Origin of the sequence: Ruminococcus sp. AM43-6 (genome assembly GCF_003461785.1) — a bacterium.
GTDB lineage: Bacteria > Bacillota > Clostridia > Oscillospirales > Ruminococcaceae > Hominimerdicola > Hominimerdicola aceti.
On record NZ_QTXU01000018.1, the window covers coordinates 1 to 55998 of the forward strand.

Genomic DNA, 55998 nt, shown 5'->3' on the forward strand with positions numbered 1-55998 from the left:
GTCTTGCTTTTTGGCAAGATCGCAGCCTTTTTTCTTGGGAACTTTTTTTACAGCCCCTTCCCATATCAATTATCATCAACTGAAATATCATCAACTATCTCAGGAGTATCCTGGATTTCTGGTGTTTTATCAGCTTCGCCCATAAACTCGCTCTCTGTAAGCTCGCCATTCATAAGCTTCTCAAATGTTGCACCGTCAACCTTTTCATACTTCATAAGATACTTAGCCACAACATGAAGCTTATCCATATGCTCGTTGAGTATCTTTTCAGCGTCAGTAAATGCACTTTCAATAAGAGTTCTTATCTCATTATCGATCTCAGCCGCAACGTTATCGGAATAGCTTGGCGTATTAGTGTAATCCCTGCCAAGAAATACTTCATGATCGCCCTGACCGTATACAACAGGACCAAGATTGTCACTGAAGCCGTAGCGTGTTACCATGTTTCTAGCTGTGGAAGTAGCTCTCTCAAGGTCATTTGAAGCGCCCGTTGAGATATCGTCAAGGATCAGCTTTTCAGCAACACGTCCGCCAAGAAGAACCACGATATTTTCGTACATCTCGTTCTTGCTGACATAAGATTTATCCTTGACAGGCAGGCTCATTGTGAAACCGCCAGCCTGACCTCTCGGTATGATAGATACCTGATGAACTTTATCCTGTGATTTGCTGTAGTATGTGCAGAGTGCATGACCGCCCTCATGATAAGCGGTAAGCTTCTTTTCGTCCTCTGTGATGACCTTAGACTTTTTCTCAGGACCTGCCACAACCTTTATAGAAGCTTCCTCAAGCTCATCTTTGGTGATAGCCTTTTTATTCTTTCTTGCCGCAAGGAGCGAAGCCTCGTTCACAAGGTTTTCAAGGTCTGCACCTGTAAAGCCTACAGTTGATTTTGCAATAGTTTCAAGGTCAACGTCAGGAGCGAGGGGCTTGTTTCTTGTGTGAACTTTCAGTATAGCTTCTCTGCCCTTAACGTCAGGATAGCCCACAAGTATCTGTCGGTCAAATCTGCCCGGACGAAGAAGTGCAGGGTCAAGTATATCACGTCTGTTTGTTGCAGCCATAACAATAACAGAATCGTTATCCTCAAAGCCGTCCATTTCAACAAGAAGCTGGTTAAGGGTCTGCTCACGCTCGTCATGACCGCCGCCAAGGCCTGCGCCTCTCTGTCTGCCCACTGCGTCGATCTCGTCTATAAAGATGATAGCAGGAGCGTTTTTCTTAGCCTGCTCAAATAGATCTCTTACTCTTGAAGCACCGACGCCCACAAACATCTCAACGAAGTCAGAACCTGAGATGGAGAAGAATGGAACTTTTGCTTCGCCTGCAACCGCTCTTGCGAGAAGCGTTTTACCTGTACCCGGAGGGCCGAGGAGCAGAACGCCCTTAGGTATTCTCGCACCGATCTCGGTATACTTCTTATTATCACGGAGAAAATCAACGATCTCCTTAAGTTCTTCCTTTTCCTCGTCTGCACCCGCAACGTCATCAAAGGTAGCTTTCTTGCTGCTTGGCGCCATTTTGGCATTTGTTTTTCCGAAAGATGACATCTTTCCGCCGCCTGCATTCTTCATCATGAAAACAAAGAAGAATATCATAACGCCCAGCATAAGCAGCGTCGGTATCAGATTAAGCCAGAAGCTGTTATCCGATATCGGTATAAGATTATACTGCAAAGGATCGTCTGGATTTTCAGTATTATATTTCTTACGATAGTTCTCAGCGTCCTCACCGCCAAGGACTTCATTTGCAAACAGTGAAACATTTGGAACTGTATAACTATATACCTTATCTTCGCCCTTGAGCTTATACTTAAGCTGTCCGGAGCCAAGATCAAGCTCAAACTGTGACACGTTCAGGCTGTCAAACTGTTCCATTATCTCCGAATATTTTTTGTCGGAAGATTTTGTGCTCATGCTTGTTAGCATATAGACCAATCCGCAGATTATGGCAACCGATACCAGCAGATAGATCAACAGGGTCTTTCCATTATTATTGTTTTTCAATCGATCACAACCTTTTGTTCTGTATTATATTTGGCTCCTTATTCGGAAACTATACCGATAAAAGGAAGATTTCTATATCTCTCATCATAATCAAGACCACAGCCAACAACGAATCTGTCCTCGATCTCATAGCATTTGAAATCAGGTGTTATGTCTGCAACACGTCTTGACGGCTTATCAAGCATAACAGCTATCTTAACACTTGGCGCACCCATTGACGCAAACTTCTTTTTTAACTCGCAAAGTGTTCTTCCTGTGTCGAGAATATCCTCAACCAATAAAACGTCCCACTCTCTCAGGTCAAGACCCATAAAATCATGGTCTCCTGAAATTGAAACATTTCCTGTTGAGCTTGTGCCAGCATAACTCTTTGCAGTAATAAAAGCGATCTGCATATCGTTGTCGATACTTCTTACAAGATCAGCAGTAAACACGAACGCTCCCTTAAGAACGCACACAACAAGAAGCTTTTTTCCTTTATACTCTTCAGTTATCTCTGCTCCAAGCTTTTTCACAGACAATGCAAGCTCTTCCTCAGAATAAAGAACCGATATATTGTTCATTAACTAACAACCTCTCTGATTATATATTATCAATGTGACAGAAAAGTGAAAAAATACAAATTCACACAAAAAACTTTTCAGCTTAGGGTGATATTCATCTCACTTTATGGTAAAAGCCAATATTTTAACGGTTTCAGAGTCTATCTTCACCCTTTCAGCCGCACCGCTTCCTTCAACGAAAACAACGCCCTGACTATCTTTTAGGATAACGGCACTGCTCCTGTCCTCAAGTCTGAAGGACTTGTTCACCAGCTTTCGCACATCGCTGTCAAAATCTCTGTTCACAAGGCGTATCTTCTCGCCCTCTCTGCGATTTTCGACAACAATCTCACCCTTTATTTTATCATAATCCAGACAGCAATTTGCAAACTTTTTATGAACATTTGCGATTTTTCCGTCAAAAGGATAGATTTTGAACTCTATCTCCTTATTGCCGAACTGATAAACGCCCTCGTCGCTTACCTTAACGCTCCTGAGAGTGCTGTTTTCAAGCATCTCGCCCTTTGCAAAGCTGAGCACACCTTTTGAGCAGACCGCAAAGACTCCGCCCTTGATGTTTGCCTTACCCACGTCAAGTATCAGCCTGTCGATATCCTCGATACTGTCATGGCTCACAGTAAGCCCCTCTTTCTCAAGAATGTGCATTATTGCACGACGGCGTACACTTTCGTGGAGCTGTCTTAGACACAATGCGTCATAACCCTTTGGCAAGACCGCTTTCTCAAAGGCTTCAAGCCCCTGACTTTCAAGATAGTCGCAGTCTGTTCTAAGCCTGTCAGCTGTCATGGAATATGAGCCAAAAAGCGAACTGTTAAGCTCCGCAAGCCTTGGCACAACAAGGTGGCGAATCTTATTTCTGGTATAATCGTCAGTAAGATTTGTGGAGTCAGTAACAAAGTCCTGTCCTCTCTCTTTTAGAAAGCACTCTATTTCCTGACGAGTACAATTTATAAGCGGTCTTATGATATTTCCCCTCACAGGCGGTATTCCGCAAATACCTTTCAGACCTGTACCCCTTGCGAGGTTGAATATGGCAGTTTCAAGGCAATCCGAAAGGCTGTGTGCTGTGCATATCTTGTCTGCACCTATACTGTCGAAAAAGTCGTATCTGAGCTTTCTTGCCCCCTCCTCAGTGGATACAGAATGTTCCTTGCAATAGCCCACGACGTCAGCATGAAACACCTTCAGCTCGACCCCAAGCTTCTCGCAAAGCTTTTCACAAAAATGCTGATCTCTGTCGCTTTCCTCCCCACGGAGGTGGTGATTGACATGACAAGCGCATACATCATAGCCCAGCTCATATAAACACAAAAGGAGCGTAACGCTGTCGGCACCTCCCGAGAGGCACACAAGCAAGCGTTCGCTCTTATTTGCCATATTAAATTTCTCTATGGTAGAAGCTACCTTTACAAGAAAATTATTCATCATCTCTCCTGAAATCAAGACCTCTGAACAGGGTATATTCGCCTATCCAGCCAAGCTGCACCTTATCTGTCTGTCCGTGACGGTTTTTCGCAACTATACACTCAGCCACCGACTTGTCGCCCTCGTCACTGTAATAAGCGTCACGATAGAGGAACATGATGATATCAGCGTCCTGCTCGATAGAACCTGATTCTCGCAGGTCTGAGAGGATAGGTCTTTTATCGTCACGCTTCTCTGAGCTACGGGAAAGCTGTGAAAGTGCGATAACAGGCACATTAAGCTCCTTAGCCATAAGCTTCAAGGAACGTGTTATCTCAGACACCGCCTCAACACGGCTGGCGTTTTTATTAGCTGATTGCATAAGCTGTATGTAGTCGATGACCACAAGTCCAAGATTTCTCATTCTTCTTAGCTTTGCTTTCATCTGCGGCACTGTACAGCCTGCACCGTCATCAAAATATATAGGAAGCTGTGACAGCGTATCTGCCGCACCTGCTATCTTCTCCCAATCGGAAGGCTCAAGATTGCCCGACCTCAGCAGGGTGTTATTAACAAGTGCCTCTGAAGCGAGCATACGGGACACGAGCTGTTCCTTACCCATTTCGAGAGAGAATATAACAACGTCACGCTTTGTCGCCTTGCAGGTATTCACCGCAATATTAAGTGCAAATGCAGATTTTCCCATTGCAGGACGTGCAGCGATAATGATAAGGTCAGTTCTGTTAAGACCTGTTGTGATTGCGTCAAGCTGGCCAAAGCCTGTCTTTGCGCCAAGATGTTCGCCTGCGTCAGGACCTGATATCTCCTGCAAATGCTCGAATGTATCAACGATAACGTCGCTTATTCGTGTAAGGCCCTGAACATCTCTGCCCTGTCTTATCTCAAATATAGACTGCTCGGCAGCGTCAAGCTGCGTCTGAGAATCCTCACCGCCGTCATATGCCTTTTCAAGAATCTGATTAGCGGCATTTATAAGCGACCTTACCCTTGCTTTTTCCTCGATTATCTTGCAATAGCTCTCGATATTATCCGTTGACGGCACCATTTCCATAATACCAAGAAGATAATTCTTAGCCATTGCAGACGTTTCAAAAACACCCATGGTGACGGCTTCATTAATTACCGTGATAAGGTCCTCTTTGCTGCCTGTGGTGAACATTCTCATTATTATAGAGAAAAGCTGCTGGTGCTGTGGACGATAAAAGCTTTCAGGCTTTAGTATCTCAATGACCTTCGGAAGCACCGAAGGATCACGAAGAACTCCTCCCAGAACGGCTTCCTCAGCCTCCTGAGAAAAGGGCAGCTCCCTGCCAAGGGTCGCTCCTGTGGTAAGCCCACGGAAATTATCAGCCATGATTACTCCTCAACGACCTTTACTTTAATGCTGCATGATACGCCATGAGTAAGCTTTATCTGTGCAGTATAGTCACCGAAAGCCTTTATCTCGGCTGTAAGATTTATCTTCTTCTTCTCGATAACAACGCCATACTGAGCCTTGAGGCAATCTGAAATAACGTTTGCTGTAACTGCGCCAAAGAGCTTTCCGCCCTGACCTGCCTTAGCCTTTACCAGAACTTCCTTATCCTTTATTTTCTCTGCGATAGCTTTATTGTCGGCTGTTTCAACATCTATCTTGTGCTGAGCGGAAGCCTTTTTGCCTGCAAGGTCATTAAGGTTTTTAGCTGTAGCTTCAAGTGCAAGACCCTTTCCGATAAGAAAATTTCTTGCATATCCGTCTGCAACGTTGATGATATCTCCCTGCTTGCCTGAACCCTTTACATCTTTTAACAAAATAACTTTCATATTATTCACTCTGCCTTTCTTTTTTTATTCCTGCGAATTATTTTCCCAGTATTCGTCAATGGCGTCTGCAAGACGTTTTCTCGCCTCATTCATTGAACAGTTGAGCTGAGTTGCCGCCATTGTAAGATGACCGCCGCCACCCAAAGACTCCATGACGATCTGCACATTACAAGCACCCATGCTTCGTGCAGAGATATTTATCACACCGTTCGTTTCATAGATAACGAACGAAGCTTTTACACCTGTTATACCAAGCAGCTCGTCTGCCGCCTGTGAAGCCGCTATCCTTATTTCAGAGAAGCTTTCCTCTGTATAAGCCACTGCGCACTCCTTATAAAGGTGTGCACTGTTTATAAGCGACGATTTTTGATGATAAGTCTCAATAGAGTTTGCAAAAAGCTTTTTGACAGCTATGGTATCAGCGCCCTTTTTCTTCAAAAACGCTGCCGCTTCAAAAGTGCTTACGCCTGTTTTCATAATGAAATTCTTTGTATCCAGCATTATTCCCGCAAGCAGAGCTTCCGCCGCATGGACTGTGATATTGGAATCCTCGCCGAAATACTCGATAAGAGCCGTCACAAGCTCGCAGGCCGATGACGCATTCGGCTCTAAGAACGACATTATAGTCGGCTCGATACCGTTCACCATTCTTCTGTGGTGGTCGATAACTACCACATTTTTCGCCCTTGCAAGTATCTCCTTTGACTCCACCAGTGCAGGGTTATGGGTATCAGTTACCACAAGAAGCGTGTTATCGTCAAGTCTTTCAAGACCCTCCTGAGGAGTTATGTAATAATGCTCCGACTCGTTTTCGTTTATATAATTTATAAGCGTTTTCGACAAATTCTGCTCAGGGTCTACCACAACGTAAGCTTCTTTTACCATGTTTCTGATAGCACAGCAGAAGCCTGTTGCAGAGCCTACGCTGTCAAGGTCGCCAAATCGATGACCCATTATAAGCACCTTATCGTGGTTGCAGATAAGCTCCAGCATAGCCTTTGCCACCATACGGATACGGGTCTTATTGTTCTTGTCAGGTGCAGAAGAAATGCCGCCGAAGAACTTGAACTCACCGTCCTCCTTGACAGCCGCCTGATCTCCGCCACGTCCAAGACACATTTCGAGAGCCTGCTTTGCAAACTTCTCGCTCTCTGCAAGGTTTGCACCATCTCTGCCCACACCTATGGACAATGTAAGGTTAGAACGCTCGCCAACGGCTATTTTTCTTGCCTGCTCGAGTATCTTAAATCTCTGCTCGATTATAGGTGCAAGGTGGCGTTCCTCCATATAAACATAGAACTTATCGCTTGCTACTTTCTTCGACACCCCAGTAGTATTCTCCAAAAATTCCTCTATGAGCTTTTCTATCTCAACAACAACGTGAGCTTTTTCGCTCTCTCTGATATTTGACATAAGCTCGTCAAAGTTGTCGATAGTTATGATTATTACCGCTTTATGAGACATTCTGAACTCATATTCAAGCTCCACATAATCGGTAACGTCATTGAAATAGACCATTGAAAGCTCACCGTTTGTATCGGTATGTATAGCCTTTGCCTTATAGAAATGAGAATTTGTGCAAACAAGGTCACCGTCAGAGGTGTATATCTTATCCATATCGATATTCATAAGCTCTGTGAGGTCGATTCCGTAGGCTTCCTCCTCAGAGTAGACCTGTCTGCCAAAAAGTCTGTTGTACCACACGATGACGTTTTCGCTGTCGATTATTATAGCAGGAGCAGGAAAATTCAGGAGAGAATCTCTCTCCGTCTTTGAGATCATCGTGGAAAGCTTTGCCACATACTTGCGAGTGTGATTGTGGAAAACCACTTCTTCAAGCACCCACAATACAGCCGCCGCCACAGACACTAGAATAAGCACACTGCCCGACTCTCTGTGAGACGGGGTAGAATGCAGCATAAAAGCGCCTATAAGTGACGAAAGCATGGTAACGCACACTGTTATTCTTATTATGATCTGTAATCCGTTGTTACTTTTCATTTTAAAGCTCCTGCATTTCTATAAACAGCCGCACTGTTGTCAGGCGGTCATAATTCCATTATTATCGGCAAAATCATAGGACTTCTCTTTGTCTTTGTGAAGATAAAGTCCGAAAGATTATCCTTCATTCTGCCCTTTATGGTATTCCAATCCTTCATATTTCTGTCAAGACAATCCTGAAGTGTTTCAGTAAGTAGCTTCTGAGCTTCGGTCATAAGCTCCTCGCTCTCTCTTACATATACAAAGCCTCTTGAAACCACATCAGGCCCTGCAAGGATATCTCCCGAAGCCCTGTCGATAGTCGCCACGGCAATGATAAGACCATCCTGAGCAAGATGTTTTCTGTCACGGAGAACTATTGCGCCAACGTCGCCAACGCCAAGACCGTCCACAAGTACCTTTCCAGCAGGCACTTGTCCTGTTATCTTCATGTCAACGCCGTCTGTTTCGATAACGTTGCCTATATCAGCAATGATTATATTGCTCTCAGGGATTCCCACAGAAAGCGCCGTATCTCTGTGCTTCATAAGATGTTTATACTCGCCGTGTACAGGGATAAAGAATTTTGGCTTTGTGATAGAAAGCAACAATTTCTGCTCTTCCTGACAAGCGTGTCCTGAAACGTGCACCTCGTACATTGACTCATATATTACCTCTGCACCCAATCTCATAAGGTCGTTTACTACCTTTGTGACATACTTTTCATTGCCAGGGATAGGATTAGCCGAGATTATGATAAAGTCCATAGGAGTGATAGTAACGTTCCTATGCTCGTTTGCCGACATTCTTGTAAGCGCCGACATAGGTTCGCCCTGACTTCCTGTTGTGACGATGACCATTTTTTCAGGTGCATATCTCGATATAGTGTCGATATCCACAAGCACACCGTCAGGCACTTTAAGATAGCCAAGCTCGATGCCCTTTGAGATAACATTCACCATACTTCTGCCTGACACAGCCACTTTTCTGCCGTGTGTGACAGCGTTATTTATTATCTGCTGAACTCTGTGAACGTTTGAAGCGAAAGTGGCAATGATTATCCTCTTGCCCTCAGCCTTGTTGAAAAGCTTCACAAAGCTTTCGCCAACCTTGCGCTCGCTCATGGTATAGCCTGGTCTTTCAGCGTTTGTAGAGTCAGCCATAAGAGCCAAAACGCCCTTGTTTCCAAGTTCTGCAAATCTAGGCAGGTCGATTATACCGCCTTCGATAGGTGTATAGTCTACCTTGAAGTCACCGGTATGGATAAGCACACCAGCAGGGGTATGGATAGCCATTCCCACGGCATCAGGGATAGAGTGATTTACTCTTATAAACTCCACCGCCATACAGCCAAGCTTTACTGTCTGTCTTGGCGTTACAACGTTGAGTTTTACAGTTCCTAAAAGCCCATGCTCTTTCAGCTTGCCCTCAACAAGACCAAGGGTAAGCCTTGTGCCGTAAACAGGCACGTTGAATTTCTTGAGAAAATAAGGCAGTCCACCGATATGATCCTCATGACCATGTGTAAGCACAACGCCCCTGAGCTTTTCCTGATTTTTCTCGACGTATGAGTAATCAGGGATAACGATATCAACGCCAGGCATTTCACTGTCAGGAAAAGCCAATCCGCAGTCGATAACGAACATATCGTTTGAACACTCGATAACAGTGAAATTCTTGCCTATCTCGTTAAGACCGCCAAGAGGGATTATCTTCACAGGCGTTCTTCTTACAGGCTCTTTCACTCTGTTCGCCGCAGGTCTTGGACGTCTTTGCTGAGTATTCTGCGGTTTTCTCTGTGGAGTTTCATTTCTCGGCTGAAGCGTTTTTTTCACACTGCCCGAAGCTCTCTGACTTTTTACACGGTCAAGCTCTTTTGAAGCCTGAGCCAGAGGTATCTCGCTCTTATTCTGTTTTTTTCTGAAAAAACGTTTTTGTGTAGGATTTTTTACTGTGTTGTTCTTTTCGTTCATAAAATAATGTACTTTGCCCTGCTGTACTCCGCTTTTAAGCCTTCAAAGGCACAAAATGCCGCAAAAAAGCAGCACAAACATACGGCAGGAGCAATTATCTCCTTCCTGCTGCATTTTATCATGCTCAAATAATATTCGATTTTTCCGTTTAGATTCAATATACCGCTGCGTTTGGGCTTTATTATCATGTGCTGTCAAAAACGCTTAAAGCCTCAAAGAAAGACAAAATGGTGTGATGAACGCAGTTTAAATACAGCGGCATGAGCCGCCTTTGTCCGAACAAAAATATCTGATTATATTGTACTCCATTTTCGCCTCAATGTCAATAGCAATTTATTACATTTATCTGAATATGCCCTTTATCCTGCTTGTTATATTCTCGCAAAAGGCAGCCGCCTGCTCGCAGCTCACGCTTTCTGCAAACACTGTTATACCTTTTTTATCCCTCAGCGGTCTGATAACTGCGTGTGTCTTACCCATTGTTATCTCACCCTCTGCCGAACAGCCAAGCTCTGAAAACATCTTTTCCTTGTTTTCACGGCTCATTGTTATGCCCACAAATCGGCTTGAAGTGTATGCGTCAGGCACATCACAGAGAGCTTTTTGTAGCGTTATCCCCTGCTCTGACAGATAAGACGTCACCGCTGACGCAAGGTAAAGTCCGTCATAGGCAAACATATTATGGGTCGAAACGGCAACGTCCTTTGCTATGTCAGCATTGCTTTTGTATCGGTAAAGCCTGCCACAGTGGTCTTCAGCAGTGGCATCGGCATTAGAGGGGAAATTCTCAGGCAATGCCACCGCAAGCCCCTTTTCAAAGCACACCCCTGCATACATTGCCACCAGCTTTTCCCACATGACATAGCTTGTTTTCTCACTGTAAGCTGATACTTTTGTGCCGTCTGCGGAAAGATTGAATATTATACGCTCACCGTCTATATCGTTCCTGCCGTGAAAAAGTCTGTCTGCAAGGGTCGCCTTTTTAACATCATATGTGCGGATATCCACATTTACGCCTTTAAATCGGTCAGGGAGTATTTTTTCAAGCTCTGCGACGTATAGCTCCCTCACCGCTGAAAAATCTGTCACACAACCCGTCTGAGAAAGCCCCACACTGCGATAAGCTCTGTCGTCAGCTATGCTTCCAATGCGGTCAAGAAGCTTTTCATCAGGCAACATTCCACCAGCCGAAATAAGCCTTGCATGACCTGAAATGTTTGCGCCTATGAGTATGCCGAACTCTCCGCCAAATCTGTTCACAGCATAAGAAAGCTCCGAAATGCCTGCTCTGCCTATACTGTACACGTTCACTCCTGCCTGACATATGCCGCAGTCAAGGGCTTGTTTGAGCAAAAGGCTTTCGTCAGAGCCATAGGCTGTCACTATACTTCCGCCTTTTTTTGCAGCGCTTGCGGCACAAAGTCCAAAAAGCATAGCCTTTTGCGCTGTGGCTTCACCGCCCCACAAACTGCACTCGCCGTTTTCGTCTATGACAAGTCGGCTGTCAGATGATATTTTCACGTTTTCATAAAGCCTTGCGCCCTTTTCAACAGTTTTTCCGGACCATATGCCCACTTCTTTTTCAATGACGGCTTCGCTTGCGATATGAGCCTTTTCACCTATGACGGAATATTCACCGCACTTCACACCGCTGTCAAGGACAGCCCCACGGCATACCACTGCACTGTTTATATCACAGCGTTCAGACACCACCGAGCCTATGCCAACATATCCGTTCACCTTGCCGCCCTTTACAACAGCGTTATTGTCTATGACGCTTCCGCTTTCTACGACCGACCCTGACATGACAGAAACGTTCTCACCTATATAAACAGGCTCACCTATTGCCGCACCGCTGAAATTATTTTCCGTCAGCCTTTGTGACATATTTTCGTTGTAAAGCATATGCCTTTGACAATCGAGAAAAGCCTCAGGCGTGGTTATCCTTTTATAATAGCCTTTTCCGTCAAGCAGGACAGCTTCGCCACTTTTCACAGCTTCGGGGATTATATCCTCCGTCATATCCATAGGCTTTTCAGGATTAAGACTATCAAAAAGCTCTCTTTTCACTATATATATGCCAGCAGGTTTGTTTTCAGTATCATAAGTCAGAGCCGTACAAAAGGTATCGTAGCTCAAATGAACTTTTATAATCTCATCAAGAGGGTGAGTGCATATACAGTTACATTCCACGGCAAGAATTTCTGTTTCATCGCACATTGCTGTTCTAACAGCCTGCACAGTGCTTTTGCCTGCGGTGTTTATCATATGGAGCTTTATCTTACCTGAGTATTTTTCATCAAGAAGCCTTTCCACCTGTTCAGAGCCATAACCCACCGCAAGGACAGCTTCTTCAAAGCCTGCTTTCTCCAGCATTTCAAGAGTAAAAAGCAGAATTTCTTTTCCGCATAATCTCAGAAGAGCCGCAGGTCGCCTGTCTGTCATGGGCATCAATCTTTCTCCACGTCCTCCGCATAAAACAACAGCTTTCATATATGTTCCTCCGTTCATAATATTTGATTTAATGTATTATTGGAAAACATACCCACTGTTATTCATATGAAAAAAATTTGCCGCCGCCCTTTTCAAGATAGAAAAAATATGCTATAATGTAGGATACGGCATAAAAGAAATTTTACGGAGGTGTATATAATGGAGCAGTTTACAGCTCTTAAAAGAAAAGCACTTGAAAAATATTTTTCACGAATGAACGACCAACAGCGCAAGGCTGTGTTCAAAATAAAGGGTCCTCTCCTTATACTGGCAGGAGCAGGAAGCGGCAAGACCACTGTTTTGGTAAACCGCATCGCAAACATGATATACTTCGGCAACGCATACAACACAGAGCAGACTTACGGCACGCCCTCTGAACAGGACATACAGTTTCTCAAAGACTACATTGACGGCAAGACAAATGACGCTTCTACCCTTGCAGACATTGTGGCATATGACTGCATAAAGCCGTGGAGCATACTTGCTATCACGTTCACAAACAAGGCGGCAGGCGAGCTTAAAGAACGTCTTGCAGGAATGTTGGGAGAGGCAGGTCAAGGCATTACAGCGGCGACTTTCCACTCCGCCTGCGCAAGGATACTCAGGCGTGAATGTGACAAGCTTGGATTTTCAAGCAGTTTCACCATTTATGATTCTGACGATTCTCAGAGAACTGTAAAAAGCATATTGAGAGAACTTGGCATATCCGAGAAGATGTTTCCACCGAGAACGATACTCAGCGAGATATCCCACGCTAAAGACCTGCTCCAAGAGCCTGATGAATACATCGCCTCAGCCACAGGAGATTATCGTAATCTGACCATAGGCAAGGTATACAAGCACTATCAGAAGAAGCTCAAAGCCGCAAATGCTATGGACTTTGACGACATGATCTGCCACACAGTCAAGCTTTTTGAGCAGTTTCCTGACGTCCTCGATCACTATCAGAACTTGTATAAATATATAATGGTAGACGAGTATCAGGACACCAACAAGGCTCAGTTCAGACTTGTTTCGCTGCTGTCACAGAAATTCCACAACCTGTGCGTTGTGGGTGATGACGACCAGAGTATCTATAAGTTCCGTGGTGCGACGATAGAAAATATTCTTAACTTCGAGGAGCAGTTCGACTGCAATGCTGACACTGATGTTATAAAGCTTGAACAGAATTACCGCTCGACCCAGAACATTCTTAACTGTGCAAATCAGCTTATAAGCAACAATCAGGGCAGAAAGGGTAAAAATCTGTGGACAGCTTCGGGTGACGGTGAAAAGGTAACAGTATACAAGGCTTCAAGCGAGCGCAGTGAAGCAAAATTCGTGGCTGACACCATTCTTGAGGACATAAATAAGGGCAGAAAATACAATGACCATGCCATTCTCTACCGAATGAACGCACAATCGAACGCTTTGGAGCAGACGTTCATACAAAGTGGAATACCATATAAAATAATAGGCGGTCTGAAATTCTATGACAGAAAGGAAATAAAGGATATCCTTGCTTATCTCTCTGTAATAAACAACCATTTTGACTTTCTCCGTCTGAGAAGAATAATCAACGAGCCGAAACGTGGTATCGGCGAAGCCACTGTAAATGCTCTTGAGCAGATAACCTCAGACCTTGGGGATTCACCTATCCACATCATGCAGGAAGCCGATATGCTTGCACCCCTTGTGAAGCGTTCAAAACAGCTTATGCCTGTGGGCGATATGCTCTCAGAGCTTACTGAGCTTTCTGACACTCTGCCACTTGCGGAGCTTTTGGACAAGCTTCTTGATATGACAGGCTACAAGCGTCATCTTGAAATGCAGGGCGACGAGGGTCTGACACGTCTTGAAAACATCAACGAGCTTAAATCCACCATGTCAAGCTATGAAGAAAATGCTGACGAGCCGTCGCTGTCGGGATTTTTGGAGGAAATATCACTTTACACTGACGTTGACAATCTCGACTCTGACGCTGACTATGTTGTGCTTATGACAATGCACTCTGCAAAGGGCCTTGAGTTCCCTATAGTTTTCGTGGTAGGCATGGAGGACAACATCTTCCCGTCATCAAGAAGTCTTGAATCAGAAGCTGACACGGAAGAGGAACGCAGACTTGCCTATGTTGCGGTGACACGAGCAAAGGAAAAGCTTTATCTTACCCACGCAGAGGAACGTATGCTTTACGGTCGCACTGACAGAAACAGGATATCACGCTTTATAAAAGAGCTTCCTGCCGATTGCATAGAAAAGCAAGCCGAGGAAACAAAGGCTTCACCTTATCTCAACGGCTATGAAAAGCCTCACAGCATGAGTCTGCAACAGCAATTGGCTCAGCGAAAGGCTGATAAGAGCAATTTTTCTGTTAATACTGAAACTTTCGCACCAGGCGACAGAGTTTTGCACAAGATATTCGGTGAAGGCACTGTTTTAAGCTCAAAACCTATGGCTAACGATACTCTTGTTGAGATAGCATTCGATAATCGTGGCACAAAGAAGATAATGGCAAATTACACGAAGATAAAAAAGATATAATGATATAAGATAGAAAGATCCGCAGGGCGAAACAAAACGCTCTGCGGATCTTTTTGCAATATAAAAGCCGTACACCAAAAAATGTACGGCATATTTTATGTATCAGATAACATCGTCTTCCTGATTAGGAATGTTAAGCTGTTTCTTTGGAACACGCTTGATAGGATCATAGACCCACTTCTTACAGCTATAATCAGCGTCTACCAGACCCTGCTTCTCACAAAGGACCTTATTTCCTTCTCTTGATCTGTTGCCGAAAAGGCAGTAAGAACATGACGGTGAAATTCTGTTACCAAAATAGCTCTTCTTTGCCATGATTTATACAACTCCTTTAAGATAAGTTAATCTTTTTTCATTTGTTATTAATTATATCATACTGTTTTAGAAAATGCTAGTCTTTTCTTCAAAGTTAGTAATAAAATCATCATAATCAAGCAAAACGAGGGAACAAAATTGTTCACTTTGACGAATTTAACATTATTTGTAACAGAAGTCAAAACTGTGTCGGGGATAAAGAATGGATAGATAAAACGGCATATAACGGCTGACAAAAACGCTGATGCCAAACGTGAGATAAAAAACGGCACAAGGGAGAAATCCACGCCAAGTGCGGCTATCTGTATAATCACACACAGACCTCCGAAGGAGCAGACAGCGGCTATAAATGGCAGAAGATAAAATGGACTTCCCGAAAGCTCAGTGAGAGAGGTTATTTCAAGACAGCTTTTAACAAGCACAAGTTCGTTTTCCGACAGTGAAAACGCATTTTTCAAAAAGCTGAACGCTCCGCAGTATTCAAGAGAGGACATAAACGCTCCGAAAAAGACTATCATAACGCAGATAACAAAAAGCGACTTTCCTGCCGAGATAACGCTGTCGGTGAACATTCTGCCGTCAAGTCTGAAAGTCGGCTTTGATGTTTTCTTATCCTCATTTATAGCTCTGCCGAGAACAAGTGCAGTGAGAAAATTTGCCGCTAGTATGGATACGAACACTGCAATGCCTGCTCCTGTACAACCAAACACTGCAAGACCCACTGTACCAGAATAAAAAGCAGGCCCTCCACAGCAGCAAAAGCAGGACATTATCTTTGCAGTACGCTGGGATATTATCTTTCTCTGACACAGATCCGAAAGAAGCTTTACTCCCACAGGATAGCCTGCGGTATTGCCAAGAAGAAATACAAAGAAAAGCTGAGGCGGTATGCCCATTATAAATCTCGATATAGGATAAAAAGGCATTGAAACGCAGTAGTAAAGCCCACTTGAAACAAGTATCTGCGACAGCGCCATAAAAACAAACAGCGACGGGATTATGATATTCATACAGCGGTCAACTGCTTCGGAGATACCAAGCTTTACGCTCTCGCCCCCTGATATGGTGATAATGCAGAACCATATGACCACCCCCGCAAGTATGTATACGCAAAGCTCCTTTGCAAGTCTTTTCAACATTTTTATTACCTCCCTACTTTTACTTTTTAAGTATATGTCAGTCTGTCTAATAATATAATTAAGCATAAGACAATGAACGGAGGACGCAAAAATGAAGAAGATACCATTTTTAAGCTTTTTCGGCATGACAAAAGAATTGACCGCACTAAGCTCATACATAAGCATAACTGACGACAGAGCCGCCGTTATCGAAAACTGCAAGCAGATAGTGGAATGCAGTGAGATAATGGCAAAGGTGCTGACAGGCTCTTTTGAGATAGAGATATGGGGCAGCGGACTAACAATGTCAAATTTCTGCTCTGACAGCGTGGAGATAAGAGGAAAAATAGAGTCGGTCAAGCTTGTGTCAAGAAGTATCAGGGAGAGAGGATAATGATTTTCGGTTATATAGATTATGTTATCACAGGTGACAGCTTCACCAAGTTTTTCCGCAGGATAATGTCAAAAAAGCTTCCCGTTAGCAAAATGTGTGAAAAGAACGGAAAGCTCACTTTGCGTATGCCTGCGGAACACTGTAAGGCACTTGAAAGACTATGCAATGAACTTGGGCTTGAATACACCGCCACAAAACGTCACGGAAGCTTTGTTCTTGCAAAACGTTTTTTCGGAAGAGGAGGACTTGTCATAGGCACTGCGGCTGTCATGCTTTCGTGCTTCTATCTATCAAACGTGGTGGTGAGGTTTGACATACTCAGTGATGATGAAAATATCAGAAAAGGCGTTATGTCGGTGCTTAAAGAGGAGGGCGTTGAAACCGGCACTTATATCCCAAGCATTGACCTTATAGTCACAGAACGTGCGTTAAAGCAAAAAGTGGAGGGCATATCATGGGCAGGCATAACACGCAAGGGTGACACGCTGATAATCGACGTTATCGAAACTGAGGGGGACACAAAGCGTGAGTCAAACCGCTATCCCTCAAATCTTGTTGCCTGCGAAAACGGAGTTATCGAAAAAGTCGAGGTTTATGACGGACAGCTAAAGATACCTGTGGGAAGCGGTGTGACAAAGGGCGATATCGTTGTAGGCGGTGAGATCATCACATCAAAATCAAGCTGGATAGACGGCAAGGAAAACGTTGAAACAAAGACAAGCTATGCACGCTCAAAGGGTAAGATAATAGGCACTTTTGAGCGCACTGTCACATTCACACAGCCCTTTGAGGACAAGGCGGAAAAGACGTCAGGCAAGAAAGATACAAAGCGTTTTTTCACTGTGTTTGACGCCGATATCCCTCTTTTTTTCTCAAAACCTGAGGGTTACTGGAAAAATGAGCAGAGATATTCTCCTCTGTCGCTTTTCGGGCTTGAAATGCCTTTTGGCATAACCACCTGCGAACTTGAAGAATATAAATTTTCACAAGACACCCTGACAGAACAGCAGGCACTTGACGCCGTTCATGAAAAGGCGTATTTATATGAGGAAAATTTTCTCTCAGACTATGAGATTAAAGACCGGCAAGTGGAGGATAATGTGACGGAAAACGGAGTAACCGCTACTGTAACATACACCCTATACGGCGAGCTTTGCAGAGAGGTGGAATTTTTTATTAAGAAATGATCAAAAAGTGTGAAAAGGTGCATAAAAAAAGTGTTAAATCTTAATGAGATTGTTGCAATCAGAGGAAAAATGTGATATAATAGCTTTGTATAATAGGTATATCAGAACAAAAAAAGAGGAAGTTGTGCTAATGGCGGAAAAACTTATCAGCGTGGACAGAATGGAAACTGTACTCAGCCTTTTCGGCAATTATGACGAGAATGTTAACCTTATCCAAAAAGAGTATAATGTTGTGATTCTCGGCAGAGGTGACGATATCAAGATAACAGGCGATGAGGAGAACGTATTTAACGCCTCGGAAGCTATAAATAGCCTTATTGCTCTTATCAACAAGGGCGAGGCTATCACTGAGCAGACTATAAGATATGTTTTCACACTTGTGCGTGAGGGCAAGCAGTATGAGATAAAGCATATGTCTGATGACGGCGTGTGCGTAACGGTGAGCGGAAAGCTCGTCAAGCCGAAAACTCTCGGTCAGAAAAGATATGTTGAAGCAATAAGGAAAAAGACTATCGTCATGGGCGTTGGTCCTGCGGGAACGGGCAAGACTTATCTTGCGGTGGCAATGGCGGTAAAGGCTTTCAAGGCGCACGAGGTGGAGAAGATAATCCTCACACGTCCTGCGGTTGAAGCAGGAGAAAAGCTGGGCTTTCTTCCGGGCGACCTGCAATGTAAGGTAGACCCATATCTCAGACCGCTTTATGACGCACTTTTTGAAATGCTCGGTCCTGACACTTTCGCTAAACAGCAGGAGCGTGGCTGTATCGAAGTCGCTCCGCTGGCATACATGAGAGGACGTACTCTTGACGATTCTTTCATTATCCTTGATGAAGCGCAGAACACCACTCACGAGCAGATGAAGATGTTCCTCACACGTCTTGGATTCAACTCAAAGATAGTCATAACAGGCGATATAACGCAGATAGACCTGCCTGACCAGAGAAAGTCAGGACTTATTCAGGCAATGAACGTACTCAAAGGCATTGACGATATATCGATAAACAGATTTACCGACAAGGACGTTGTCCGTCACAAGCTTGTGCAGGACATAATCCTTGCTTATGAAAAATATAACAAAAAAGGAATGTGAAAAAGTAATGGGCAAGGTAAAAGTAATGATAACCAACAACCAGACAGAGGTAAAGATACCAGTTGGCATAAGGCTTCTTGTAAGACGCTGTTGCCATGCTGTGTTGGAATATGAGGGCCACAATGATGATTTTGAAGTTTCTGTATCTTTTGTGAATGACGAGCAGATACATGAGCTTAACAAGGAACATAGAAACATAGACCGCTCAACAGACGTGCTGAGCTTTCCTCTTGGCGAGGACGGTGATTTTGACATGAACCACGAAACAGGCGCTTACCTGCTGGGAGATATAGTCATAAGCCTTGAAACTGCTTACCGTCAGGCTGAGATATATGGACACTCTCTTGAAAGAGAGATAGGCTTTCTGACAGTACATTCAATGCTTCATCTCCTTGGCTATGACCATGAAGAAAGCAATCTTCAGGAGAGGATAATGCGTGAAAAGGAAGAAGCTATACTTGGCAATCTGGGCATATCCCGTGACGCCACTTTCTTAGGCGAGCATGAACACAGGTAAAACAGGGATAGGACGTTTCTTCAAGGGCTTTGTTTATGCCTTTGAGGGCGTTGTGAGCTGTATAAAAACAGAACGCAATATGCGTTTTCACATTGGCGCTGCAGTGCTTGTGATACTGCTAATGCGATTTTATGGGCTTAGCGCAGCCGAAACTGCCGCAGTTTATATCTGCATAGGGCTTGTTATTTCACTAGAGCTTGTGAACACGGCTGTTGAAGCCGCTGTGGATATGGCGTGTAAAGATAAAAACCCTCTTGCTAAAAAGGCTAAAGACTGTGCGGCAGGGGCTGTACTCATTGCGGCGGTAGCTTCTGTGGCTGTGGGAATAAGGATATTCTGGGACTATTATGCTTTTATGGCTATAGCCTCTTATTTTGCAAGAAACATATGGCTAGGGATAGCTTTAGCCGCAGGTGTGATACTGTGGCTCGTATGGGTGTTCAAAACGCCTGCTGACAAAGATAAAAAAAGATAAGGAAAAAAATATATGAACAAGAAAAATGCAAATTCAAAAAATGCGTTCGTCACCATTGTTGGACGTGCGAACGCAGGCAAATCCTCATTGCTAAACGCACTCGTGGGCGAAAAGATAGCCGCAGTGAGCGACAAGCCGCAGACAACAAGAACAAAGATAACAGGTGTTCTCACAAAGGGAGAAACGCAGTTCGTTTTCATGGACACACCTGGTATGCACAAGGCTAAAAACAAGCTTTCCGAGCATATGCTCAACGCTGTGAACGAGTCTGTTGCAGGGGTTGACCTTATTATCCTTATGGCTGACTGCACAAAGAAAATATCCGAAAACGAGCGTGAGCTTGTAAAGGGCTTCAAGACAGGCAAGACTAAGGTGATACTTGTGCTCAACAAGATAGATCTTCTTGAAAACAAAGAGGATCTTATCGCAGTTATAGCAGAGTATTCAAAGCTTTTTGATTTTATAGATATCGTACCGGTGAGCGTTCTTGAAAAGGACGGCCTTGATATTATTATGGAAGATCTTGAAAAGAATGCTGTGGAGGGTCCGCACTACTTCCCTGATGATAAATTCACAGACCAGCCTGAAAAGGTCATAATGGCTGAGATAATAAGAGAAAAGGCACTCAATAACCTTAATGACGAAGTTCCTCACGGCATAGCTGTGACTATCGAACATCTTAATGAGCGTGAAAATAGAAACGGTGAAGCTATACTTGACGTTACCGCTACTATTTACTGTGAGAGAGAGTCACACAAGGGTATCCTTATTGGAAAAGGCGGCTCTATGCTTAGAAAGATAGGTCAGGAAGCAAGAGCTGACCTTGAAGATTTCTTCCAGATAAAAGTAAATCTTCAGTGCTGGGTTAAGGTAAAAGAGGGCTGGAGAAACCGTGAGGGCATGATAAAGAATTTCGGTTTGGAATAAAGGCAACATATTTTTCCGCTTATAATGACCGCCAAAAAAGCTGATAATATCAGTAAGGCGGTGAATATCATGACTTTATGGGACAAGTTCTTTGAAAGCGGCAGGATAGAGGATTATCTCACATATGCCGCACACAGAAAAGAGGATACTGACAATGCTGACCTTTATGGGACTGATACTGAGAGAAAATGACAGGGGCGAAACAAGCAAATCCATCACTGTCCTCACAGCAGAGCGTGGAGTCATAGATATATTTGTTCGTGGCGGCAGGAAAAGCACGAAAAATGCGTCATCAACGCAGCTTTTTGCATACTCTAAGCTGTGCGTTGAGGAAAAGAAGAACGCTAAAGACCAATCAATGTTTTTTCTCAACAGCAGTGAATCAGAGAAGCTTTTTTACAATATCAGGCTCGACCCTAAAAAAACGGCTCTTGCCTCTTACTTTTCTGAGCTTCTCATGTATATACGAACAGAGGAAAGCGGCTGTGACGAGATAATGCGGCTGACGCTGAACACACTTTATTTTCTCGATAAAGGCGACAGGGATAACGAACTTCTCAAATCTATATTTGAGTTTCGTCTGCTGTGCGAAGCAGGATTAAGGCCTGCGCTTCTTGGCTGTTCAGTTTGCATGGCGTATGAAGCTGACATTATGCACTTCAATCTGTCAACAGGTGTCTTGGAGTGTGACAAGTGCTGTTACAATCCTGACAGCATTTACGATATTGAATTAGACAGGACTATGCTATACATAGTCCGATTTATTGCACTGACGGAATATGAGCGGCTTTTTGCTTTCAAGATAAGCGAAAGATACCAGAAAAAGCTGACCGCTTTTACAGAGCGGTTTGTTAGATATAATCTGAAAGGCAAGTTTCCGTCGCTTGATTTTTACAGACTTTTGTAGGCATTGCGTAGCTTTGCCTATTGTCATATTTTGAGGTATATATAATGGACGAAAGATTTTACGATTCGCTGGAGCTGAACAAAATTCTTGAAATGCTTTCAAAAGAATGCTCCAACGAAAAAACAAAAAAAATGGCTTTGGGGATAAAGCCTTGTTCTGATCTTTACACGGTCAAGAAAGAAACAGGCAAGACCGCCGAAGCCCTTGAACTCAGCGTGAGATACGGCACGCCGAATTTCTACAACATAAACGACGTATCAACTTACATCAAAAGAGCCGAAGCAGGCGGTGTGCTTTCTCTTGGAGAGCTTATCCAGATAAGACGCTTGCTTGCGCAGACCTATGAGCTTCACCACTGGTATGAGCAGTGTGAGAACAAGGACACTTCCCTTTCATATCTCTTTGAAATGCTCTATCCAAACAAGTATCTGCAGCAGCGGCTTGAAACGGCTATCATAGATGACACAAAACTTTCTGACGACGCAAGTGCGGAGCTGAGAAGCATAAGACAGAAGATAACACGTTCAGGGCTGAAGATAAGAGAGACCCTTGACAAGATGATAAAATCCCAGAGCACTCAGAAATATTTGCAGGAGAGCATCGTCACAATGCGTGACGGACGTTTCGTTCTTCCGGTAAAGACTGAGTTCAAGGGCAATGTCAGCGGTCTTGTTCATGACACTTCCGCAACAGGCTCAACGCTTTTTATCGAGCCTATGTCAGTTGTGGAAGCCAACAACGATATCCGCATTTTGCAGGGTCAGGAGCAGGACGAGATACACAGGATAATCGCTGAATTTTCTATGGAATGTGCCGAAATGAAAGACCAGCTCATTTCAAACTACAATGCGGTAACAGAGCTTAACCTTTATTTTGCAAAGGCAAACCTCGGTGCAAAAATGAGAGCAATGCTCCCTGAGATATCCAATGACGGTGTTATTGTGCTGAACAAGGCACGTCACCCTCTTATCGACCCCAAAAAGGTCGTGCCTATAAACTTTTCTATTGGCACTGACTATCACTCCCTGATAATAACAGGTCCTAACACGGGCGGTAAGACAGTTGTGCTTAAAACTGTGGGTCTGCTCACGCTTATGACAATGTGCGGTCTGCTCATTCCTGCGTCAGACGGAAGCAGGATATCAGTATATAAAAACGTGCTTGTTGATATCGGCGACCAGCAGTCTATAGAAAACAATCTGTCTACATTCTCTTCTCACATAAGCAGAGTAAAGACCATACTTGACGAGGCTGACAGCGAAAGTCTTGTGCTCCTTGACGAGCTTGGCTCAGGCACTGACCCCGTGGAGGGTGCTGCACTGGCGGTGGCTATAATCGAACGCATAAGGATATTTGGTGCGACGCTAGTTACAACTACTCACTATCAGGAGCTTAAAATGTACGCTATCGACACTCCTGACGTTGAGAACGCTTCATGCGAGTTTGACGTACAGACTTTGCACCCGACATACAGGCTTATCATAGGCTCACCCGGTAAGTCCAACGCTTTTGCTATCTCTGAAAGTCTTGGTATCGACAAGGATATAATCAAGTACGCTGAGTCGCTTATTTCTGAGGATAACAGAAAGTTTGAAACTATCATAGACAATCTTGAACGCACAAGAATGCAACTTGAAGAAAACAACAGGCTTGCGGAGAAATACCGTGCGGAAAGCGAGGCTCTCAGAAAAGAACTTGCAGAGCAGAAAGAAAAATTCTACGATCAGAAAGAAGCCGAGCTTGAAAAGGCAAGACGTGAGGCTCAGCAGATCGTAAATCGTGTTCAGCGTGAGTCGCAGGCGCTTGTTGACGAGCTTGACAAGCTGAGAAAAGAAAAAGAAAATCCAAACTTCACTCAGAAAGCCATTGACGCAAGGCACAAGCAGAAGTCCACAATGAACAAGCTTTACAGCGAGGCTAACCCTGTTTCTGAAAGCAGGAACGAGGGATATGTGCTGCCAAGACCGCTGAAAAAGGGCGACAACGTGCTTATCGTTGACACAAACAGAAAGGGTATCATTATAACGCCCCCTGACAACAGCGGAATGTGCTTCATTCAGGCAGGCATAATGAAAACCAAGATAGATGTAAAGAAGCTTCAGCTTATTGAAAAACAACAGCCGCAGAAACAGTCCAAAAAGCCTGTGAAAAAAGGCGGAGTATCTAAAAACGGCATCGAAAGCCGCATGACAAGAAAGGTATCCACCGAGCTTGATATCAGGGGCTATGCCGCTGACGAGGGCGTTCATGAAATGGAGCAGTTTATTTCTGACGCTATCATGTCAGGAGTGACGATGCTCACCATAATCCACGGCAGAGGCACTGGTATTCTCCGTGACGCCATAAGGCGTGCGCTTAAACACCACCCGTCTGTAAAATCATTCAGAAAAGGCGTTTACGGCGAGGGCGAGGACGGCGTAACTATCGTTGAATTAAAGTAAAATAATCACATATCACCGCATTTTGGTATATAATAAGCCAAAGGCGGTGATTTTTTTGAGCGTCCACAAGCGTTCTTTCAAGAACAGAATTTCATACATAATTCTTGCTGTCGTTATTAGTCTTGCACTGCTCACCACGGTGTTTTTTGCACAGCTTTCAAGGCACATCAGCGAAATAAGCGAGTTTGAAAGCAAGCAGGCGGCACTTGACGTGATAAATGCGGCCATAAGCAGAGAGCTTGAAAAACTGCCCCAGAGCAGTTATATAAAGATATCTGAAACTGACGGCAGGATAACCTCCATAAACAGCGATACGAACGCTGTGAACAGGCTTCAAAGCAGTGTTTCAAGGGCTGTGAACGAAAGTCTTTCACAGCTTGAGGGTACAAAACTCAGCGTACCCATCGGCACACTTTCGGGAATAAATATCCTCACAGGCAGAGGTTTTGACATACCACTGCGGCTTCATCAGATAGGTGCGTCAAAGACCGAACTTAAAAGCGATTTAACGGAAGCCGGGATAAATCAGACAAAATACAGCCTTTATCTCACTGTGACCATAGAAATGACAGCCATTCTTCCTGCACACTCTACGGATATCGTGGTGAGCTATGACTATCCCGTAAGCGAAACTGTTATCGTAGGAGAGATACCTGATATGTACTTAGACAAGGGAAAAGGCTGATTTTTTCGCAGTTTATAGAAAAAAGGCTTGTATTTCACCAGCAATTATGGTATAATATAAAGGGCAATACCGCATAAGGCACGCCTAACGGCTTTGCACGCAATCTGCTTGCAGATTGCGTACAATCCTTATGTGGTATTGCCCTGCGTATGATATGCCGTAAAAAGTTGGCAGAAATGGAGTTGTGTTATTTTGAACGAACAGGACGCTAAAAAACGTATAGACGAGCTTGTGAAGCTTTTGAATTATCACTCTCAGCTTTACTATGTTGAGGACAGGAACGAGATCACAGACTATGAATACGATATGCTCCAGCAGGAACTAAAGAGTCTTGAGGAGCAGTTTCCGCAGTTTATCAGAAGCGACTCCCCTACTCAGCGTGTAGGCGGCAAGGCGATATCAATATTTGAGAAAGTCACACATCGTGTACAAATGGGTTCTTTGCAGGACGTTTTTTCTTTTGAACAGGTGAGAAGCTTTATTGAAACAGTTCAGCAGGCTGTGGATAAACCGCAATTCGTTGTTGAGCCGAAAATAGACGGACTTTCGGTATCCCTTGAATATCACAACGGTGAGCTTGCCATAGGCTCTACCCGTGGTGACGGCTTTGTGGGCGAGGACGTTACTTCTAATCTGAAAACTGTAAAGTCCATTCCTATAAAAATAAATGAGGAACTGCCTTTGATAGAAGTCAGAGGTGAAACATATATGCCGAGAAATGTTTTTCTGAAGCTTGTTAAAGAGCAGGAGGATAATGACGAGCAGCCTTTCAAAAACCCTAGAAACGCCGCCGCAGGTTCTCTTAGACAGAAAGACCCTAAGATAGCGGCAAAAAGAAAGCTTGACATCTTTGTGTTCAATGTTCAGCAGATAGAGGGCAAGGAGCTTACTTCCCACAAGGAGTCTCTTGACTATCTGAAAACACTGGGATTCAAGACTATCCCTGATTACAAGCGTGTGTCTACCGCTGATGAGGTCATAGGCTGCATAAAGGCTATCGGAGAAAAGCGTTTTGACCTGCCGTTCGATATTGACGGCGTTGTTATAAAGGTTGACGATTTCAGACAGCGTGAGATACTTGGTGCAACTGCAAAAGTGCCAAAGTGGGCTGTGGCTTACAAGTTTCCGCCTGAGGAAAAGACCTCAAAGCTGCTTGATATAGAGCTTAACGTGGGCAGAACTGGTGCGATAACACCTGTGGCCGTGTTTGAGCCTGTTTTTCTTGCAGGCACGAGCGTTTCAAGGGCGACCCTCCACAATCAGGATTTTATAAGAGAGAAAAACATTTCCGTGGGGGATATCATCAAGGTGCGCAAGGCAGGAGATATAATCCCTGAGGTGCTGGGTTCTGTGGAAAAGCATGGCGACGGAGTTTTCACGCTTCCTGAGTGCTGTCCTGTATGCGGAACAAAGCTTGTGAAGTCCGAGGAAGAAGCGGCGGTAAGGTGTCCGAACGTTGAATGTCCTGCGCAGATATTCAGAAGCATCGTTCACTTTGCTTCAAAGGGCGCAATGAACATTGACGGTCTTGGTCCGCAGATAGTTCACACCCTTCTTGACAACAAGCTTATCACCTCTGTGGCTGACCTTTACACTCTGAGCGAAAACAAGCTTTTACAGCTTGACAACTTCAAGGAAAAATCAGTGAACAATCTGCTTAGTGCTATAGAAAAGTCAAAGTCCAATTCTTTGGACAGATTGGTGTTTGGCCTGGGCATAAGAAATATCGGACAGGCTTCTGCGAAGCTTCTGTGCGACAAGTTCGGCGACCTTGACAACATCATGAACGCTTCCGCTGAGCAGATATCCGAGATAGACGGCTTTGGCGGCGTAATGGCGCAAAGCGTTTACAACGCTTTCCATGAAGAGCATATGATAGAGCTTATCCAAAGGCTCAAAGAATGTGGGATAAACACAAAGTATGAGAAGATACAGATAGACGACCGCTTTGCAGGAAAGACTTTTGTTCTCACAGGCACTTTGCCGACACTGAAAAGAAGCGAAGCAAAAGCACTTATTGAGAAATACGGCGGCAAGGCAAGCGGCTCGGTATCCAAAAAAACGGACTATGTTCTTGCAGGTGAGGAAGCAGGAAGCAAGCTTGATAAAGCTCAGCAGCTCGGTATCAAGATAATCACCGAAGAACAGTTCAAGGATATGATAAAATAAGATAATATCTTTTTATATAAATAAAACAGGAGGAATGTAAAATGAACATTGACATTAAACACATTGCCAAGCTGGCAAGACTTCGCATCGAAGACGATCAGCTTGATAAGTTTGAGTCAGAAATGGAAAACATCGTGGGAATGGTTGAAAAGCTCCCCGACATTCAGGACGAAATGACCCTTGACCCTGACAACCCGATGATACTCAGAAAAGACGTGGCTGTTCAGGATAAATTCACAAGACAGGAGCTTATGCAGAACGCTCCTCAGGTAAAGGCAGGCTGTCTTGTCGTGCCTAAAACAGTAGAGTAAGGAGTGTTATAATTGGAACTTTTTGAGAGAAATGCCTGCGACTTGTCAGAAATGATAAAGAACAAGGAAATAAGCTCCGCAGAGCTTACAAAGTCTGTTTTTGACAGAATAAAAGCAGTTGAGGGCAAGGTAGACGCTTATCTGACACTTGACGAAGAAAACGCTATGAAAAAAGCCGCTGAGATAGATGAAAAGCTTGCAAAGGGCGAGGAGCTTTCACCTTTGGCTGGTATACCTGTTGGTATCAAGGACAATATCTCAACAAAGGGTCTGAGAACAACTTGTGCATCAAAAATGCTTGGAAACTATGTTCCGCCTTTCAATGCAACTGTAATGAACAAGCTTGACGATATCGTTGTAACAGGCAAGCTCAACATGGACGAGTTCGCTATGGGTTCATCAACCGAGAACTCACATTTTAAGCCTACTAAAAACCCATTTGATACAGAGAGGATACCTGGCGGTTCATCAGGCGGATCTGCTGCCGCTGTTGCAGCAAGAGAGGCTATCGTTACTCTTGGCTCTGACACTGGCGGATCTATCAGACAGCCAGCTTCATACTGCGGCGTTGTAGGTCTGAAGCCTACATACGGCAGCGTTTCAAGATACGGGCTTGTTGCTTTTGCTTCCTCACTGGATCAGATCGGACCTCTTGGCAAGTGCGTAAAGGACGTTGCTATGGTACAGTCCGCTATCGTTGGTCATGACAAGTATGACGCCACTTCTTCCTATAGAGAGTATCCTGATTTCGCGGCTGACCTTAAAGCTGACGTAAAGGGTCTGAGGATAGGTATACCAAAAGAGTATTTCGGCGAGGGTATCGACCCATTCGTTAAGCAGTCTGTAATGAACGCTGTGAAAGAGCTTGAAAAGCAGGGCGCAACTGTAAAGGAGATTTCTCTGCCGTCTACAGATTATGCACTTTCATCATACTACATCATTTCTTCTGCAGAAGCTTCTTCAAACCTTGCAAGATTTGACGGTGTAAGATACGGCTTCAGAGCTGAAGAATATGACGGACTTGTTGATATGTACGAGAGAACACGTTCAGAGGGCTTCGGCGACGAAGTAAAGAGAAGAATAATGCTCGGCACATTCGTGCTTTCATCAGGTTTCTATGACGCTTACTATAAGAAAGCAAAGCTCGTTCAGAAGAGAATAATGCAGGAGTTCGCATCTCAGTTCGCTGACGTTGATGTTATCGCTACTCCTACAGTTCCGTCAACAGCTTTCAAGATCGGTGAAAACACTGACGATCCCCTTAAAATGTACGCAAACGATGTCTGCACTGTTACAGTGAACATTGCAGGTCTGCCTGCAATAAGCATTCCTTGTGCATATGACGACAAGGGTCTGCCTGTTGGTATGCAGCTTATCGGCGGAAAGTTTACAGAGCAGCGTCTGCTTAACACAGCTTATGCTTATGAGCAGCTTGTTGGCGGATTCAAAATGCCTGAGCTTTAAGGAAAGGGGTCACAAAAATGGTAAAAGGCTACGAAGTTGTAATCGGTCTTGAAACTCATGCTGAGCTTAATACCGAGTCTAAAATATACTGCGACTGCAAGAACCAGTTCGGTCTTGAAGTCAATTCACAGGTTTGCCCTATCTGCATGGGTATGCCTGGCACACTGCCTACTCTTAACGAAAAGGTAGTTGATTATGCAATAAGAATGGGTCACGCACTCAACTGCGAGATAAACCGTGTCTGCAAGCAGGACAGAAAGAACTATTTCTACCCTGACTTGCCAAAGGCTTATCAGATATCACAGGCAGAAGTTCCTCTCTGCGGCAAGGGCTATGTTGATATCCTTGTTGACGGCGAGGAAAGAAGAATAGGTATCACAAGAATACACATCGAGGAGGACGCAGGTAAGCTTCTCCACTCTGACAAGTTCCATGGTGTATCACTTGTTGACCTTAACCGCTGCGGTGTTCCGCTTATCGAGATAGTTTCTGAGCCTGATATGCGTTCCTCACAGGAAGCAAAGGTTTATCTTGAAACACTGAAATCTATCCTCCAGTATCTTGGCATATGCGACTGTAAGATGCAGGAAGGTTCTATCAGATGTGACGTAAACGTATCTGTTCACAAGCCTGTCGAGCCATTCGGCACACGTTCTGAGATGAAGAACGTAAACAGCTTCTCTGCCGCTGTAAGAGGTATCGACTACGAGGTAGAAAGACAGATAGCTGTTCTTGAAGCAGGCGGAAAGGTCGAGCAGGAAACTCGCCGTTGGGACGACGAAAAGGGAATGAGCATTCCAATGCGTTCAAAAGAGGACGCACAGGATTATCGTTACTTCCCTGAGCCTGACCTGCTCACTATCGTTGTTGAGCAGGAGCGTGTTGACGAGCTTAAAAAGAGTATCCCAGAGCTTCCAAACGTAAAGATACTCAGATATGTAAAGAAGTTCGGTCTGAACATAAAGGACGCAACGTTTATAGCAGAGTCTGTTTCCCTTGCAAAGCTTTTTGACGATTGCATGGCAAAGGACAAGTTCCCTGCAAAGTGCTATACAACATGGATACTTGGCGACCTTGTTAAGTACATGAATGCAACAGGCAAGACTCTCGAAGATACAAAGCTCACTGCTGACAATCTTACTGACCTCGTCGCTGCTATCGAAGCAAAGACCATTTCCAACGCAGGAGGAAAGAAAGTTTTCGCAGTTCTTCTCGAGGAGGACAAAAAGGTAAGCGACATTATCGAGGAGCAGGGTCTTGCACAGGTCTCTGATGACAGCGCACTTGAAAAGATCGCTGACGAAGTTCTTGCCGCAAATGAAAAGTCTGTAAATGACTACAAGGGCGGAAAGACAAATGCTCTGGGCTATCTGGTAGGTCAGTGCATGAAAGCATCAAAGGGCAAGGCTAACCCAGGAAAGATGAAGGAGATAATCCTTGCAAAGCTTGGCTGAGCACAGAAAAATCTGATATAACAAAAGAGGATCGCATTTGCGGTCCTCTTTTTTGTACTCATATAAGTTTTCCGTAACAAAACTCGCCATCTGACGAGGTTATCTCTATCTTTAAAAGCTGTCGCCTTAAAGAAACTTCTTCGCTCGTCCTCGGTATTTTCACTGTCACATAATTTGGCGCATGACCTTGGTGCCACTGAGAGCTTGTTTCCTTTTCAAACAAAACCTCCTGCACTGTGCCCACAAGACTTTTGAGATACAAAGCCTTTGTTTCGTTGCATACATCTGCCATTTGAGCCGCACGACTGTGCTTGGTCTTGCGGTCGAGCTGACCTTTCATTTTGTCGGCAACAGTGGTAGGTCTGCGTGAATACGGGAAAATATGCGTTTCTGCAAAAGATATCTTCTTTGCAAATGCCAGCGACTTTTCAAATTCCTCGTCAGTTTCCTGTGGAAAGCCCACCATTATGTCGGTGGTTATAGCGCAGTTTGGAAAATACCTGCGAAGCTTCTCGCAAAGCTCGGCATACTCCGCCGTATCATAATGGCGGTTCATGCGCTTCAAAGTTTCGTCACAGCCGCTTTGCAGGGAAAGATGAAAATGCGGACAGAGTTTTTCAAGCTTTGACATTCGCAGGATATCTTCATCGGAAATAAGCTCAGGCTCAACAGAGCCGATACGCACTCTGTAATCGCCATCACAGCCGCAGGCGGCTTCAACAGCGTCAATGAGCCGCGTGCCGTTTTTGAAGTCTCTGCCGTAACAGCAAAGATTTATGCCCGTGAGGATTATCTCCTTGTGACCTGAGTCAACGAGCTGCTGAACTTCGGGAGCGATATCCTCCAAAGGTTTTGAACAGATGTGTCCTCTAGCAGTGGGGATAATACAGTAGGTGCAATACTGATCACAGCCGTCTTGAATTTTGATATACGCACGAGTTTTTTGGTCAGCACCTGAGTTTGTCATTTTCTCAAAAGCCTCTCCCCTCTCACGAGGAACTATCCTGATAATACGCTCGCCACTTGTGATATACCTTTTTATAAGGGCAGGTATCTCCTTTTTTGCACCTGTGCCAACTATGATACCGCACTCGTCAAGAGCAGAAGCTTCCTTTTCAAAAGCCTGCGGAAAACAGCCTGCCAAAACTATCAGACACTCAGGATTAGCTTTTTTTATCTTGTGGATAAGTTGTCGGCATTTTGAGTCCGACTGAGCGGTAACAGTGCAGGTATTTACAACACAAACCTCTGCATCAGCATAATCCTCAGTGACCTCATACCCCTCGGACAGCATTGCTTCCTTTATATTTTCTGTTTCATATTGGTTTACCTTGCAGCCGAATGTATAGAAAAAGGCTTTCATATTTGATTTCCTTTCAGTAGCCAAATGTTTATAATGCACAATAAATCACGGTAATATATGTGCATATTGCATAAATCTAAACTTTGATTTTTATCACTCTTGACTATTGTACCATATTTTAATTTTTTTTGCAAATATCCATTGACAAATCAGAAAAATCGTTTATAATATAAATTGTAGAGAAAAGATCTACAGAATTTATGTGGGAATCAAGATCGGATATACCGATCATTCTGAAGGAGGAATATTTATGACAAAGGTAAAAATCATGCTCGATTCCATTGCAGCGGTTAAAAAGTTTGTAAGTGTAGTTTCTATGTACGACTTTGATGTGGATCTTGCGTCAGGAAGATATGCAGTTGACGCTAAGTCAATTATGGGTATTTTCAGCCTTGACCTTTCAAATCCTATCCAGCTCGTAGCACACACAGACGACGCTACTAAATTCCTTGACGAGATCAAAGAATTTATTGTTGACTAAACTTTGATATCACGAAAGCACTGAGTTTTAAAAGCTCAGTGCTTTTTTTGTTGCAAAATTTAAACGATTTCGCATTTTTGCAAAATATCATCATATAGTTTAATATATTTACGAATATACACTTTCTACTTTTGTTGTATTTTCATTCAAAACGCATATAAAACGTTTGAGATTTTCGTAATAAGAAAACTTTTAGCTGATTTGTTATAGCTTTTATATAAGTTCCACATTAACTAAAACGTTTTAACATGATTAATTATCCAAATTTTATATAACAAATTAACATGAAATAAGTAAAATTCATATTAATATCTTCGTATATAATATTTTGCACAATATCTGTTTACTATTTGTTCACACAGGCATATAATTATATATGGATTAAGATATGTGACATATAAGTATAGAACTGCTGTTGCTAATGTAAAAAGAAACGAAAATCTCAGAAATTTTCGGTTCTTTTTACTTTTTCAGAGGTTATTATTGCGAAAGGAGGATATGCCTTAGGGCATAATCACGAACATGATCAAAGCTTATATCAGGATAAACGATCTTAATGACATCAAGACTTTGCATGAAGCGGCTTTAAGCTGCAAATACGATCTGGTGGTGCAGTCAGGAACAAAAATACTCAATCCAAAATCACTTATGGGTATTTTCGGTCTTGGCACAAAGAAAACTGTATCGCTGGTAGCTAAATATGACGACAAGCGTGATTTTCTCGAAAAATTCGGTGATCTGATCTCAACTTAGATCATTCCTTATAAAAGCGTTCTGCTGCTGCGGAGCGCTTTTTCTTTTGCACTTGTAATCGCAAAGGCTATGTGTTATAATAGTACAAAAAAGACAAGGAGATAACTAATGAGCGTAAAAATAATATTGCTTGCACTGGAAACCTTGCTGTTGTTTCTGTTTCTTGTACCATTTCCTGTTATATGTTCGGGCAACCTGCTTGGCATCATCGTTTCGGTGATACTAATGCTCATAACAGCAAACTGGACAAAATTCTGCGGTATTATATCAAAAATATGGGGACATGGCGCAGGTAAATTCGGGCTTATCTTTATAAGCACATTGATACTTGCTGGGATAATATATGTGGGTATTCTTTCCATACTTATGTACAAAGCACAGGAAAACCGTCCTGAAAAAGCCAATGTTATAGTTGTGCTTGGCTGTCAGGTAAAAGGCGAACGTCCCTCACGAATGTTACGCAGACGACTTGACGCTGCAATTACGGCTATGAACGACAATCCCGATACGCTTTGTATTGTTTCAGGCGGCAAGGGTGATGATGAGAAAATAAGCGAAGCCTTGGCAATGAAAAATTACCTTCTTGAAAAAGGCATGGACAGCGACAGGATAATAATGGAGGACAAGTCCACTTCAACTTACGAAAATATCCAAAACTCTCTCAAGATACTCGATGAACTCGGCATGAGCCATGATATGACTATCGTCACAGACGGCTTTCATCAATACCGTGCAAGCCTTATAGCAAAGGCTCAGGGGGTGGATAATGTCACCGCTTATTCAGCCTACACCGAGCCACGATACCTGTTCACATATTGGGTGAGAGAGTGGCTTGGGCTAACGCACTTTTTCATGCTGGGCAGCTAACTAAATTTCACTAAAATTTGCACAAAAAGCTATTGAAAACAGCACAAAGGTATGCTAGAATAAAGTCATAAATAAATGAAAATTGGAGGTTAAAACATGAAAAATATACCAGAAGTAAAACTTGGCATCGTTGCAGTTTCAAGAGATTGCTTCCCTATGTCGCTTTCAGAATCAAGACGTATCAAGGTCTGTCAGGAGTACAAAAAGGCTCACGGAGATATCTACGAATGTCCTACAGTTGTGGAGAACGAAAATGATATGCTCAAGGCTCTCGGCGAGGTAAACACAGCAGGCTGTAACGCACTTGTTGTATATCTTGGAAACTTCGGACCTGAGTCCTCAGAAACACTTCTAGCAAAGAAGTTTGGAGGTCCTGTTATGTTCGTTGCGGCTGCTGAAGAACCATGCGGTGATGCACTTATCGACAACAGAGGCGACGCTTACTGCGGAATGCTCAACGCAAGCTATAACCTTGCACTGAGAAACATCAAGGCTTATATCCCTGAGTACCCTGTTGGTACACCTGACGAGTGTGCAAAGATGATAAGCGAGTTCGTTCCAGTTGCAAGGGCTATCCTCGGTCTTAAGGATCTGAAGATAATCTCATTCGGACCACGTCCACAGGACTTTCTTGCCTGCAACGCACCTATCAGACAGCTCTACAATATGGGTATTGAGATAGAAGAAAACTCAGAGCTTGACCTTTTCGAGTCATTCAACGCCCATGCCGGCGATGAGAGAATATCTGCTGTTGTGGCTGACATGGAAGCAGAGCTTGGCAAGGGCAATAAAATGGCAGGCATCCTTCCAAGACTTGCGCAGTATGAGCTTACTCTTCTTGACTGGGCAGAAGCTCACAAAGGCTCAAGGAAATATGTTGTATTTGCAAACAAGTGCTGGCCTGCATTCCAGACGCAGTTTGGCTTCGTTCCTTGCTATGTTAATTCAAGACTTACAAAGATAGGCATTCCTGTTGCCTGCGAAGTAGATATCTACGGTGCTGTCAGCGAATACATAGGCGTTTGTGTATCACAGAAGCCTGTTACGCTCCTTGATATCAACAACACTGTTCCTGCGGACATATACAATGATGATATCGCAGGAAAGTTCCCTTACACACATAGGGATACATTCATGGGCTTCCACTGCGGAAACACAGCTTCATGCCTTGTAAAAGAGCCTGAGATGAAGTTCCAGCGTATCATGAAGAGAAATCTTGAGCCAGACAGCGAGCCTAATATTTCAAGAGGTACTCTCGAGGGCGATATCGTTGACGGAAATATAACATTCTTCCGCTTCCAGTCAACGGCTGACGCACAGCTCAAAGGATATATTGCAGAGGGCGAAGTTCTTCCTGTGGCAACACGTTCATTCGGCTCTATCGGTATTTTCGCTATCAACGAAATGGGCAGATTTTATCGCCATGTTCTCGTTCAGAAGAACTATCCTCACCACGGTGCTGTTGCTTTTGGTCACTATGGAAAGGCACTCCACAGTGTTATGACATATCTTGGCATAACAGACATAGGCTTCAATCAGCCAAAGGGTATGCTTTATCCAACAGAAAATCCGTTTGCAGATTAATATTTTAGGGATACCGCACTGTAATGGTGCGGTATTTCTGCTTTTATGAACTAAAAAAATCAACAAGTGAGCCAACGCTTATTCACACATAATTATATGCCCTGCCGAATAATAAGAATTTTATTGACAAATATGCGAAAAATGTAGTATAATAGAAGTAACTATTATAAGGAGATGTAGCCATGTCTGTTTACCGTATTTATGTAGAAAAAAAGCCTGAATTTGCAGTTGAAGCAAATTCACTTATCAGCGGAATAAAGTCAGCTCTGGGACTTGAAAACCTTACAGGTCTGAGAGTTATAAACCGCTATGACGCAGAGGGTCTTTCAAGAGAGGATTTCGACCTTGCAGCACCAGTCGTTTTCTCTGAGCCTGCTGTTGATGTTACTTACGATCACCTGCCTGCTGTAAAAGCTGACGAGTTTGTTTTTGCAGTTGAGTATCTGCCAGGTCAGTTCGATCAGAGAGCTGATTCCTGCGCACAGTGTATCTCACTTCTCACTGGAGGAAAAAGACCTACTATCAAGTCAGCGAGAATTTATATCGTTTCTGGCAAACTCACAGAAGCAGAGCTTGACCAGATCAAGCACTATATGATAAACCCTGTTGAGTCAAGAGAAGCTTCCCTTGATTGCTTTGATACACTTGATATCAAGTATACTATCCCTACCACAGTCAAGACTGTTGAGGGCTTTATCTATTCAACAGACGATGACCTGAGATTCATGCTCACAGACTTGGGTCTTGCAATGGACTTTGACGATATCAAGTTCTGTCAGGATTATTTCAAAAACGTTGAAAAAAGAAACCCTACTATCACTGAGATAAGAATGATAGACACATATTGGTCTGACCACTGCCGTCATACTACATTCTCCACTATCGTCGACAACGTTTCTATCGACTCAGACTACATAGCTGCTACCTTTGCAGACTATATCAACACAAGAAAAGACCTTTATGCAGGCAGAACTGACAAGCCTGTTACACTTATGGATCTTGCTTGTATCGGCGCAAAGCAGCTTAAAAAGGCTGGTCTGCTCAAAGACCTTGACGAGAGTGAGGAGATAAACGCTTGCTCCGTTAAGATAACTGTTGACGTTGACGGCAATCCTGAGGACTGGCTGCTCATGTTCAAAAACGAAACACACAACCACCCTACAGAGATCGAGCCTTTCGGCGGTGCGGCAACTTGTCTTGGTGGCGCTATCAGAGACCCTCTGTCAGGACGTTCATATGTATACCAGGCAATGAGAGTAACAGGCGCAGGCAATCCGCTGGTTCCTGTTGAGGACACTATCACAGGTAAGCTTCCACAGAGAAAGATAGTTGTAGGTGCGGCAAATGGTTATTCTTCATACGGCAACCAGATAGGTCTTGCTACCGGTCACGTTCACGAGATATATCACCCGGGTTATGTTGCGAAGAGAATGGAGATAGGTGCTGTAGTCGGTGCTGCTCCTGCTGAGAACGTAAGACGTGAAAGACCTGAGCCTGAGGATATCGTTATCCTCCTTGGCGGAAGAACAGGACGTGACGGCTGCGGCGGAGCAACAGGCTCTTCAAAATCACACAACCTCCACTCACTTGAAAACTGCGGAGCTGAGGTACAGAAGGGTAACGCACCTGAGGAAAGAAAGCTTCAGCGTTTGTTCAGAAACCCTGAAGTTACTTCAATGATAAAGCGCTGCAACGACTTCGGCGCAGGCGGAGTTTCCGTTGCTATCGGCGAGCTTGCTGACGGACTTTCTATCAACCTTGACGCTGTTACAAAGAAGTATGACGGTCTTGACGGCACTGAGCTTGCTATCTCTGAGTCACAGGAGAGAATGGCTGTTGTTATCGCAAAGAGCGACCTTGAAAAGTTCATGGCTGAGGCTGCAAAGGAAAACCTTGAAGCAACAATGGTGGCAAGAGTAACTGCTGAGCCAAGACTTAAAATGAACTGGTGCGGCAACACTATCGTTGACCTTACAAGAGAGTTCCTTAACTCAAACGGAGCTGAAAAGCACACAGATATTTCTATCCCTGCTCCTGTTTTCGCAGCAGAGAGCAACGATGCTGACACTGCTGACCGCTGGGAGTCTATGATATCAAACCTCAACATATGCTCACAGAAGGGTCTTATTGAGAGATTTGACTCAACAATCGGTGCAAACACAGTTCTTATGCCATTTGGCGGTAAATATCAGAACACACCTACACAGGCAATGGCTGCAAAGCTCCCTGTTCTTCACGGCAATACAAAGACAACCTCCATTATGGGCTGGGGCTATGACCCATATCTCTCATCTGTAAGCCCATACCACGGCGCAATGAGCGCTGTAGTTGAGTCTATCGCAAAGGTCATCGCAACAGGCGGTACATATGAGAAGTGCTGGCTCACATTCCAGGAGTATTTCGAGAGAACACAGAATGATCCTGAGCGTTGGGGCAAACCTATGTCTGCTCTCCTCGGTGCATACAAGGCACAGATAGAGCTAGGATGCGGTTCTATCGGCGGTAAGGACTCAATGTCAGGTACATTCGAGGAAATAGACGTTCCACCTACACTTGTTTCATTCGCTGTTTCAGTAACAGACGCAGACAAGGTAGTTTCACAGGAATTTAAGAAGGCCGGCTCTAAGGTAATCCTTATCAAGCCTGAATATGACGACAACAAGCTTGTGAACTTCGATTCACTTAAGGCAGTATTTGAAAATGTAGAAAAGCTTATTGCTGAGGGCAAGGTGCTTTCATGCTGGGCTGTATCCTACGGCGGTGTATCTGAGGCTGTTGCAAAAATGGCATTTGGTAACAAGATAGGCTTTAAGTTCACAGACAAGCTCACAGCAGAAGAGCTTTACAGAGCTTGCTATGGCGCATTTGTTATCGAGCTTGCAGAGGGCGTTGACACTGACGAGAGAGTTATCGGTGAAACAACAGAAAGCTACGAGATAAAGTCAGACAACTACACAATAAGCCTTGACAAGCTCCAGACACTTTGGGAGGGCAAGCTTGAGCCTGTATATCCTGTTCATGTGAAAGAGCCTGCTGAAAAGCCTGAAAAGTACAGCTACAAGGCAGACAAGAGAGTTGCACCTGCTATCAAGGTGGCAAAGCCAAAGGTGCTTATCCCTGTATTCCCTGGCACAAACTGCGAATACGATACAGCAAGAGCCTTTGAAAAGGCAGGAGCTGAGGCTGACATCTTCGTTGTAAGAAATCTCACAGAACAGGCTATCAAGGAGTCTGTTGACGCAATGGAGAAGAAGATAAAAGAGTCACAGATAGTAATGCTCCCAGGCGGATTCAGCGGTGGCGACGAGCCTGACGGCTCAGGCAAGTTCATCGTATCATTCCTGAGAAACCCAAGACTTACAGACGCTATCCATGACCTGCTGAAAAATCGTGACGGTCTTATGCTTGGTATCTGCAACGGCTTCCAGGCACTTATCAAGCTTGGTCTTGTACCATATGGTGAGATAAGAGATATGAGAGACGACTCCCCTACACTTACATTCAACACCATTGCAAGACACCAGTCTAAAATGGTAAACACAAGGATCGCTTCCAACAAGTCACCATGGCTTGCAGGCTGTGAGGTAGGCGATATCCACAGCGTGGCTATCTCACACGGTGAGGGACGTTTTGTTGCAACAGCAGAGGAGATCGCACAGCTTGCTGCAAACGGACAGATCGCCACACAGTATGTTGACTTTGACGGAGAACCTACATTTGACATTCATTGCAACCCTAACACATCATTCCAGGCTATTGAGGGTATCACCTCACCTGACGGACGTGTTCTTGGTAAAATGGGTCACTCAGAGCGTAAGGGCTGCTGCGTATCAAAGAACGTTCCTGGTGAAAAGGATCAGAAGATATTTGAAAGCGGCGTAGCTTACTTCAAGTAAAAAAACAAAAATACAAGGGCGGAGCTTTTCCGCCCTTTGTTTATATGAGGGCAAAGATATGCTGAAATACATTATAATATATCTTTCCGCAATGAGCCTTTTGACGTTCATACTTTTTGGTGCAGATAAGCACAAGGCAAGAGCACACAAATGGCGGATACCTGAGAAAACGCTCCTTGGTCTGAGCCTGCTTGGCGGCTTTGCAGGAGGATTTCTGGGCATGGAATTTTTCCGTCACAAAACAAAACACTGGTATTTTTATATGGTGATGATAATTTCTCTTGCACTATGGGCATTTATCATATACAAGGTCATTGCAGAATAGAATAAGTTCTTTAGGTAGTCGGTAACGGCTGCCTAATTTTTTTGCCCTCCTTATTCCGCTGTAACGGTGTAAATGCCGTTCTCATCAGGTCCGCTGACGGTGCATCCCTCTGCTAGTTGAATACCGCCATATCTGCCTGTTTCATATTCATCCGGCTTAAAGTTATATGTACCCACACCGCAGATGATCTTTGCCTCTTCTCTATAAACACTATCAAAGGAGAATTTGCCTATCCGAATATTACCCGACAGTTTTAAGGTCGGCGTACCGGTAGTAACCATGGGAACTTTAAGCGTCCCTAACGTAAAGTCGCCGGAAATGGTGACATCTTTCTTAACTTTCATTGTTCCGATAATATTATTGACTTCCTCAAATTTCCAAATGCCGCCATAACTGGTAAAGCAATCTTTCGTGATGACACAATCTCTCAAGGTCACATCTGAGTAATTATTATTGTCGCCCAACCCATTCAGAGTACAATTGCCAACAATCAGATGTTGTTCAGCTCTTCCATTCATCTGCACATAACAACCGATAGTACCGTTGCTCAGCGTCAGCGTTTCGTTGCCATCATTTGAGAGTGAAATAGATTCGACGCTCAGCGTCTTTCTGTTCAGATCAAACTCCAGATCTTTTCCTGACGAAACCGTCAGCATCTCGTATGCTCCGTTAAGATCGTTGTTTAGCTTTGCCTTGCCACCATTTTCAAATACACCGCGCAGATCCTCCAAATTTTTCACCATAGTGGTGTCTGATGTATCTGAGGTGATCTTTACTGTAATAGTTCCAATCTTCTGATCTTTTGTGATCGCACCTCCGGAAATGCCAAAAGCAGTTGTGTCTGTTGGGGCGTTTTCAATTGTTGTATTCTCTGCAGAAGCAATATCAAACTCGGTCTTGTCAAAGCTGCCATTCAGCCCATCCACATCGGATGCGTAAGGAGCTTGGGCTAGACGTTCCGTCGCCTAAGGAGGAATTCGACCCGCCATTGGGTTTCTACGAGAAGTGCAGTATTATGGACGAAATGCCTCTGGCTTACTGCGTTATCGAGCTTGTATTCGATGAAGATGGTCACGGTGTTGACTTAATTTTCCGCTACTGCAACAAGGAGATGGCGGTAGTTGAGGGTGTGCCCGTGGAAGAAATGCTGAATCGGTCTTTTTATGAAGTATTTCGTAACGGAGGCCGAAAATGGCTGGTATCTTACGCAGATGTAGCACTCAACGGCACAAAGCACACGCTGAAGGATTTTAGCCCTGAGATCGGAAAAGACCTCACCATATATTGCTATCAGCCCGGACCCGGTTTCTGTGCCTGCGTCCTTCTGCCAGAATAAATGCACAACCTAAAATGACATTTCGTTAAAAAGCATAATGTAAAAAAAGGCTCTGATAAGACCAATTTTAGGTCATCTCAGAGCCTTTAATCGTTAAATGAGGCACAGATTCGATAGATACTTTTTTAGCAAGTTCTTCAAGATAATCAAGCGTAAGTTCACTTTCTGATTTTGAATTGAGCTTATCTAATGCTTCCAATAACGTCAACATTACAATACACCTCCTTACTCATAGCCATATATTACCTTGGTCTGTCCACTTTCTTCGCCAGGCCATCCGGATATGTTGTAAGCTTTGAACGCGTCAGTTAACAAAATTTGAAGGTATTCTTTATCGTTTAGCAATCCTTTCGGGAAATCAATACGTGTTATTTTCCAACAAACTTGTTGTTCATGAATACTCTTTATTGCTTGAACAGGTATCGGATTTGATTTATACATAAAGATAAATTCCTCTATATCATTATTCGTGTCATGATGGTTATAGCAATGTGCTAACCATGTTTCAGAATTTTTGTCAATAGTTAAGTACAGGGGCGTGATACCTTCTGTCGTGTCCCTAAAGCTCCCGTATGGGTTCTTAATCTTTTTCTTAGCCAGTTTCTCTCTTTGCGTTGGAGTCAGCTTTTCATTAACAAATGCCATAGTCTAAACCTCACAATAATAAAAGTATTTAAGGGTATTTTAAAGAGAACCCTTATAAAACCTCTTGCTGCGCTTGTATAGTAAATGCAATGAATAAAACGTAAGCACTCAGAATCTCTTCCTAATGAATTATATAGATTATTTAATTATTTGGTTGAGATTCCATTTATTGAATTCGTGTTGCCAATTTCTCCTATATTAGGATTAACATCCGAATTAGGACAATTATAGATGACTCTTTCTGTTCTACCCCACTTGTGCTTCCAACAGGAATAAAATTAGGATTAGCACCTGGAGTTGAAGCATCAGGTATTCGTATATCAAAACCATAAATATTATCAATATTTACTCTAACAGGTGTATCTCCTAAACTATTCTCTGGTAAACCCAATAAAGTTTCTAATTCCCTTGGATTTCCGTTGGTTTTAATTATAGCTTCATCAATTTCGGCACTTGGTGCAACCCAAACAACAGTATCATCTCCAACAGGACGTCCCAATGTAACATCTTTGCCTGAAATATAGTCTTCATAACCTTTTTCAGATATTAGATAAGATGCACCTTTACTAAATATTTCGTCTATATTCATAATATTCTCACCCCATAATTTTTAGTTGCAATGTTATTAATTCTTGTAATTTCCTGCCAAAGCCCATTTTCTTCATTCCAACCTTGCCATTCCTTACAAACACGAAGCTCCTTTTCGTGTTTTAATAGCGTTTCCTTCAATTTCTCAATTAACTCTTGATTAATGAATTTAAATGGTGCTTCGTGTCTTTTTTCATTCCTAATTTGATTCCAACATACCATAAACGCTATCCAATTCTTTGCTGGATCGCAATCAAGAAGATACAATATGGCTTCTTCGAATTTGGCAACAATTTTTTCATTTTTAGTTTCCTCATAAAGTTTGTATACTCCAAAATCTATAATTCTACTAAAATCCGTTGGTACATTTGCTGGAACAAAGTGACTTATAGGACAAGCATATCCTTTCTCTCCGCAAAGGAACTCAGCAACCTCGTTATTTTCAAATGCTTTTTTTGTAAGTTCAAGCAGCTCTTCATTTGTAATTTGTTTTTCTAATTTCATAACATTTCCTTTCCCACCAAACGACGAATAAACATTTTCTATTTTTACATCAAGTATATCTATTTGTATCAATCACGGGGACATCTTCTAAAATATCATCTATCATTGACGTTGTGAATTTGAATGTAACCGTCAAACCCTCCGCATCTACCCCACCGATGACTAAAGAAGTATAATAAACTTCAAGCAACTCCATAGAGTAAATTACCCAATCTCAAAAAGTCTATAGAGCTGCTTAGACCAAATTAGATGTGGAGATAAAGATAATGAAAACAACGATCACAACGGTAAAGAACGAATTTCGCCTGTCCGAATTGTCAGCCCAGATCCAGGCACAGAAAAGCAGCGGACTTACAGTGCATAAATGGTGTGAAGAAAACGGTGTCAATGTTAATACCGTGTACTTGAATTTTGTTCCGATTATTTCGCTGCTCATTTGTTATTTAATTCCTTGCCATTAATCTATTCATTTTCTAAAATATATTCATATTTATTATCTTCGCTCCAACGGCTGTCTATATCCTTAACAGACAGCGCATTGATCGAGCCGTCATCTCTGCCAACAGCCACGATCGCATATTTATTGCTGTCTGAAATTTCATACATATATACATCGGCTAAAACATGTTCCTTGTCATTGTCAAGAGATTCGGCATACGGAGCACCGAATTTTTCCTTAAAGCTCAGAAAATCTCTGCTGTTCCATGCGGTTATATCATCATATTTTACAATACTTTGTGGATTGATTATCCTGTAAATATCTATAACTTCGTACTTATTGCCCGTCTGAGCCACTAAATAACTGCGGCTGTCGCCATAACCGGAAGCAACGCAGCAGTTATGGTCTGCAATTTCAATAGTATTGGCAGTATTACACTCGATATCACCGGACTCATAATCCAAAGTATTTATGGATATGTTATAAACGCCGACCAGATCTTCCCCATCTTCATGCTTTTCATCGATGGGACAAACTGCTATATATACCCCATATTTTTGCTTATCCGTGATAATATAAAATGATCTGGAAAGAAAAGCACTGGTATAATTTTTCCCTGAAGAACTGGCGCTCACAGTATCCTTTTCATACTCTGTCGTGCGAATTATATCGCCTTCAAATCCATCAATCAGCGTTTGTATATCAGCGTCAATACCATCTGAATTTTTCAGACCGTTACACAGTAAGGATTTTACGCCGTCTTTATCCCCATCGTCTATGTATGTCAATAATTGATCTACCGTATCTGCGTAGAACTGATCGTTGTATTTATACTCAACACCGTTTATGATAGGCGTTTCTTTAATGGCACAACTACTCAGAGATATCACCAATGCTAAGCTCGAAATAAGGCTGATGACTTTTTTCATTTATTATTTCTCCTTCCAGTCTAAAGTTGCTATGTAAGTCTCATCTGAGAATGACCACCCTGCAGTTCCGTCAGTCGCATCTCTGAAAGCCTCATACATGATCTCGCCATTCTCCATCCTCAATATCCGGTTTTTAAGTATTCATACTTATCGTAAAAAAACGTACTTACTCTTATCAGCACTATCAAAAAGTAAAATATATTCCGCTATTTTACTGCTTATTTTTTCAATTCCACACTTTTGATTGGAAATATAATTGATCATATATTTTATCGTGTCTAAAGCTATAAACCTATAGTTTTTCCAATCTTCCGTTAAAATTGCCGTCAGGTTCTGTTAAAGCCCAAACACTTCTACATTTTGTACACTTATAATAAAATTTTTTATGTCCATAACCATCATACTTATTAATGGAGTGTTTTTTACAAAGTTTCTTTGCTTTTTTTAATTCAGCAATATATTTTTTTAGATAACAAAAATCGGAAATATCGTTAAACTCATCAACTTCAGCTAGTACTTCACAAACACATGATATTTTCATTGATTTTATAATATTATTTTCTATAACAATTAATGGATAACCTTTCCAATCAAACCATATTGCATCATCTGCTATAAAATACAACCGTTTCTCACCCAAAAAGGTTTTGTTTGCTATAGTCATCAATTCTATTTTTTCATTAATTGTTGCTTTTTTATTTGGATACCACTCTATTTTATTAGCAAGCACCAAAAAATAATCTATTCCTATTTCTCCATGAAATGTTGCTATTTTATCATTATATTTTACATGAATTTTATCGCTACTTGCTTTGCCTACTGTTACAAATTCCATATGCATTTTCAATTATCACTTCTCCTTTAACCAATTGATGATGCTTCCATTTAATGAAAATAGACCTGATAAACCTGATGTAAATTCACAAGTTCTTGGAATGTTAATTAATAATTGATTGCTAGTTCCAAAATTAGCTAGCTTTGAAACACTTGTTACCATTGCTATAGCTAATACTGCTCCTATTACAATTGTTACTGTGATGAGAATCTCTTTCCAACGCTCCTTACACCACTCACAAGCGTTATCCCATTTTTTCTTCCAACCAGCTTTTCTCAATATCCGGCTATAAGTACTCATATTTCTCATAAAAGTCATTTTTGCTTTTATTGATAGCATCAGCCGCATTTTAGTCAATAGTCACAACATCGGAAATGTATTCACTAATATTTTCTTTCAATGACTCAAGTGATTTAATTTTGTCCTCTTGGGTCTGCGTTGATGATTTTATTGAGCTGATAACATCATCAACATCACATATGCTTTCATCTATGGAAAGCACTTTTGATTTCAGTGATTTCAAATCAGCATTATCATTAATAAATAAAGGGTGATAATATTTTACGGCATATTCAGGATCATTTTTTATTATTGATGTAATTTTATTTTTAATTGTTTTGCAGTAATCATTTCCCAATTTATAGTATATAGCATTGACAAGGTGCAAAACCATTTTCAATAGTGGCATGTGTTTTCTAAGTTCAATTATCTGTTTGCTTTTTATGTGTTTAGTGGTTCGCATCTTCTCATAGTTTAAACCTCGATACAGTATTTCAAATAATAAATATTCCATCTCACATTAATTGTTTTTCAAAAATGCATACCATTCTGCTCACCAACATACATCCGTTGTTGCCGTTGGATCATTTGTTACCACTTTATGCTCTTATTTAAAATCAAGTGTAACCCAAAATCTTTGTTCGATGTCGCCTTAATTGATAGGGTAAAGCCTATAATAATAGCCATTATCAGAATCTTTCTTTATACATTTAAATTCCGCTTCATTCTTTTCAAAACTTGCATATTTTACTTGCGTACTTTCGTTTTGTCTATATGGATAAATAATAAATTCTGGAATTTTATTTGTAAAATCATGATCTGAGACTTTGAAAAATTCTTCATAAGTAACATTGTTATTATTAAGGAAAATAATCCCATAATTTAAATCGAGATATGTATTATAATTTATATCAAATGCATCACATATATCTTTCGTTTGCGTTGACGGTCCATATACAATACACTTATCCCATTCAAAGCCAGTAAAATCAGACATATGTATAATAATCTCGGTATCATCATTACATTTTTTTATAATTTTATCCTTTAACGATTTTGAATGACGATAATTTATTATTGAAAAAATGCTCAGTATAACTCCCATACACAATACTCCAATCAAAATTACTCTAATATATTTCTTGACCAATTCAATCACCTTTTTTATTATAGTATTTATTATCTGGTGGAAATCCGTTTTCTTCAAGTGTTTCCAATATAATTAAATCATCTTTGTATCGTTTGTATGAATGTCGTTCTTTTACAATCACATAATGTCCATCATCAGTTTCCTTCACAATATTTAATCCATTTGTATAATAGTAATCTAATACTTTTTTTGCTATATCTTTGGATGTACTATCAATTGATGTTGTTTTTCCAATTTTCCGTCCAATAACATTGTTTAACAAATCAACTGCTTGATCAGCATCACTTAAAGTTTTAAACTTATGCGAGTATATATCTTTGATTTCATGAATAACGTTTTGATTTTTTTCATGAGCATTACCAGCTTGTAAGCCTATATTCTCTCCCCACTTATTTGTTATAATTGAAATCCAAAAAGTGTGTCGAAAAGCATTTACTTCTGATCCTTCTTGAGCATCATTATCTTCAAAACATTTGAATAAAAGTTAAAGCATAATTAAATATTTTATCACGATTGATTATTTCTAAGATTGATATTGATTGTCATAAAGTTTTAAGTTTATATCAATCAGAAACTTCATCCCCATAAGACATACTGAATACCCGCAGCCAGTATGCGTCATCTTCTGAGTATTCTTTAACAGCATCTTCAATCACCTGATTTTGTAATTCTTTAACTATTAAATCAGGTGATCCGCTTGGCAAATGCCGTTCTCCCACATGATCGCTTATCCAATCGATTGTTGCAACAGTAATGCAATATTTATTTCCGTTTTCCAGTTTGACAAAAATATCAATATTATCATTTTTTATGTTACAATTTTTCATCGGAGTTGGATATTCAATTGATATTACTTTTATAACATTATCTTCTATTAAACTTTTTAATCTTTCATCCAAGCTTCATCATAATTTGGATGTTCATTTAAGCATTTCAAATCAATTCCATGAGTCTCATGCCCTAAATATGAGAACTCTTCTAATTTTGGTAAGTTTAACACAAAGCTTATGTCTGTAATATTACAATAAGAAACATCTAAAGCTTTTAGATTATAAAGTTTATTTATAATTTCTTTATCAATTGAGTGTATATTCGTAGAATTTATATTGAGGGATACAATATTCTCCCAATTAACACTTTCATAATCCAGCTTGGTAAAATCAGATCCTGAAATTGAAAGTGATTTCAATTCCGTTAATTCGGATAAATCCGGTAAGGTTTCAATTTGAACATCGTATAATTCCAACGATTTTAAATTCTTGAAGCTTCCCTCTGTTCCGAGCAAGTCAATATCGTCAATTTTAAAACGGGCACCCCCATAAGGATTAGATCTAATGCATAAACTTGATAGACTTCTGATATCTGCCAGCTTTCTTATTGAACCAATAGGTGAATCTACAATATTAACAGAAGTTAATTTTTTTAGTTTAGTTAACTCTTCAAAAAAGTTATGTGCATCTGAAGCGTCACTGATTCCGACAATAGTAATTGTTTCAAGATTCGTTAATTTGCTGAGCAAATCATAATCGTGTCCCAAAAGTGCAACATCAGAACCCGGATCACAAACCAACTCACGTATCTCATCATAATTCTGACTTGTTTGATTAATACAGTCGTTAATGGTTTTTCGTTTCCACTGTAAATCAGCTTCTGTTTCATTATCACTGTTTAAGAACCATATTCCGAAACCTATTACAATAGCCAAAAATATTATAAGAATACAAGTAATAATTATCATCGTAGAAAATATGGTTTTATGTTTCATTATAAACAAATCCCTCATTAAGTTAATCTTGCAAAAATGTTATAAAGGCATCAATATGCTGTTTATATTTATCTGCTCTCTTCTTTTTTTCTCCTACAAGTTCACCATCAATATAAGCACCCAAAGTAGATTTAACATCGTAATTTATATTATTGCGAATTTGATCAATACCACCATTATTTGATATGAACTCCGATTTAGGATCGATTCAGCCATCCATTACAGCCTTATTATATTCTTGTTGAACTTTTAGAAAATTACTGTTACTGTTCTCAAATTTATACTGTATATTATTCGGATCAATATCAGATAAAAAATCCTGATCGTCATACCTTGTCGAAATAATATCTCCACTATAGGATATCATTCTATCAGTACTTCCATTAGCAAAATCCACAATGTCTAAATTATCGTTAAATTCAACATACTGTAATGCCTCGTGAACAAAATCTTTCATAACCTCCGAACCCAATTCATTTGCTTTTCTTTTAAACTCTTCAACAGTTGGAGGATTTTCCCCATTAAAAAGATTTTCCTCTTCTCGTGAGAATCCGAAATGTAATTCAATATTCTCATAGTTAGAACCATGTTGCACATTTAGAGCAATTGCAAAATCAATAGCATCAGCCACATTTTAGTCAATAGTCACAACATCGGAAATATTTTCATTAATGTTATTCAAAAGATTCAATTTTTCTTAATGAATTTGTGGTAAAAATTAAATTTATATAATTGTTTCAAATTAACGTTTTAATTTTTTCAAACGTTTTTATACCCTTAAAATTATCAAAATGAAAATATAATCTATTTTCATTTGTTACCCATGTACAGATCATATAACATAGACCTTTTATAATAGCTGATTTTTGCGGATTGTTTGAGTACGGTTCACAATTATAAAGAAATTGTTGAAACGTAATATTTTCAAAAGGAAAATATATAACTATAGTTTCACATAAGCTTTTAAACAATAAATTGACAGATATATTAAAAAAGTCATTATTTGCTACAATAACAATATCGGTATTTTCGTTTTTAGTTATCAATGATGCATATGTTTGCTTAGAATTAGTAATAATTTTTGTTAATTCATCATTCTTGCAAATATCGCAAATTTCAAGAAAGAAAAAAGATGGTGCTAGCTTAATTATTTTTGTTAATAACTTTGTAGAAACATCACCATCTATAAATGCTTGTTTCACTTTTTTCTTTTGATCATTATTTCTGCGTAACACCTATTACTCCTCCTAATATTGAAGTCAATCTAACATGTACATCACGTTTAGCGGGATCAAATATCCATTTCATGGATTTCATGAAATTAGGCATACTATTGTATAAATTATATGTAATATGCGTATGAAAAAGTTGTTTTCCAGCCTCAAAATCCAATCTGAAAGTTTTTCCAATTTTAAATAATGTTCCACCAGAATTAAGGTTATTAAGTCCGTTTGGAGACCATTTTTTTATTTTACCCAAAGTTTTACCTGAGAAATTATTTGGCTTGAATAATTGCAGTTGTTCACCGCCAAATATCAATGTACCGCCCCTAGAAAATTTTAATATTGCAGATATTGTCTGTGCACCACCAGCAAAAATTCCACCCCACATAAATCCACTAGCGAAACCATCTACAAATGATCTTAACACTTTTCCCAAAATCGTTTTAAAACTATCTCCACTGAAAATCGAAACTATCAGTGAACTAATCACACTAATCCCACCAGATATAAACCCTGCCATTGCAGCTGACTTAAATCCTATACCAAGTGCTGCTAAAAATGAGCCACCTGTCAATACGGTTAAAACAGCACCAATAACAATACATATAGCACCTATAACCAACTCTTTCCAATGATTCTTACACCATTCGCCGACCTTTTTGCAGCCGTCTTTGAATTTTTTCCAACGGCTTTTTTCACATTCGGGCTTCATGTAGTAGTACTCGTCGTAAAAATCGTCTTTGCTCTCAATAATAGTCAGAGTTTATACAGTTGTATTTTACTACAACTCCTAATAGTATAATTATAATGTGCATACAATTACATTGTAATTTTTGTCACAAAAACATATACGCATCTCCTGCACATTGATACGCATCCGCACAATTCTCATCAAGCTTAATCGCTTCTTGTGCAAGATTAAATGCTTCGTGGTATTGCCCATTGAAAAATGCCATTTGCGCATTTGAAACAAGCTCAATCAATTGCTCATTATTTGTACTCGTCATTTTTACCACCTCTTTTTCTGGTTAAAAACTAGAGATTATTTTCTTTATTCGACACCATTTTCTAAATCTTTCAAATATTGTTCTTCCTCATCGTAACAATGAAGATCATGAACAATCAAAGTCACAACATTGTCTTCATCATCAGGATAAAAGAGTTTAACTCCTAATTTTTGACTATAGTAGCCTTCTGATTCATCTTCATCTTTTACGATATCATCAGTTACTTTTTTTAGTGCTTCTAATGTAGTTTCTTTGTCGGCTGTTAACTGAATCGACACATCACCATAGATCCACACGATTTTTTCTTCAGTATATTCAGGAAAAAACTCAACAGCTTCTAAAGTCATTTGATTATTGAACAATGTATAGAAAAAACCATAATCGTCTAAAATACGATCTTGAATAGGAAACCCATATTTGTTAGATGAAATAGGCTTTCCTAATAATCGTTGTATTTCTTCACGTGTCATTCCAAAAAAGAGTTCGCCAATGCCTCTATAAGGGAACAACTCATATTCTTTGCTCATTTTACTTTCCTACCTTTTTTATAATATCATTTAGGGTATCCTGTGCTTGCTGAATACTCGAATCATATTTTCCAGGAAATTGCGATTTTATATCAGCAACGTCCATATCAAAAGCTTCTTGAAGCTTTCCGTTTCCTATCAGTTTTTTCTGCTTAGCTCGATATGCCTTTGCGCCTGGTTTATTATCGTAACTTGCTGTTTGCGTATGATCAGAATTTTTCATTGAATACTCGGTCCGTTAACTTTTTTATTTTTTCCGCTACCGACTGTTCCGATTTTTTCTTTTATATCATCCGGATAAGCATCATGTGCGGGCATATGGTGTGCATGCTGTTTTTTCGTATAATCACTTTGCGTTGAATTATATTCTTTATTCTTTTCACTAACTTCTTTGTAACTGCCGCCACATTCAGCATTATGCACCCAAATATTATTCTGTCCAACAAAGTAAGTATGAAAATCTTCTACCTCAAAATTATAAACCTTAACAGGTTCTTTTGTCAACTCAACATCAAAATTTTCAACCAAAAGAACATTGCAATTAGAATTAAGAAGTTCATATCCGATTACAAGTTCTCCTGCTTTGATAAAGCCTTGATTTTTACATAAAACGGGTGGTCGGATGGTCAACAGTTGCAACGATTTCTTCACCGTTCACAGTGAGATGAACAAGCGTTGTTACCTCTCTTATATAGGTTTCAAGAACAGGAGTTCGCTATAAGTTCAGATAAGCGACCATCTATCGAAAGTGTCATTTTATCACCTCGTCATTACTCAATTGAAATGAACCATATCATAAGGATAATACTGCTCATTTTGTAAATCGTTATCATCTAGTTGGAGCCTTTTAGCAATAGCACCAGCTTCAAAACACCAATATCCATAATACTGATATTTATTCACCAGTTCATGTGTACCATACCAAGCACTATCTACAGAGCCTTTATACCATCCTCTCAAATATTTTAGAAAAGCATCTCTATCTTCATCGTTAATGCTTTTTACTAACTTTTTGTATGGACGAGGGAAGGATATTTTCGGTGTATCAAACTCACTTTTATTTCCAATGAGGATAAAATCTAATAATGAATCATATGTTTCAGATTTCCTCAATTTATTTTTTATTATATTCAACTTACCATCGTCCAAATTCAGAAGATATGCTAAAGAAGCAAAAATAATATTGCTCTCGTATACTGAATCATCCCAAGCTTCACCAAACAAATCTAAAGAAGATTCAAATTCTTTTTTTATTTCTTCAATTGAATCACCTTTTGAATACTTAGCGATTATTATCCCGATTTTTTTTGTAAAATGTAATCTTTTACAAAAAGTATCTTGTCATTTAAGTATTTTCCAGCAGCAATACCCTCTTCAAATCTTTTGATTCCTTCTGACATTTTCAAAATATACTCATCAAAATACTCTTTTGATTTAATTGTATCTCGCATAATATTCTCCTTAATATCAAAAATTCTTGATGTAAATAATTGTCTACTTTAATGACTTAACACTAGTTGTAACATTTACTAAACCGTTATCGTTACTTACATTTACTCTGAACAATTCCTTAACAGTATCACCAGTTGCAAGTCCTTCGATTATGTCATCTGGGTCATCGACTATTTTTCCTATATTATTTTTTATCTTAGTAAATTTCACTTTTATTATTGTTTGGCACTAATAAAAGAGGTCATTCTATTTCAAACCATTTCCATGGCTGCGTTTCATCATCACGGAAAGCGCCGCATCCTAGAGGAAGATCACATAATTCACCAATAGAAGAATCAATCTGCTCCATTTCCGAAATCGATATTATAGCAGCACTTTCTTCACTAACGTCCTCTCCGTCCAGAAATTCCCACATTCCATCTTCTTTATCATGGAAAACTAAAACTACTTTCTTTTTTTTGTTAATAATATCTACAGTTGTTATTACCATTGTATTTTCATCAATATCAAACATAATTTTTTCTCACTTATTTGATTTAAAAATATTTTCTTCTCTTGATAAAACCTGTGCATTAAAATAACTATTACTTCCTCCACTGCTTCTTGGCTTTATGTGGCCAATTTGAACTTTCAATGGATCTGGCGTTACGTTTAGCTTACTTTGAGTTGCGGAAACAAGTTCTTTTCCTGACATATCAGATTTTATTTTTCCGCCATTTCGTCTCATATTTTCTTGTATTATCTGTCTTTTTTGAGCCTTTGTAAACTTTTTCCCTTCACCTACATATTTTGAATCTTTTAGATTAGAATAATCACCAGCATTATGTACCAATACACCTAATCCACTAACGTGATATGTATGAAAATCTTCTACCTGAAAATTATACACCTTTACGGGTTTATCTGTCAACTCGACATCAAAATTTTCAACCAAAAGAATGTTTTTGTTTGAGTCAAGCAATTCATCACCGACTGCAAGTTCTCCTGCGTTGACAAAGCCACGATCATTCACATAAAACGGGTGCATTTCAGTCGTTATGATCTCTTCGCCGTTGATTACCAAATGAATAAGCTTATTATCTTCTCTTATGTAGGTTTCAACAACTGTTTTCTAAGCGGTTTTTTCACACTATAGATTCCCTGTTAAGATTTATTATATCAGCTTTTGAACTTTCTAGTAAATTTTCAAATTCTTCGCAACCATAGTTATGAATAAATTCAAGTTCTTTTTCTGAAATAAAAAACGCTATATACATTTTTAAGTGATCTTCAATTTTTGAAAATTCTTCTGGTAAAACATATGGTTCCGTAAAATAAATCGCTGTTTTATTATGCCTTTTTGAAAAATCTGCAATTATGTTATCTAGACCTTCAATTATTGTACCTCTGCCAAAATCCATTTGTTGTTGAAGAACATAAAATAAAGCATTCGCAAATACAACAGCACAATTATCATAATCATCATCTACTGGCATAATTACTTCACATGAATTATTAATTAAATTCGAATAATTTGACAGTCCAAAAGATGCGAATGTTAAACAATCTTTAAACGTTCTGTCAAATCCCAAAAGTTGTATAACGTATTCGCCGCTTGTATATTTATCTACACCTATATATTTTCCTAAAAACAATTCATAATGGTCAAGTATACTTTCACCTAAACTCATTCAGCAAAATCTCCTTTCACTCCTTCAAATATATGTTTTATATTGCATTCATGACACTGAACTCTCAAATCTGAATTATAACAGTCTAAAACTTCTGTTCTTGTAGGAGTTGTTTCTAATGATTGTAATTTTACCTTTCTCTCAGCCCAAGTCTCTGGATAATGATCAAGGTCATAACCTATTCTATCAACCGGACCATTCTTGGTATTTATTGTTATTTTATCAGGTATTTCTTTTCCACAAGTTGGGCATTTCATTTTTCCGTTAGAGTTTCTTGGTGCCTCACTTTCTACTTTTTGTCTTGCACTGCGTCTAAATGATCTCCTTGCATATAAATCACTTGCATTATGTACCAACACGCTAAAACCACTAACGTGACATGTATGAAAATCTTCTACCTGAAAATTATACACTGTAGTGGGTTCATCTGTCAACTCGACATCAAAATTTTCAACTAAAAGAATGTTTCCGTTTACATCAAGGAGTTCATCACCAACTATCAGTTCTCCTGCTTTGATAAAGCCTTGATTTTTTACATAGAACGGGTGGTCAACAGTTGTAACGATTTCTTCACCGTTCACAGTGAGATGAACAAGCGTTGTTACCTCTCTTATATAGGTTTCAAGAACAGTTTTCGGAGAAGTTTCCATTGTTTCAGGGTCTGTTGAAATGACTTTATCTCCTGACTTTATCGTTTCTATAGCAACCATTCCGGCAACCGCCATGACAAGCGTTCCTGCCACAAAACATGACGGTTTAACTCCTGCACTGTTAGCTGCCTTGTTAAATCCGCTGTTCATTCCGCCGGTGAAAACAGCTACACTTGCTATAGTCGTCTGAGTTATATTGTATATAGAACTCTCATGCAAAGCCGCATTAAAGTCACTAAACCAGTTATCACCAAACAATATCTTTGAACCTAATGCGAGAGTATCAAAGCCTCCCATTACAAATGTGATAGCTCCACTGATTTGCGTTCAATAATAAAGCTTAAGTTCATGAATAAAACTAGATTTACTCATCATCTTCTAATAATGCTTCTCTGTCCATTTCTTCCTCAACTTGCTCTTCTGTCTGCTTGTATGATACAAGTAAATTATTCAGATATTCTTCACTTGTTAGCTTTCCCTCTACATAGATATAGCTATTTATTCCTTCTTTGGACAAATCTTTTTTAACGTGTAAAAGTGTCTTTATTCCGTTCGCACGTATAATATCACACTTATACACATAATCGTTGTTTGAAACAATTTGTTTGATTTGTGAAATGGGTAGTTCTTGATATTTACGTATAATTTTAGCCATAGTAGCTGTGAATACTGAACTCTCCAGTTTTAAGCCTACAGTTCTCATAGTAATCTCCTTAAAAATCAATTATTGTTTTAATGGGTTCTCCTGGCAAACTATTACGGAAATTGCCACCGTGCCAACCTTTTAAGTGTTCATTAAAAGTAGCAGGATATATTACTTCGCTGTTTCCAGACAAATGTGGGTATTTTGAAACGCTGTACGTATGATGTCCTTGTATGGTTTTTCCATTGTAAGTAGGGCGTTTGCCGTTTAAGATATCAGCCTTCTGTTGAGGAGACCAATTACGCGTTCCATTCTCACCCTTTTGTAACCTAATCTGTTCTTGATCCCAAAATTCATTTACTGCATCTTGCCGCTTAGCAGAAATTTTCTTATTCCATTCAAGCTTTTTATACTCATCTTTAGTTATTGTTCTATCTCTAACCTTAGATTCTAACCTTGACTTTTCTTTGGCACTAATCTGCTTATATTTAGAGGGATGTTCCCGAGTGTCCAAGCCCTTAGTACGCTCAGCCATTATTTCCTTAGGCGATTGATTATAATCAGCATTATGCACCAACACATAAAAGCAACCAACATGATAAGTATGGAAATCTTCCACTTGAAAATTATACACCGTAACAGGTTCGTCTGTCAACTCAATAGCAAAATTTTCAACTAAAAGAACATTTCCGTTTACATCAAGAAGTTCATCACCAACTATTAGTTCTCCTGCTTTGATAAAGCCTTGATTTTTTACATAGAACGGGTGGTCAACAGTTGTAACGATTTCTTCACCGTTCACAGTGAGATGAACAAGCGTTGTTACCTCTCTTATATAGGTTTCAAGAACAGTTTTCGGAGAAGTTTCCA

Annotated in this window: 60 protein-coding genes and 1 pseudogene; 22 read left to right on the plus strand and 39 right to left on the minus strand. The window is 41.0% G+C overall.

Going from position 1 to position 55998, the window contains the following annotated elements; translation table 11 throughout:
• Window positions 1-65: 65 nt before the first annotated feature.
• The 8 genes from ftsH to DW938_RS09960 form a co-directional block, all read right to left on the minus strand.
• On the minus strand, window positions 66-2006 hold the full coding sequence (ftsH, locus tag DW938_RS09920; protein WP_118124663.1) for an ATP-dependent zinc metalloprotease FtsH: 1941 nt from the start codon (window positions 2004-2006) through the stop codon (window positions 66-68).
• A gap of 38 nt (window positions 2007-2044) precedes the next feature.
• Window positions 2045-2569, minus strand: a complete 525-nt coding sequence (hpt, locus tag DW938_RS09925; RefSeq protein WP_117897660.1) for a hypoxanthine phosphoribosyltransferase — start codon at window positions 2567-2569, stop codon at window positions 2045-2047.
• A gap of 99 nt (window positions 2570-2668) precedes the next feature.
• On the minus strand, window positions 2669-3994 hold the full coding sequence (tilS, locus tag DW938_RS09930; protein ID WP_242992483.1) for a tRNA lysidine(34) synthetase TilS: 1326 nt from the start codon (window positions 3992-3994) through the stop codon (window positions 2669-2671).
• The gene (gene dnaB, locus DW938_RS09935; protein WP_038671492.1) at window positions 3987-5348 is read right to left on the minus strand and encodes a replicative DNA helicase; all 1362 of its coding nucleotides are present in this window, start codon (window positions 5346-5348) and stop codon (window positions 3987-3989) included. The genes tilS and dnaB overlap by 8 nt, the downstream gene beginning before the upstream one ends.
• Before the next feature lie 2 nt (window positions 5349-5350).
• Window positions 5351-5797 carry a 50S ribosomal protein L9 gene (gene rplI, locus DW938_RS09940; protein WP_022287818.1) on the minus strand — a complete coding sequence of 149 codons (447 nt, stop codon included), beginning with the start codon at window positions 5795-5797 and terminating at the stop codon, window positions 5351-5353.
• A 24-nt stretch (window positions 5798-5821) separates the two neighbouring features.
• The gene (locus DW938_RS09945; RefSeq protein WP_118124665.1) at window positions 5822-7798 is read right to left on the minus strand and encodes a DHH family phosphoesterase; all 1977 of its coding nucleotides are present in this window, start codon (window positions 7796-7798) and stop codon (window positions 5822-5824) included.
• A gap of 47 nt (window positions 7799-7845) precedes the next feature.
• Window positions 7846-9750, minus strand: coding sequence for a ribonuclease J (locus DW938_RS09950; protein WP_242992485.1), 1905 nt, complete (start codon window positions 9748-9750; stop codon window positions 7846-7848).
• A 342-nt stretch (window positions 9751-10092) separates the two neighbouring features.
• Window positions 10093-12243: a sugar phosphate nucleotidyltransferase gene (locus DW938_RS09960; RefSeq protein ID WP_181984409.1), complete on the minus strand. Its 2151-nt coding sequence runs from the start codon at window positions 12241-12243 to the stop codon at window positions 10093-10095.
• 159 nt (window positions 12244-12402) lie between these two features.
• On the opposite strand from DW938_RS09960, the gene DW938_RS09965 reads away from it, so the two are divergent.
• Window positions 12403-14763 (plus strand): UvrD-helicase domain-containing protein, encoded by a 2361-nt coding sequence (locus tag DW938_RS09965; RefSeq protein ID WP_118124667.1) that lies wholly within the window; start codon window positions 12403-12405, stop codon window positions 14761-14763.
• Between the two features lie 102 nt (window positions 14764-14865).
• Here the strand turns inward: DW938_RS09965 and DW938_RS09970 are convergent, their stop codons facing one another.
• Together DW938_RS09970 and DW938_RS09975 are read right to left on the minus strand one after the other, a co-directional pair.
• Entirely contained in the window at window positions 14866-15078 is a 213-nt protein-coding gene (locus DW938_RS09970) for a hypothetical protein (protein WP_022287813.1), read from the minus strand.
• A gap of 56 nt (window positions 15079-15134) precedes the next feature.
• A complete protein-coding gene (locus tag DW938_RS09975; protein WP_118124668.1) occupies window positions 15135-16217 on the minus strand; it encodes a nucleoside recognition protein in 1083 nt (360 codons plus the stop codon).
• Between the two features lie 91 nt (window positions 16218-16308).
• On the opposite strand from DW938_RS09975, the gene DW938_RS09980 reads away from it, so the two are divergent.
• From DW938_RS09980 to gatB, 14 genes are all read left to right on the plus strand, one after another.
• Window positions 16309-16590 carry a YabP/YqfC family sporulation protein gene (locus DW938_RS09980; protein ID WP_022287811.1) on the plus strand — a complete coding sequence of 94 codons (282 nt, stop codon included), beginning with the start codon at window positions 16309-16311 and terminating at the stop codon, window positions 16588-16590.
• Window positions 16590-17777, plus strand: a complete 1188-nt coding sequence (locus DW938_RS09985) for a sporulation protein YqfD (protein WP_118124669.1) — start codon at window positions 16590-16592, stop codon at window positions 17775-17777. Before DW938_RS09980 ends, DW938_RS09985 begins: the two co-directional genes overlap by 1 nt.
• A 130-nt stretch (window positions 17778-17907) precedes the next feature.
• Window positions 17908-18867 carry a PhoH family protein gene (locus DW938_RS09990; protein WP_117858963.1) on the plus strand — a complete coding sequence of 320 codons (960 nt, stop codon included), beginning with the start codon at window positions 17908-17910 and terminating at the stop codon, window positions 18865-18867.
• 7 nt (window positions 18868-18874) lie between these two features.
• Window positions 18875-19384, plus strand: a complete 510-nt coding sequence (ybeY, locus tag DW938_RS09995; RefSeq protein WP_117927113.1) for an rRNA maturation RNase YbeY — start codon at window positions 18875-18877, stop codon at window positions 19382-19384.
• Complete coding sequence (locus DW938_RS10000) at window positions 19371-19859, plus strand: diacylglycerol kinase family protein (protein WP_118124670.1); 489 nt, start codon at window positions 19371-19373, stop codon at window positions 19857-19859. Before ybeY ends, DW938_RS10000 begins: the two co-directional genes overlap by 14 nt.
• 12 nt (window positions 19860-19871) lie before the next feature.
• Window positions 19872-20786, plus strand: a complete 915-nt coding sequence (gene era, locus DW938_RS10005; RefSeq protein WP_117897655.1) for a GTPase Era — start codon at window positions 19872-19874, stop codon at window positions 20784-20786.
• A gap of 69 nt (window positions 20787-20855) precedes the next feature.
• Window positions 20856-20978 (plus strand): hypothetical protein, encoded by a 123-nt coding sequence (locus DW938_RS15275; RefSeq protein WP_278278290.1) that lies wholly within the window; start codon window positions 20856-20858, stop codon window positions 20976-20978.
• The gene (gene recO, locus DW938_RS10010) at window positions 20941-21693 is read left to right on the plus strand and encodes a DNA repair protein RecO (RefSeq protein WP_117924317.1); all 753 of its coding nucleotides are present in this window, start codon (window positions 20941-20943) and stop codon (window positions 21691-21693) included. The genes DW938_RS15275 and recO overlap by 38 nt, the downstream gene beginning before the upstream one ends.
• A gap of 44 nt (window positions 21694-21737) precedes the next feature.
• On the plus strand, window positions 21738-24134 hold the full coding sequence (locus DW938_RS10015) for an endonuclease MutS2 (protein ID WP_118124671.1): 2397 nt from the start codon (window positions 21738-21740) through the stop codon (window positions 24132-24134).
• A 55-nt stretch (window positions 24135-24189) separates the two neighbouring features.
• The gene (gene yunB / locus DW938_RS10020) at window positions 24190-24819 is read left to right on the plus strand and encodes a sporulation protein YunB (RefSeq protein WP_181984410.1); all 630 of its coding nucleotides are present in this window, start codon (window positions 24190-24192) and stop codon (window positions 24817-24819) included.
• 192 nt (window positions 24820-25011) lie between these two features.
• Window positions 25012-26988, plus strand: coding sequence for an NAD-dependent DNA ligase LigA (gene ligA, locus DW938_RS10025; RefSeq protein WP_118124673.1), 1977 nt, complete (start codon window positions 25012-25014; stop codon window positions 26986-26988).
• Between the two features lie 41 nt (window positions 26989-27029).
• The gene (gene gatC / locus DW938_RS10030) at window positions 27030-27299 is read left to right on the plus strand and encodes an Asp-tRNA(Asn)/Glu-tRNA(Gln) amidotransferase subunit GatC (RefSeq protein WP_022287800.1); all 270 of its coding nucleotides are present in this window, start codon (window positions 27030-27032) and stop codon (window positions 27297-27299) included.
• 12 nt (window positions 27300-27311) lie between these two features.
• The gene (gatA, locus tag DW938_RS10035; RefSeq protein WP_022287799.1) at window positions 27312-28763 is read left to right on the plus strand and encodes an Asp-tRNA(Asn)/Glu-tRNA(Gln) amidotransferase subunit GatA; all 1452 of its coding nucleotides are present in this window, start codon (window positions 27312-27314) and stop codon (window positions 28761-28763) included.
• Window positions 28764-28780: 17 nt separating this feature from the next.
• Complete coding sequence (gatB, locus tag DW938_RS10040; RefSeq protein WP_118124674.1) at window positions 28781-30217, plus strand: Asp-tRNA(Asn)/Glu-tRNA(Gln) amidotransferase subunit GatB; 1437 nt, start codon at window positions 28781-28783, stop codon at window positions 30215-30217.
• A gap of 58 nt (window positions 30218-30275) precedes the next feature.
• Here gatB and mtaB read toward each other — a convergent pair whose 3' ends face one another.
• The gene (gene mtaB, locus DW938_RS10045) at window positions 30276-31580 is read right to left on the minus strand and encodes a tRNA (N(6)-L-threonylcarbamoyladenosine(37)-C(2))-methylthiotransferase MtaB (RefSeq protein WP_118124675.1); all 1305 of its coding nucleotides are present in this window, start codon (window positions 31578-31580) and stop codon (window positions 30276-30278) included.
• 250 nt (window positions 31581-31830) lie between these two features.
• Here mtaB and DW938_RS10050 point away from each other — a divergent pair, with 250 nt between their 5' ends.
• The 6 genes from DW938_RS10050 (at window position 31831) to DW938_RS10075 (ending at window position 39486) form a co-directional block, all read left to right on the plus strand.
• Window positions 31831-32061, plus strand: a complete 231-nt coding sequence (locus DW938_RS10050) for an HPr family phosphocarrier protein (protein ID WP_022287796.1) — start codon at window positions 31831-31833, stop codon at window positions 32059-32061.
• A gap of 522 nt (window positions 32062-32583) precedes the next feature.
• Window positions 32584-32814: an HPr family phosphocarrier protein gene (locus tag DW938_RS10055; protein ID WP_118124676.1), complete on the plus strand. Its 231-nt coding sequence runs from the start codon at window positions 32584-32586 to the stop codon at window positions 32812-32814.
• Between the two features lie 108 nt (window positions 32815-32922).
• Window positions 32923-33681 (plus strand): YdcF family protein, encoded by a 759-nt coding sequence (locus tag DW938_RS10060; protein ID WP_118124677.1) that lies wholly within the window; start codon window positions 32923-32925, stop codon window positions 33679-33681.
• 96 nt (window positions 33682-33777) lie between these two features.
• A complete protein-coding gene (locus DW938_RS10065; protein WP_118124678.1) occupies window positions 33778-35265 on the plus strand; it encodes an L-fucose/L-arabinose isomerase family protein in 1488 nt (495 codons plus the stop codon).
• Window positions 35266-35447: 182 nt separating this feature from the next.
• On the plus strand, window positions 35448-39161 hold the full coding sequence (locus DW938_RS10070; RefSeq protein ID WP_118124679.1) for a phosphoribosylformylglycinamidine synthase: 3714 nt from the start codon (window positions 35448-35450) through the stop codon (window positions 39159-39161).
• 58 nt (window positions 39162-39219) lie between these two features.
• The gene (locus tag DW938_RS10075; protein ID WP_117864549.1) at window positions 39220-39486 is read left to right on the plus strand and encodes a DUF1294 domain-containing protein; all 267 of its coding nucleotides are present in this window, start codon (window positions 39220-39222) and stop codon (window positions 39484-39486) included.
• A gap of 50 nt (window positions 39487-39536) precedes the next feature.
• Here the strand turns inward: DW938_RS10075 and DW938_RS10080 are convergent, their stop codons facing one another.
• The gene (locus tag DW938_RS10080; protein ID WP_118124680.1) at window positions 39537-40412 is read right to left on the minus strand and encodes a hypothetical protein; all 876 of its coding nucleotides are present in this window, start codon (window positions 40410-40412) and stop codon (window positions 39537-39539) included.
• Between the two features lie 62 nt (window positions 40413-40474).
• Here DW938_RS10080 and DW938_RS10085 point away from each other — a divergent pair, with 62 nt between their 5' ends.
• Window positions 40475-40822, plus strand: a complete 348-nt coding sequence (locus DW938_RS10085) for a hypothetical protein (RefSeq protein ID WP_118124681.1) — start codon at window positions 40475-40477, stop codon at window positions 40820-40822.
• Between the two features lie 67 nt (window positions 40823-40889).
• On the opposite strand, the gene DW938_RS14805 is transcribed toward DW938_RS10085, so the two are convergent.
• The 27 genes and pseudogenes from DW938_RS14805 to DW938_RS15145 form a co-directional block, all read right to left on the minus strand.
• The gene (locus DW938_RS14805) at window positions 40890-41033 is read right to left on the minus strand and encodes a hypothetical protein (RefSeq protein ID WP_181984412.1); all 144 of its coding nucleotides are present in this window, start codon (window positions 41031-41033) and stop codon (window positions 40890-40892) included.
• Window positions 41034-41047: 14 nt separating this feature from the next.
• Window positions 41048-41467 (minus strand): hypothetical protein, encoded by a 420-nt coding sequence (locus DW938_RS10090; protein WP_118124682.1) that lies wholly within the window; start codon window positions 41465-41467, stop codon window positions 41048-41050.
• A gap of 193 nt (window positions 41468-41660) precedes the next feature.
• Entirely contained in the window at window positions 41661-42056 is a 396-nt protein-coding gene (locus DW938_RS10095; protein ID WP_118124683.1) for a hypothetical protein, read from the minus strand.
• Window positions 42053-42631: a hypothetical protein gene (locus DW938_RS10100; RefSeq protein ID WP_118124684.1), complete on the minus strand. Its 579-nt coding sequence runs from the start codon at window positions 42629-42631 to the stop codon at window positions 42053-42055. The genes DW938_RS10095 and DW938_RS10100 overlap by 4 nt, the downstream gene beginning before the upstream one ends.
• 390 nt (window positions 42632-43021) lie before the next feature.
• Window positions 43022-43927 (minus strand): DUF5104 domain-containing protein, encoded by a 906-nt coding sequence (locus tag DW938_RS10110; RefSeq protein ID WP_118124686.1) that lies wholly within the window; start codon window positions 43925-43927, stop codon window positions 43022-43024.
• Window positions 43928-44219: 292 nt separating this feature from the next.
• The gene (locus DW938_RS10115; RefSeq protein WP_046442060.1) at window positions 44220-44774 is read right to left on the minus strand and encodes a hypothetical protein; all 555 of its coding nucleotides are present in this window, start codon (window positions 44772-44774) and stop codon (window positions 44220-44222) included.
• 3 nt (window positions 44775-44777) lie between these two features.
• Entirely contained in the window at window positions 44778-45101 is a 324-nt protein-coding gene (locus tag DW938_RS10120; protein WP_207660700.1) for a hypothetical protein, read from the minus strand.
• Between the two features lie 10 nt (window positions 45102-45111).
• Entirely contained in the window at window positions 45112-45555 is a 444-nt protein-coding gene (locus DW938_RS10125; protein WP_038671446.1) for a hypothetical protein, read from the minus strand.
• A gap of 138 nt (window positions 45556-45693) precedes the next feature.
• Entirely contained in the window at window positions 45694-46146 is a 453-nt protein-coding gene (locus DW938_RS10130; protein ID WP_117958429.1) for a hypothetical protein, read from the minus strand.
• Between the two features lie 46 nt (window positions 46147-46192).
• Window positions 46193-46453: a hypothetical protein gene (locus tag DW938_RS10135; RefSeq protein ID WP_118124687.1), complete on the minus strand. Its 261-nt coding sequence runs from the start codon at window positions 46451-46453 to the stop codon at window positions 46193-46195.
• Between the two features lie 301 nt (window positions 46454-46754).
• Window positions 46755-47090, minus strand: coding sequence for a hypothetical protein (locus DW938_RS10140; protein ID WP_118124688.1), 336 nt, complete (start codon window positions 47088-47090; stop codon window positions 46755-46757).
• Complete coding sequence (locus DW938_RS10145; RefSeq protein ID WP_118124689.1) at window positions 47075-47956, minus strand: leucine-rich repeat domain-containing protein; 882 nt, start codon at window positions 47954-47956, stop codon at window positions 47075-47077. Before DW938_RS10145 ends, DW938_RS10140 begins: the two co-directional genes overlap by 16 nt.
• Window positions 47957-48164: 208 nt before the next feature.
• Window positions 48165-48587, minus strand: a complete 423-nt coding sequence (locus DW938_RS10150) for a hypothetical protein (RefSeq protein ID WP_118124690.1) — start codon at window positions 48585-48587, stop codon at window positions 48165-48167.
• A gap of 106 nt (window positions 48588-48693) precedes the next feature.
• Window positions 48694-49191: a hypothetical protein gene (locus DW938_RS10155; RefSeq protein ID WP_118124691.1), complete on the minus strand. Its 498-nt coding sequence runs from the start codon at window positions 49189-49191 to the stop codon at window positions 48694-48696.
• A complete protein-coding gene (locus DW938_RS10160; RefSeq protein WP_118124692.1) occupies window positions 49175-49891 on the minus strand; it encodes a hypothetical protein in 717 nt (238 codons plus the stop codon). The genes DW938_RS10155 and DW938_RS10160 overlap by 17 nt, the downstream gene beginning before the upstream one ends.
• A gap of 124 nt (window positions 49892-50015) precedes the next feature.
• Entirely contained in the window at window positions 50016-50186 is a 171-nt protein-coding gene (locus DW938_RS14810) for a hypothetical protein (RefSeq protein WP_181984413.1), read from the minus strand.
• Between the two features lie 44 nt (window positions 50187-50230).
• A complete protein-coding gene (locus DW938_RS10165) occupies window positions 50231-50713 on the minus strand; it encodes a hypothetical protein (protein ID WP_118124693.1) in 483 nt (160 codons plus the stop codon).
• 1 nt (window position 50714) lies between these two features.
• The gene (locus DW938_RS10170) at window positions 50715-50936 is read right to left on the minus strand and encodes a hypothetical protein (protein ID WP_118124694.1); all 222 of its coding nucleotides are present in this window, start codon (window positions 50934-50936) and stop codon (window positions 50715-50717) included.
• Entirely contained in the window at window positions 50933-51343 is a 411-nt protein-coding gene (locus DW938_RS10175) for a polymorphic toxin-type HINT domain-containing protein (protein ID WP_207660701.1), read from the minus strand. The genes DW938_RS10170 and DW938_RS10175 overlap by 4 nt, the downstream gene beginning before the upstream one ends.
• Before the next feature lie 144 nt (window positions 51344-51487).
• A complete protein-coding gene (locus DW938_RS10180) occupies window positions 51488-52015 on the minus strand; it encodes a PoNe immunity protein domain-containing protein (RefSeq protein ID WP_347517417.1) in 528 nt (175 codons plus the stop codon).
• Window positions 52006-52164 carry a hypothetical protein gene (locus DW938_RS15135; protein ID WP_242843671.1) on the minus strand — a complete coding sequence of 53 codons (159 nt, stop codon included), beginning with the start codon at window positions 52162-52164 and terminating at the stop codon, window positions 52006-52008. Before DW938_RS15135 ends, DW938_RS10180 begins: the two co-directional genes overlap by 10 nt.
• Window positions 52165-52406: 242 nt before the next feature.
• Window positions 52407-52679, minus strand: a complete 273-nt coding sequence (locus DW938_RS10185; protein ID WP_207659939.1) for a hypothetical protein — start codon at window positions 52677-52679, stop codon at window positions 52407-52409.
• A gap of 9 nt (window positions 52680-52688) precedes the next feature.
• Window positions 52689-53288: pseudogene (locus DW938_RS10190) on the minus strand (polymorphic toxin-type HINT domain-containing protein); the annotation flags it as partial.
• Between the two features lies 1 nt (window position 53289).
• Window positions 53290-53835, minus strand: coding sequence for a suppressor of fused domain protein (locus tag DW938_RS10195; protein WP_118124698.1), 546 nt, complete (start codon window positions 53833-53835; stop codon window positions 53290-53292).
• The gene (locus tag DW938_RS15140) at window positions 53832-54782 is read right to left on the minus strand and encodes a polymorphic toxin-type HINT domain-containing protein (RefSeq protein ID WP_242992489.1); all 951 of its coding nucleotides are present in this window, start codon (window positions 54780-54782) and stop codon (window positions 53832-53834) included. The genes DW938_RS10195 and DW938_RS15140 overlap by 4 nt, the downstream gene beginning before the upstream one ends.
• Before the next feature lie 67 nt (window positions 54783-54849).
• Window positions 54850-55188, minus strand: a complete 339-nt coding sequence (locus DW938_RS10210) for a hypothetical protein (protein WP_117878352.1) — start codon at window positions 55186-55188, stop codon at window positions 54850-54852.
• 10 nt (window positions 55189-55198) lie between these two features.
• A partial coding sequence (locus DW938_RS15145) for a polymorphic toxin-type HINT domain-containing protein (protein WP_278278291.1) occupies window positions 55199-55998 on the minus strand: 800 nt, incomplete at its 5' end.

Bases quoted from the DNA above. Each gene is read 5' to 3' on its own strand.
- DW938_RS10060 (WP_118124677.1), top strand. From the start codon at position 32,923: ATGAGCGTAAAAATAATATTGCTTGCACTGGAAACCTTGCTGTTGTTT.
- DW938_RS09985 (WP_118124669.1), top strand. From the start codon at position 16,590: ATGATTTTCGGTTATATAGATTATGTTATCACAGGTGACAGCTTCACC.
- DW938_RS09970 (WP_022287813.1), bottom strand. From the start codon at position 15,078: ATGGCAAAGAAGAGCTATTTTGGTAACAGAATTTCACCGTCATGTTCT.
- mtaB (WP_118124675.1), bottom strand. From the start codon at position 31,580: ATGAAAGCCTTTTTCTATACATTCGGCTGCAAGGTAAACCAATATGAA.
- DW938_RS10050 (WP_022287796.1), top strand. From the start codon at position 31,831: ATGACAAAGGTAAAAATCATGCTCGATTCCATTGCAGCGGTTAAAAAG.
- DW938_RS15140 (WP_242992489.1), bottom strand. From the start codon at position 54,782: ATGGGAGGCTTTGATACTCTCGCATTAGGTTCAAAGATATTGTTTGGT.
- DW938_RS10170 (WP_118124694.1), bottom strand. From the start codon at position 50,936: ATGAAAAATTCTGATCATACGCAAACAGCAAGTTACGATAATAAACCA.
- DW938_RS10195 (WP_118124698.1), bottom strand. From the start codon at position 53,835: ATGAGTTTAGGTGAAAGTATACTTGACCATTATGAATTGTTTTTAGGA.
- gatC (WP_022287800.1), top strand. From the start codon at position 27,030: ATGAACATTGACATTAAACACATTGCCAAGCTGGCAAGACTTCGCATC.
- DW938_RS10075 (WP_117864549.1), top strand. From the start codon at position 39,220: ATGCTGAAATACATTATAATATATCTTTCCGCAATGAGCCTTTTGACG.
- DW938_RS09990 (WP_117858963.1), top strand. From the start codon at position 17,908: ATGGCGGAAAAACTTATCAGCGTGGACAGAATGGAAACTGTACTCAGC.
- DW938_RS09960 (WP_181984409.1), bottom strand. From the start codon at position 12,243: ATGAAAGCTGTTGTTTTATGCGGAGGACGTGGAGAAAGATTGATGCCC.
- gatB (WP_118124674.1), top strand. From the start codon at position 28,781: ATGGTAAAAGGCTACGAAGTTGTAATCGGTCTTGAAACTCATGCTGAG.
- DW938_RS09945 (WP_118124665.1), bottom strand. From the start codon at position 7,798: ATGAAAAGTAACAACGGATTACAGATCATAATAAGAATAACAGTGTGC.
- recO (WP_117924317.1), top strand. From the start codon at position 20,941: ATGCTGACCTTTATGGGACTGATACTGAGAGAAAATGACAGGGGCGAA.
- DW938_RS10120 (WP_207660700.1), bottom strand. From the start codon at position 45,101: ATGCTATCAATAAAAGCAAAAATGACTTTTATGAGAAATATGAGTACT.
- DW938_RS09980 (WP_022287811.1), top strand. From the start codon at position 16,309: ATGAAGAAGATACCATTTTTAAGCTTTTTCGGCATGACAAAAGAATTG.
- DW938_RS10095 (WP_118124683.1), bottom strand. From the start codon at position 42,056: ATGAATATAGACGAAATATTTAGTAAAGGTGCATCTTATCTAATATCT.
- DW938_RS15275 (WP_278278290.1), top strand. From the start codon at position 20,856: ATGACTTTATGGGACAAGTTCTTTGAAAGCGGCAGGATAGAGGATTAT.
- DW938_RS09965 (WP_118124667.1), top strand. From the start codon at position 12,403: ATGGAGCAGTTTACAGCTCTTAAAAGAAAAGCACTTGAAAAATATTTT.
- DW938_RS10000 (WP_118124670.1), top strand. From the start codon at position 19,371: ATGAACACAGGTAAAACAGGGATAGGACGTTTCTTCAAGGGCTTTGTT.
- DW938_RS10160 (WP_118124692.1), bottom strand. From the start codon at position 49,891: ATGAAGCCCGAATGTGAAAAAAGCCGTTGGAAAAAATTCAAAGACGGC.
- DW938_RS14805 (WP_181984412.1), bottom strand. From the start codon at position 41,033: ATGTTGACGTTATTGGAAGCATTAGATAAGCTCAATTCAAAATCAGAA.
- DW938_RS10110 (WP_118124686.1), bottom strand. From the start codon at position 43,927: ATGAAAAAAGTCATCAGCCTTATTTCGAGCTTAGCATTGGTGATATCT.
- hpt (WP_117897660.1), bottom strand. From the start codon at position 2,569: ATGAACAATATATCGGTTCTTTATTCTGAGGAAGAGCTTGCATTGTCT.
- rplI (WP_022287818.1), bottom strand. From the start codon at position 5,797: ATGAAAGTTATTTTGTTAAAAGATGTAAAGGGTTCAGGCAAGCAGGGA.
- DW938_RS10125 (WP_038671446.1), bottom strand. From the start codon at position 45,555: ATGGAATATTTATTATTTGAAATACTGTATCGAGGTTTAAACTATGAG.
- DW938_RS10145 (WP_118124689.1), bottom strand. From the start codon at position 47,956: ATGAAACATAAAACCATATTTTCTACGATGATAATTATTACTTGTATT.
- DW938_RS10210 (WP_117878352.1), bottom strand. From the start codon at position 55,188: ATGAGAACTGTAGGCTTAAAACTGGAGAGTTCAGTATTCACAGCTACT.
- tilS (WP_242992483.1), bottom strand. From the start codon at position 3,994: ATGAATAATTTTCTTGTAAAGGTAGCTTCTACCATAGAGAAATTTAAT.
- DW938_RS10090 (WP_118124682.1), bottom strand. From the start codon at position 41,467: ATGGCATTTGTTAATGAAAAGCTGACTCCAACGCAAAGAGAGAAACTG.
- DW938_RS15135 (WP_242843671.1), bottom strand. From the start codon at position 52,164: ATGCGAGATACAATTAAATCAAAAGAGTATTTTGATGAGTATATTTTG.
- DW938_RS09975 (WP_118124668.1), bottom strand. From the start codon at position 16,217: ATGTTGAAAAGACTTGCAAAGGAGCTTTGCGTATACATACTTGCGGGG.
- DW938_RS09950 (WP_242992485.1), bottom strand. From the start codon at position 9,750: ATGAACGAAAAGAACAACACAGTAAAAAATCCTACACAAAAACGTTTT.
- DW938_RS10185 (WP_207659939.1), bottom strand. From the start codon at position 52,679: ATGTTTGATATTGATGAAAATACAATGGTAATAACAACTGTAGATATT.
- dnaB (WP_038671492.1), bottom strand. From the start codon at position 5,348: ATGGCTGATAATTTCCGTGGGCTTACCACAGGAGCGACCCTTGGCAGG.
- DW938_RS14810 (WP_181984413.1), bottom strand. From the start codon at position 50,186: ATGACGAGTACAAATAATGAGCAATTGATTGAGCTTGTTTCAAATGCG.
- DW938_RS10065 (WP_118124678.1), top strand. From the start codon at position 33,778: ATGAAAAATATACCAGAAGTAAAACTTGGCATCGTTGCAGTTTCAAGA.
- era (WP_117897655.1), top strand. From the start codon at position 19,872: ATGAACAAGAAAAATGCAAATTCAAAAAATGCGTTCGTCACCATTGTT.
- DW938_RS10015 (WP_118124671.1), top strand. From the start codon at position 21,738: ATGGACGAAAGATTTTACGATTCGCTGGAGCTGAACAAAATTCTTGAA.
- DW938_RS10130 (WP_117958429.1), bottom strand. From the start codon at position 46,146: ATGGGAGTTATACTGAGCATTTTTTCAATAATAAATTATCGTCATTCA.
- DW938_RS10165 (WP_118124693.1), bottom strand. From the start codon at position 50,713: ATGAGCAAAGAATATGAGTTGTTCCCTTATAGAGGCATTGGCGAACTC.
- DW938_RS10055 (WP_118124676.1), top strand. From the start codon at position 32,584: ATGATCAAAGCTTATATCAGGATAAACGATCTTAATGACATCAAGACT.
- DW938_RS10070 (WP_118124679.1), top strand. From the start codon at position 35,448: ATGTCTGTTTACCGTATTTATGTAGAAAAAAAGCCTGAATTTGCAGTT.
- ybeY (WP_117927113.1), top strand. From the start codon at position 18,875: ATGGGCAAGGTAAAAGTAATGATAACCAACAACCAGACAGAGGTAAAG.